The organism is Bacillus sp. PS196, assembly GCF_037963555.1.
GTDB lineage: Bacteria > Bacillota > Bacilli > Bacillales > Bacillaceae > Bacillus > Bacillus subtilis.
The window spans coordinates 927501-984438 of record NZ_CP150159.1 but is presented as its reverse complement, the minus strand read 5'-3'; the positions used below and the strand labels follow the sequence as shown (position 1 = coordinate 984438).

Annotated in this window: 57 protein-coding genes, 17 tRNA genes, 2 rRNA genes and 1 riboswitch (2 of these 77 only partly in view); of the genes, 12 read left to right on the top strand and 64 right to left on the bottom strand. The window is 44.1% G+C overall.

Features of this window, described 5'->3' with window-relative positions:
• From pgcA to NST79_RS05105, 10 genes are all read right to left on the bottom strand, one after another.
• Positions 1-1383 carry the 5' portion of a phosphoglucomutase gene (gene pgcA / locus NST79_RS05150; RefSeq protein WP_021479677.1) on the bottom strand. The gene continues 363 nt to the left of window position 1, outside the view, so the window shows 1383 of its 1746 coding nt (coding positions 1-1383); the start codon lies at positions 1381-1383; the stop codon falls past the left edge of the window.
• Between the two features lie 131 nt (positions 1384-1514).
• Positions 1515-3182, bottom strand: coding sequence for a glycerol-3-phosphate dehydrogenase (gene glpD, locus NST79_RS05145; protein ID WP_021479678.1), 1668 nt, complete (start codon positions 3180-3182; stop codon positions 1515-1517).
• A 140-nt stretch (positions 3183-3322) separates the two neighbouring features.
• Positions 3323-4813 (bottom strand): glycerol kinase GlpK, encoded by a 1491-nt coding sequence (glpK, locus tag NST79_RS05140; protein WP_003233384.1) that lies wholly within the window; start codon positions 4811-4813, stop codon positions 3323-3325.
• A gap of 18 nt (positions 4814-4831) precedes the next feature.
• Positions 4832-5656 carry a glycerol uptake facilitator protein GlpF gene (gene glpF / locus NST79_RS05135; RefSeq protein WP_003233386.1) on the bottom strand — a complete coding sequence of 275 codons (825 nt, stop codon included), beginning with the start codon at positions 5654-5656 and terminating at the stop codon, positions 4832-4834.
• A 178-nt stretch (positions 5657-5834) separates the two neighbouring features.
• A complete protein-coding gene (glpP, locus tag NST79_RS05130) occupies positions 5835-6413 on the bottom strand; it encodes a glycerol uptake operon antiterminator GlpP (protein WP_003233388.1) in 579 nt (192 codons plus the stop codon).
• A 27-nt stretch (positions 6414-6440) separates the two neighbouring features.
• Positions 6441-7793: an aspartate aminotransferase family protein gene (locus NST79_RS05125; protein WP_010886456.1), complete on the bottom strand. Its 1353-nt coding sequence runs from the start codon at positions 7791-7793 to the stop codon at positions 6441-6443.
• A 420-nt stretch (positions 7794-8213) separates the two neighbouring features.
• On the bottom strand, positions 8214-9755 hold the full coding sequence (locus tag NST79_RS05120) for a bifunctional GNAT family N-acetyltransferase/carbon-nitrogen hydrolase family protein (protein WP_003245514.1): 1542 nt from the start codon (positions 9753-9755) through the stop codon (positions 8214-8216).
• 15 nt (positions 9756-9770) lie between these two features.
• Positions 9771-10433: an HAD family hydrolase gene (locus NST79_RS05115; protein WP_032725278.1), complete on the bottom strand. Its 663-nt coding sequence runs from the start codon at positions 10431-10433 to the stop codon at positions 9771-9773.
• A gap of 127 nt (positions 10434-10560) precedes the next feature.
• Positions 10561-10983: a CBS domain-containing protein gene (locus NST79_RS05110; RefSeq protein ID WP_128992573.1), complete on the bottom strand. Its 423-nt coding sequence runs from the start codon at positions 10981-10983 to the stop codon at positions 10561-10563.
• A gap of 136 nt (positions 10984-11119) precedes the next feature.
• Complete coding sequence (locus tag NST79_RS05105) at positions 11120-11515, bottom strand: YhcU family protein (protein ID WP_003233401.1); 396 nt, start codon at positions 11513-11515, stop codon at positions 11120-11122.
• A gap of 110 nt (positions 11516-11625) precedes the next feature.
• On the opposite strand from NST79_RS05105, the gene NST79_RS05100 reads away from it, so the two are divergent.
• Entirely contained in the window at positions 11626-12534 is a 909-nt protein-coding gene (locus NST79_RS05100) for an RluA family pseudouridine synthase (protein WP_212059666.1), read from the top strand.
• A gap of 29 nt (positions 12535-12563) precedes the next feature.
• Here the strand turns inward: NST79_RS05100 and srtA are convergent, their stop codons facing one another.
• Together srtA and yhcR are read right to left on the bottom strand one after the other, a co-directional pair.
• Entirely contained in the window at positions 12564-13160 is a 597-nt protein-coding gene (gene srtA / locus NST79_RS05095; RefSeq protein ID WP_212059668.1) for a sortase SrtA, read from the bottom strand.
• Entirely contained in the window at positions 13157-16810 is a 3654-nt protein-coding gene (gene yhcR, locus NST79_RS05090) for a 5'-nucleotidase C-terminal domain-containing protein (RefSeq protein WP_212059670.1), read from the bottom strand. Before yhcR ends, srtA begins: the two co-directional genes overlap by 4 nt.
• An 82-nt stretch (positions 16811-16892) precedes the next feature.
• Here yhcR and NST79_RS05085 point away from each other — a divergent pair, with 82 nt between their 5' ends.
• The gene (locus NST79_RS05085) at positions 16893-17546 is read left to right on the top strand and encodes a spore coat protein (RefSeq protein WP_009966881.1); all 654 of its coding nucleotides are present in this window, start codon (positions 16893-16895) and stop codon (positions 17544-17546) included.
• Here the strand turns inward: NST79_RS05085 and NST79_RS05080 are convergent.
• The gene (locus NST79_RS05080; RefSeq protein WP_038428666.1) at positions 17478-18446 is read right to left on the bottom strand and encodes a hypothetical protein; all 969 of its coding nucleotides are present in this window, start codon (positions 18444-18446) and stop codon (positions 17478-17480) included. The two genes, NST79_RS05085 and NST79_RS05080, sit on opposite strands and share 69 nt — an antisense overlap.
• Before the next feature lie 120 nt (positions 18447-18566).
• Positions 18567-19136, bottom strand: a complete 570-nt coding sequence (locus tag NST79_RS05075; RefSeq protein WP_033883018.1) for a YhcN/YlaJ family sporulation lipoprotein — start codon at positions 19134-19136, stop codon at positions 18567-18569.
• Positions 19137-19285: 149 nt separating this feature from the next.
• Between NST79_RS05075 and NST79_RS05070 the strand changes: the two genes are divergently transcribed.
• Positions 19286-19732 carry a hypothetical protein gene (locus NST79_RS05070; protein WP_015252490.1) on the top strand — a complete coding sequence of 149 codons (447 nt, stop codon included), beginning with the start codon at positions 19286-19288 and terminating at the stop codon, positions 19730-19732.
• A gap of 40 nt (positions 19733-19772) precedes the next feature.
• Here the strand turns inward: NST79_RS05070 and tcyP are convergent, their stop codons facing one another.
• Positions 19773-21164, bottom strand: coding sequence for an L-cystine transporter TcyP (gene tcyP / locus NST79_RS05065; protein ID WP_003244685.1), 1392 nt, complete (start codon positions 21162-21164; stop codon positions 19773-19775).
• 171 nt (positions 21165-21335) lie between these two features.
• Here tcyP and dgcK point away from each other — a divergent pair, with 171 nt between their 5' ends.
• Positions 21336-22415: a diguanylate cyclase DgcK gene (dgcK, locus tag NST79_RS05060; protein WP_015252491.1), complete on the top strand. Its 1080-nt coding sequence runs from the start codon at positions 21336-21338 to the stop codon at positions 22413-22415.
• Between the two features lie 2 nt (positions 22416-22417).
• Here dgcK and NST79_RS05055 read toward each other — a convergent pair whose 3' ends face one another.
• Positions 22418-23248 carry a MetQ/NlpA family ABC transporter substrate-binding protein gene (locus tag NST79_RS05055; protein ID WP_212059672.1) on the bottom strand — a complete coding sequence of 277 codons (831 nt, stop codon included), beginning with the start codon at positions 23246-23248 and terminating at the stop codon, positions 22418-22420.
• Between the two features lie 435 nt (positions 23249-23683).
• Here NST79_RS05055 and cspB point away from each other — a divergent pair, with 435 nt between their 5' ends.
• On the top strand, positions 23684-23887 hold the full coding sequence (gene cspB / locus NST79_RS05050) for a cold shock-like protein CspB (RefSeq protein WP_003224086.1): 204 nt from the start codon (positions 23684-23686) through the stop codon (positions 23885-23887).
• Positions 23888-23978: 91 nt separating this feature from the next.
• Here cspB and NST79_RS05045 read toward each other — a convergent pair whose 3' ends face one another.
• From NST79_RS05045 to queG, 19 genes are all read right to left on the bottom strand, one after another.
• Positions 23979-24920, bottom strand: coding sequence for an ABC transporter permease (locus tag NST79_RS05045; RefSeq protein WP_038427544.1), 942 nt, complete (start codon positions 24918-24920; stop codon positions 23979-23981).
• A complete protein-coding gene (locus tag NST79_RS05040; protein ID WP_029317524.1) occupies positions 24913-25830 on the bottom strand; it encodes an ABC transporter ATP-binding protein in 918 nt (305 codons plus the stop codon). Before NST79_RS05040 ends, NST79_RS05045 begins: the two co-directional genes overlap by 8 nt.
• Before the next feature lie 16 nt (positions 25831-25846).
• A complete protein-coding gene (locus NST79_RS05035; protein WP_003233423.1) occupies positions 25847-26545 on the bottom strand; it encodes an ABC transporter ATP-binding protein in 699 nt (232 codons plus the stop codon).
• A gap of 1 nt (position 26546) precedes the next feature.
• Positions 26547-26912, bottom strand: a complete 366-nt coding sequence (locus NST79_RS05030; protein ID WP_003233424.1) for a GntR family transcriptional regulator — start codon at positions 26910-26912, stop codon at positions 26547-26549.
• Between the two features lie 2 nt (positions 26913-26914).
• Positions 26915-27676: a hypothetical protein gene (locus tag NST79_RS05025; protein WP_003245465.1), complete on the bottom strand. Its 762-nt coding sequence runs from the start codon at positions 27674-27676 to the stop codon at positions 26915-26917.
• Positions 27677-27680: 4 nt separating this feature from the next.
• Positions 27681-27836, bottom strand: coding sequence for a hypothetical protein (locus NST79_RS05020; RefSeq protein ID WP_003233426.1), 156 nt, complete (start codon positions 27834-27836; stop codon positions 27681-27683).
• A complete protein-coding gene (locus tag NST79_RS05015; RefSeq protein WP_003233427.1) occupies positions 27836-28210 on the bottom strand; it encodes a hypothetical protein in 375 nt (124 codons plus the stop codon). Before NST79_RS05015 ends, NST79_RS05020 begins: the two co-directional genes overlap by 1 nt.
• Positions 28211-28222: 12 nt before the next feature.
• Positions 28223-28753 carry an NAD(P)H-dependent oxidoreductase gene (locus NST79_RS05010; protein ID WP_003233428.1) on the bottom strand — a complete coding sequence of 177 codons (531 nt, stop codon included), beginning with the start codon at positions 28751-28753 and terminating at the stop codon, positions 28223-28225.
• 22 nt (positions 28754-28775) lie between these two features.
• The gene (locus NST79_RS05005) at positions 28776-30374 is read right to left on the bottom strand and encodes an MFS transporter (protein ID WP_003233429.1); all 1599 of its coding nucleotides are present in this window, start codon (positions 30372-30374) and stop codon (positions 28776-28778) included.
• A 40-nt stretch (positions 30375-30414) separates the two neighbouring features.
• The gene (locus NST79_RS05000; RefSeq protein ID WP_003233430.1) at positions 30415-31080 is read right to left on the bottom strand and encodes an HlyD family efflux transporter periplasmic adaptor subunit; all 666 of its coding nucleotides are present in this window, start codon (positions 31078-31080) and stop codon (positions 30415-30417) included.
• Between the two features lie 35 nt (positions 31081-31115).
• Entirely contained in the window at positions 31116-31580 is a 465-nt protein-coding gene (locus NST79_RS04995) for a MarR family transcriptional regulator (protein WP_003233431.1), read from the bottom strand.
• Between the two features lie 159 nt (positions 31581-31739).
• Positions 31740-32918 carry a sporulation protein YhbH gene (gene yhbH / locus NST79_RS04990; RefSeq protein WP_003233432.1) on the bottom strand — a complete coding sequence of 393 codons (1179 nt, stop codon included), beginning with the start codon at positions 32916-32918 and terminating at the stop codon, positions 31740-31742.
• A gap of 179 nt (positions 32919-33097) precedes the next feature.
• Positions 33098-34993 (bottom strand): serine/threonine protein kinase PrkA, encoded by a 1896-nt coding sequence (prkA, locus tag NST79_RS04985; RefSeq protein WP_003233433.1) that lies wholly within the window; start codon positions 34991-34993, stop codon positions 33098-33100.
• A 349-nt stretch (positions 34994-35342) separates the two neighbouring features.
• On the bottom strand, positions 35343-36050 hold the full coding sequence (locus NST79_RS04980; protein WP_080529096.1) for a polymer-forming cytoskeletal protein: 708 nt from the start codon (positions 36048-36050) through the stop codon (positions 35343-35345).
• An 11-nt stretch (positions 36051-36061) separates the two neighbouring features.
• Positions 36062-36775, bottom strand: a complete 714-nt coding sequence (locus NST79_RS04975) for a polymer-forming cytoskeletal protein (RefSeq protein WP_041851048.1) — start codon at positions 36773-36775, stop codon at positions 36062-36064.
• Positions 36766-37407 carry a YhbD family protein gene (locus tag NST79_RS04970; protein ID WP_033883013.1) on the bottom strand — a complete coding sequence of 214 codons (642 nt, stop codon included), beginning with the start codon at positions 37405-37407 and terminating at the stop codon, positions 36766-36768. Before NST79_RS04970 ends, NST79_RS04975 begins: the two co-directional genes overlap by 10 nt.
• A 125-nt stretch (positions 37408-37532) precedes the next feature.
• Positions 37533-38015, bottom strand: coding sequence for a tRNA (uridine(34)/cytosine(34)/5-carboxymethylaminomethyluridine(34)-2'-O)-methyltransferase TrmL (gene trmL / locus NST79_RS04965; RefSeq protein WP_003233442.1), 483 nt, complete (start codon positions 38013-38015; stop codon positions 37533-37535).
• Positions 38016-38052: 37 nt separating this feature from the next.
• A complete protein-coding gene (locus NST79_RS04960; protein ID WP_015252502.1) occupies positions 38053-38988 on the bottom strand; it encodes an amidase domain-containing protein in 936 nt (311 codons plus the stop codon).
• A 66-nt stretch (positions 38989-39054) separates the two neighbouring features.
• Positions 39055-40215 carry a tRNA epoxyqueuosine(34) reductase QueG gene (gene queG / locus NST79_RS04955; RefSeq protein ID WP_212059674.1) on the bottom strand — a complete coding sequence of 387 codons (1161 nt, stop codon included), beginning with the start codon at positions 40213-40215 and terminating at the stop codon, positions 39055-39057.
• 82 nt (positions 40216-40297) lie between these two features.
• On the opposite strand from queG, the gene NST79_RS04950 reads away from it, so the two are divergent.
• A complete protein-coding gene (locus NST79_RS04950) occupies positions 40298-40921 on the top strand; it encodes a B3/4 domain-containing protein (protein ID WP_003245517.1) in 624 nt (207 codons plus the stop codon).
• A gap of 90 nt (positions 40922-41011) precedes the next feature.
• Here the strand turns inward: NST79_RS04950 and NST79_RS04945 are convergent.
• Positions 41012-41085 (bottom strand) — tRNA-Gly (locus NST79_RS04945).
• Positions 41086-41278: 193 nt separating this feature from the next.
• Here NST79_RS04945 and NST79_RS04940 point away from each other — a divergent pair.
• Both NST79_RS04940 and NST79_RS04935 read left to right on the top strand, forming a co-directional pair.
• Positions 41279-41479, top strand: a complete 201-nt coding sequence (locus tag NST79_RS04940; RefSeq protein WP_009966860.1) for a helix-turn-helix transcriptional regulator — start codon at positions 41279-41281, stop codon at positions 41477-41479.
• Position 41480: 1 nt separating this feature from the next.
• The gene (locus NST79_RS04935) at positions 41481-41954 is read left to right on the top strand and encodes a lipoprotein (protein WP_003245008.1); all 474 of its coding nucleotides are present in this window, start codon (positions 41481-41483) and stop codon (positions 41952-41954) included.
• A gap of 17 nt (positions 41955-41971) precedes the next feature.
• Here the strand turns inward: NST79_RS04935 and rpsN are convergent, their stop codons facing one another.
• The 6 genes from rpsN to NST79_RS04905 form a co-directional block, all read right to left on the bottom strand.
• Positions 41972-42241, bottom strand: a complete 270-nt coding sequence (rpsN, locus tag NST79_RS04930; protein ID WP_003233455.1) for a 30S ribosomal protein S14 — start codon at positions 42239-42241, stop codon at positions 41972-41974.
• A gap of 111 nt (positions 42242-42352) precedes the next feature.
• Positions 42353-42889, bottom strand: a complete 537-nt coding sequence (locus NST79_RS04925; protein ID WP_003245073.1) for a hypothetical protein — start codon at positions 42887-42889, stop codon at positions 42353-42355.
• Positions 42890-42992: 103 nt separating this feature from the next.
• Entirely contained in the window at positions 42993-44123 is a 1131-nt protein-coding gene (ssuD, locus tag NST79_RS04920; RefSeq protein ID WP_212059676.1) for an FMNH2-dependent alkanesulfonate monooxygenase, read from the bottom strand.
• Between the two features lie 22 nt (positions 44124-44145).
• Positions 44146-44976, bottom strand: coding sequence for an ABC transporter permease (locus NST79_RS04915; RefSeq protein ID WP_212059678.1), 831 nt, complete (start codon positions 44974-44976; stop codon positions 44146-44148).
• Positions 44973-45971 carry an aliphatic sulfonate ABC transporter substrate-binding protein gene (locus NST79_RS04910; protein ID WP_017697512.1) on the bottom strand — a complete coding sequence of 333 codons (999 nt, stop codon included), beginning with the start codon at positions 45969-45971 and terminating at the stop codon, positions 44973-44975. Before NST79_RS04910 ends, NST79_RS04915 begins: the two co-directional genes overlap by 4 nt.
• Positions 45972-45988: 17 nt before the next feature.
• Positions 45989-46756, bottom strand: coding sequence for an ABC transporter ATP-binding protein (locus NST79_RS04905; protein ID WP_021479704.1), 768 nt, complete (start codon positions 46754-46756; stop codon positions 45989-45991).
• Between the two features lie 406 nt (positions 46757-47162).
• Here NST79_RS04905 and katA point away from each other — a divergent pair, with 406 nt between their 5' ends.
• On the top strand, positions 47163-48614 hold the full coding sequence (gene katA / locus NST79_RS04900) for a catalase KatA (protein ID WP_015252505.1): 1452 nt from the start codon (positions 47163-47165) through the stop codon (positions 48612-48614).
• A gap of 41 nt (positions 48615-48655) precedes the next feature.
• Here katA and senS read toward each other — a convergent pair whose 3' ends face one another.
• Positions 48656-48838 (bottom strand): transcriptional regulator SenS, encoded by a 183-nt coding sequence (senS, locus tag NST79_RS04895; RefSeq protein ID WP_029317517.1) that lies wholly within the window; start codon positions 48836-48838, stop codon positions 48656-48658.
• A gap of 250 nt (positions 48839-49088) precedes the next feature.
• Between senS and NST79_RS04890 the strand changes: the two genes are divergently transcribed.
• On the top strand, positions 49089-50444 hold the full coding sequence (locus NST79_RS04890) for an FAD-binding protein (RefSeq protein ID WP_212059680.1): 1356 nt from the start codon (positions 49089-49091) through the stop codon (positions 50442-50444).
• 37 nt (positions 50445-50481) lie between these two features.
• Here the strand turns inward: NST79_RS04890 and thiC are convergent, their stop codons facing one another.
• Positions 50482-52254: a phosphomethylpyrimidine synthase ThiC gene (thiC, locus tag NST79_RS04885; protein WP_212059682.1), complete on the bottom strand. Its 1773-nt coding sequence runs from the start codon at positions 52252-52254 to the stop codon at positions 50482-50484.
• A 132-nt stretch (positions 52255-52386) separates the two neighbouring features.
• Positions 52387-52494, bottom strand: a riboswitch (TPP riboswitch).
• A gap of 69 nt (positions 52495-52563) precedes the next feature.
• The gene (locus tag NST79_RS04880; protein WP_212059684.1) at positions 52564-53256 is read right to left on the bottom strand and encodes a Type 1 glutamine amidotransferase-like domain-containing protein; all 693 of its coding nucleotides are present in this window, start codon (positions 53254-53256) and stop codon (positions 52564-52566) included.
• Between the two features lie 41 nt (positions 53257-53297).
• Between NST79_RS04880 and NST79_RS04875 the strand changes: the two genes are divergently transcribed.
• On the top strand, positions 53298-53570 hold the full coding sequence (locus NST79_RS04875; protein ID WP_080478397.1) for a spore coat protein: 273 nt from the start codon (positions 53298-53300) through the stop codon (positions 53568-53570).
• An 88-nt stretch (positions 53571-53658) separates the two neighbouring features.
• Here NST79_RS04875 and NST79_RS04870 read toward each other — a convergent pair whose 3' ends face one another.
• Positions 53659-53862: a hypothetical protein gene (locus tag NST79_RS04870; RefSeq protein WP_014479229.1), complete on the bottom strand. Its 204-nt coding sequence runs from the start codon at positions 53860-53862 to the stop codon at positions 53659-53661.
• A 141-nt stretch (positions 53863-54003) separates the two neighbouring features.
• On the opposite strand from NST79_RS04870, the gene spo0M reads away from it, so the two are divergent.
• Positions 54004-54780 carry a sporulation control protein Spo0M gene (gene spo0M, locus NST79_RS04865; RefSeq protein ID WP_128737675.1) on the top strand — a complete coding sequence of 259 codons (777 nt, stop codon included), beginning with the start codon at positions 54004-54006 and terminating at the stop codon, positions 54778-54780.
• Positions 54781-54858: 78 nt separating this feature from the next.
• Here spo0M and NST79_RS04860 read toward each other — a convergent pair.
• The 18 genes from NST79_RS04860 to NST79_RS04775 all read right to left on the bottom strand — a co-directional run.
• Positions 54859-54940: transfer RNA gene (locus NST79_RS04860), tRNA-Leu, on the bottom strand.
• A 265-nt stretch (positions 54941-55205) separates the two neighbouring features.
• Positions 55206-55294: transfer RNA gene (locus tag NST79_RS04855), tRNA-Leu, on the bottom strand.
• A gap of 7 nt (positions 55295-55301) precedes the next feature.
• A tRNA-Cys gene (locus tag NST79_RS04850) sits at positions 55302-55372 on the bottom strand.
• A gap of 5 nt (positions 55373-55377) precedes the next feature.
• Positions 55378-55452, bottom strand: a tRNA-Gly gene (locus NST79_RS04845).
• Between the two features lie 49 nt (positions 55453-55501).
• Positions 55502-55573: transfer RNA gene (locus NST79_RS04840), tRNA-Gln, on the bottom strand.
• 9 nt (positions 55574-55582) lie between these two features.
• A tRNA-His gene (locus NST79_RS04835) sits at positions 55583-55658 on the bottom strand.
• A 24-nt stretch (positions 55659-55682) separates the two neighbouring features.
• Positions 55683-55756 (bottom strand) — tRNA-Trp (locus NST79_RS04830).
• A gap of 5 nt (positions 55757-55761) precedes the next feature.
• Positions 55762-55846: transfer RNA gene (locus NST79_RS04825), tRNA-Tyr, on the bottom strand.
• A 22-nt stretch (positions 55847-55868) separates the two neighbouring features.
• Positions 55869-55941 (bottom strand) — tRNA-Thr (locus NST79_RS04820).
• Positions 55942-55946: 5 nt separating this feature from the next.
• Positions 55947-56022 (bottom strand) — tRNA-Phe (locus tag NST79_RS04815).
• A gap of 12 nt (positions 56023-56034) precedes the next feature.
• Positions 56035-56111, bottom strand: a tRNA-Asp gene (locus NST79_RS04810).
• A gap of 11 nt (positions 56112-56122) precedes the next feature.
• Positions 56123-56199: transfer RNA gene (locus NST79_RS04805), tRNA-Met, on the bottom strand.
• Positions 56200-56208: 9 nt separating this feature from the next.
• Positions 56209-56284: transfer RNA gene (locus NST79_RS04800), tRNA-Val, on the bottom strand.
• Between the two features lie 9 nt (positions 56285-56293).
• Positions 56294-56365, bottom strand: a tRNA-Glu gene (locus NST79_RS04795).
• 34 nt (positions 56366-56399) lie between these two features.
• A tRNA-Ser gene (locus tag NST79_RS04790) sits at positions 56400-56491 on the bottom strand.
• 5 nt (positions 56492-56496) lie between these two features.
• A tRNA-Asn gene (locus NST79_RS04785) sits at positions 56497-56571 on the bottom strand.
• Between the two features lie 9 nt (positions 56572-56580).
• Positions 56581-56696, bottom strand: a 5S ribosomal RNA gene (rrf, locus tag NST79_RS04780).
• Between the two features lie 111 nt (positions 56697-56807).
• Positions 56808-56938, bottom strand: a 23S ribosomal RNA gene (locus NST79_RS04775); it runs 2797 nt beyond the window's last position.

Genomic DNA, 56938 nt, shown 5'->3' with positions numbered 1-56938 from the left:
CAAGGATTTCAGCCCTTCACGATAAAAACCATACTCGTTAAAGAGATTGATGAGCGCCTCATACAATGACATTCCCTGTTTTTTATAGAACGCGCAAACTTCAACTGCCAAAAGCGCAGCCTGAATGGCGTCCTTATCGCGGGCAAAATCCCCGATTAAATAACCGTAGCTCTCTTCATAACCGAATTGGAAGGTATACTGGCCTGATGCCTCGTATTCCTTAATCTTTTCACCGATAAACTTAAAGCCTGTCAGCGTATCAATCGTATCAAGGCCGAATGAAGAAGCTACAGCACGGCCGATTTCGCTTGTGACGATCGTTTTGAGAACAACACCGTTATCAGGCAGGATGCCTTGTTTTTTCTTTTCAGAAAGCAGGTAATGAAGCAGCAGCGCTCCGGTTTGGTTTCCTGTCAGCACTGTATATTTGCCTTGATCGTTTTTCACCGCGATGCCGAGGCGGTCAGCATCAGGATCTGTCGCGATGAGAATATCTGCATTCTGCTCCTCCCCAAGCTTAATGGCATATTCGAATGCCGCATGCTCTTCCGGGTTCGGCGATGTAACAGTGGAGAAGTTTGAATCCGGCAGTTCCTGTTCTTTGACAACCGTTACATTTTTGTAGCCGAGTGCTTCAAGACCGCGTCTGACCGGTTTATTTGCAGTTCCATGCAGCGGTGTGAAAACAACCTTTACATCTACTTCTTCCGATAATTCAGGATGTACAGAAATGGACGTCAGTTTTTCTGTATAAACTTTATCAATATCTTCACCGATGATTTTGATTAAGCCTTTTTCTTTTAACTTATTTTCTTCGTCCACTGTGATCGTCAGCTCATTTTCAATCGCGTTTACCTGCTCAATGACGATGTCCGCTTCCTTTGGAGGCAGCTGGCCGCCATCATCCCCGTATACTTTGTAGCCGTTATATTCAGGCGGGTTATGGCTTGCCGTTACCACAATTCCACCATAAGCATTCAGCTGTCTGACAGCGAATGACAGCTCTGGCGTCGGGCGAAGCTCATCAAACACGTATGTTTGGATGCCTTGTGTCGCAAGTGTTTTTGCCGCTTCCATCGCGAACTCCGGAGATTTATGGCGGGAATCATAAGCAATGACAACGCCCCGTTTTTTCGCTTCCTCACCTTGCTTCGAGATGTATGCCGCAAACCCGGCCGATGCTTTGCGCACAGTGTAAATATTCATCCGATTTGTCCCGGCGCCGATTTCCCCGCGCATTCCGCCGGTACCGAATTCAAGGTCTTTATAGAAACAGTCCTCAAGGGCCTGTTCATCTCCCTCTAATTCAATAAGGCGCTCTTTTAATTCCGGATCTAAATGTTCTGTCTGTTTCCAGCGTTCATAGCTCTTTCTCCAAGTCATATTCGTCCTCCTATGTATCAGCTTATGCCATTATTTTATATGAAGCGGGTGCCTCTGTCACTTGATAACCTGAGATCTGGCCCTTTCGGCACGTAAAAAGAAATAACGGGCTGCAGACAGCCCGTTATGATTTATTGCTCAAGCGGTACGACCGCATCGTGTAAAAGCTTGTTGAGGTTTTCTGTATGTTTGTTTTTCGCCTGCTCATCCCATTGGAATCGCTCGCTCATAAAATCAATAACGGCATCTTTATATGTTCTTACCCAATTGATATCAAAAAATAAACGTCCCGTTCTGCGGACAAAGAAGTCAGCAGGAGTTGCAGTCATCTCTTCTTCTATACTGTATTCTGCCTCAGCAAGAATATGAACCGGAATGTTGCGTTTCGCGGCCTCATCTTTCAGCGCTTCTACCCGGTCAAAGACGCGATCTACGTTAGAGCCGTATCTGATCGCCAGCTGTTTTGCGTCTTTTTCTGATAAACCGGCTGCAATTCCTTCTTTTGTTTTCGCGGTAACGAAGGACATAAGATTTTTCGAACCGCCGACGTGCCCGCCAGAGATTGGCATGTTTTTCGTTTTACATGGTCCAAAATCTTTTTCGCCCTCTTCTTTTAAGCGATCACGGACAAGATCAACGATGTGCTCAGCCATTTTTCTGTATCCAGTCAGTTTTCCGCCGGCAATGGTGATCAGGCCTGAGTCAGATGTCCAAATCTCGTCTTTCCGTGAAATTTCAGAAGGATCTTTGCCTTCTTCATGAATCAGCGGACGCAGCCCCGCCCAGCTGGATTCGATGTCATTCGCAGTGATATTCAGTTCCGGGAACATGTAATTGATTGATTTAATGACATAATCACGATCCTCCGTTGTCATCCGCGGATGCTCCAGCGCCTCTTTGTAAACAGTGTCTGTTGTTCCCACGTATGTTTTGCCTTCACGAGGAATCGCAAATACCATCCGGCCATCAGGTGTATCGAAATATACAGCCTGTTTCAGCGGAAAGACAGACTGGTCAAATACAAGGTGAATGCCTTTTGTATGCTGCAAATGCTTTCCGTTTTTCGAATGGTCTTTTTCTCTGAGCTGATCGACCCAAGGGCCTGTAGCATTGACAATTTTTTTCGCATACACTTTATATTCTTTCTTTGTCAGCACATCTTCAATTAATACGCCGACGGCTTTGCCTTTTTCGTAAAGAAGCTCCTTCACTTTGGAGTAATTCACAGGCTCTGCCCCGAATTTCACCGCTTCCTTCATGACTTCGATGGTCAGTCTCGCATCGTCAGTGCGGTATTCCACATAGTACCCGCCGCCTTTTAAGCCGTCTTTTTTTACCAAAGGTTCTTTTTGCAGCGTTTCTTTTGCTGAAAGCATGCTTCTTCGTTCTGACTTTTTCACACCTGCAAGGAAGTCATAAACCCTTAACCCGATTGATGTTGTAAATGAACCGAATGTGCCGCCTTTATGAAACGGAAGCAGCATCCATTCCGGTGTAGTGACATGCGGGCCGTTTTCATACACAATCGCCCGCTCTTTTCCTACCTCAGCGACCATTTTCACTTCAAATTGTTTTAAATAGCGCAAGCCGCCATGTACCAGCTTCGTTGATCGGCTTGATGTTCCTGCCGCAAAGTCCTGCATTTCGCTTAGTGCGACCTTCATTCCCCTTGATGCCGCGTCAAGAGCTGTTCCGGCTCCTGTAATTCCTCCTCCGATAATAAATAGGTCATATGTTTTTTTCGTCATGTCTGTCAGCATGCGATCTCTTTCAAGACTTGAAAATTGATGTTTCATCATTACGTTTCCTCCTTGTTGTCACGGTAAATAGAAAAAGAGACCACAACAGCCAAAGTGCATGCTTACACTTTGGTGCTGTGGTCTCTCCTCATCTCAGGACCGTTCTTATTAACTTGTAACCATTATACCATAGTATTACTTTATTTAAAAGCCATAGCTGCTTTCACGGCTTTTTGCCAGCCTTTATACAGCTCATTTCGTTTTTCTTCTTCTAATTCAGGCTCAAACCGTTTATCCAGATTCCACTGGTTCGCGATTTCAGAACGGTCCTTCCAGAATCCCACAGCGATACCCGCCAAATAAGCCGCGCCAAGTGCAGTCGTTTCATTAATTTCCGGGCGCTCCACAGGAACATTCAACAGGTCTCCTTGGAACTGCATTAGGAAATTGTTTTTCACAGCTCCTCCGTCTACACGAAGCGTCTTTAATGAAATGTTTGAATCTGCTTCCATTGCGTCAAGCACATCTTTGGTCTGATAAGCCAATGACTCCAGTGTCGCACGGATAAAGTGCTCTTTTGTTGTCCCTCTTGTCAGGCCGAAAACCGAACCGCGCACATCGCTGTCCCAGTAAGGCGTTCCCAGTCCGACAAAGGCCGGAACGACATATACGCCGTCAGTTGAATCCACTTTCTCTGCATAAGATTCGCTAAGCGAAGAGTCCTGGAACATTCTCAATCCGTCTCTAAGCCACTGGATGGCAGAGCCTGCGACAAAAATGCTTCCTTCTAACGCATAGTTCACTTTTCCGTCAATGCCCCAAGCGATTGTTGTCAAAAGCCCATGTTCGGACTTAATTGCTTTTTCCCCGGTATTCATCAGCATGAAACATCCTGTGCCGTATGTGTTTTTCCCCATGCCTTCTTCAAAGCATGCCTGGCCGAACAATGCGGACTGCTGGTCGCCTGCCGCTCCAGCAATCGGGATATTTTTTCCGAAGAAGTGATAATCAACAGTCTCCGCATACACATGAGAGGACGGCTTCACTTCAGGGAGCATGGATTTCGGTACGCCTAGAATGTCGAGCAGTTCATCGTCCCATTTTAAATCGTAAATATTAAACATCAGTGTTCTTGAGGCATTGGAGTAATCGGTCACATGCGCTTTTCCGCCTGACATTTTCCAAATGAGCCACGTATCAATCGTTCCAAACAGCAGCTCGCCTTTTTCCGCTTTTTCTCTCGCGCCTTCCACATTGTCTAAAATCCACTTCACCTTCGTGCCGGAGAAGTATGGATCGATTAAAAGCCCAGTTTTTTCTCTGAATTTATCATTATATCCTTTTTCACGAAGTTCCTCACAAATGCCGGACGTCTGTCTGGACTGCCAAACGATTGCATTATAGACAGGACTTCCTGTATCTTTATCCCACACAACCGTCGTCTCGCGCTGGTTCGTGATGCCGATGCCGGCAATTTGAGAAGCGCTGATTCCTGATTCAGAGATGACTGAGGCGATAACCGCGAGGACAGAGCCCCAAATTTCATTGGCATTATGCTCAACCCAGCCAGGATGCGGGAAGTATTGTGTAAATTCCTTTTGAGCAGAGTGGACAATTTTGCCTTCTTTATTAAACAGAATCGCTCTTGAACTTGTCGTCCCCTGATCTAAGGATAAAATGTACGTTTCCATAAGATGTCTCCCCTTTGATTAAATATATTTAGAATTTGATAATGTTTTAGCAGAATGTGATTTCGTATAAACATAGAGTCCTAACAATACCACAACCAATATAACGCTTACAATCCAGAAGCTGCTTGTGATGTGCCCTTTAAATGCAGCGTTGTAAAATACACCGCCGAATGATCCGCCTAAAATCGGGCCGACTACCGGAACCCATGCGTATTTCCAGTTTGATGAGCCCTTCCCCGGAATCGGAAGAAAAGCGTGGGCTATCCGCGGACCTAAGTCACGTGCAGGATTGATAGCATAGCCGGTGGTGCCTCCCAGAGAAATACCGATTGCTACAATGAGGAAACCGACGATTAAAGGATTAAGTCCTTCTGTAAATTGATTTGCACCTATGGCCAAGATTCCAAGTACAAGGACAAATGTCCCAATCACTTCGCTTAAAACGTTTGCAAATGTATGCGGAATGCTGGGCCCTGTTGAGAAAACACCCAGCTTGGCAGCGGGATCATCCGTTGACTTCCAGTGCGGGAGGTAATGCAGATAAATAATCACCGCACCGATGATCGCTCCGATCATTTGCGCCGCAATATAAACCGGAACCTCTTTCCAAGGAAAATCTCCTACAAATGCAAGCGCTATCGTTAGCGCCGGATTCAAATGGGCACCGCTGATGCCGCCAACCGCGTATGCCGCCATGGCAACACCCAATCCCCATCCAAATACAACAACAATCCAGCCAGACTGGAATGAAAGCGATTTCTTTAAATTGACACCTGCACAAACACCTGCACCAAAAATGATAAGCAGCATCGTACCGATGACTTCTCCCCAAAATGCTGTCATAGCACATTCCTCCTAAAGTCACGATTAAAAAGCATGATAGAGAAGAAGAGAATAAAAAAACCACAACAAACCGCTTTACGGGTGCATAAACATTTGCCGTAAAGAGCTGCTGTGGTCTCCGAGTTCTCCATCACAATGTATTAACCTAGTGCAATTGTATCAGTGCATGAAAGCGGTGTCAATCACTTTCCGTCAAAAAGTTTTCATATTTTTTCCACAATTTGGTATTAGATGTTGTGACAGCTACAGCCCCCGCTTTCAATGCCTGCTCTACATCCTCTTCCGTACGGATGAAACCCCCGGCAAAGATGGGAATCCCTGTTTTCTCTTTTATTTCCTGAATGAGTGACGGAACGATGCCGGGAAGCACTTCGATGAAGTCAGGCTTATGCTTGCCGATAAACTCCATGCTTTTCTCCATCGCGCTTGTATCAAGCAAAAACAGGCGCTGAATGGCATAAATTTTCTTCTGCTTCGCTTTGGCAATCACATTCGATCTTGTGGAAATAATCCCAGCGGGCTTGATATCCTGACATATAAATTCCGCACCGTATTCGTCATGCTTAATCCCTTGAATGAGATCGACGTGCACCATCATGTTCTTTCCGTGCTTTTGCGCTTCTTTGATCACGCCCTTCAGCTGGCCGAGATGAATATCAAGAATAACACCGTAAGAGAACGAACTGTTCAAAAACTCATCAAATTGCTTCATATTGCGAATAGCCGGTAAGATCGGCTGGTTGTGAAAACTCATCATGTGCTCCTTTAATAATTCACTTTTATATTATATCGTTTGAAAGCTTTCTTTCACCGTTTTCACGATAAAGGAAAGGTCCTCTTCTGTCAGGCAAAATGGCGGCGCAAGCTGGATGACATTGTTGTAGCCGGCGACTGTATCGCCGTTTTTGCCGATGATCAGCCCTTTTTCTTTGCACGCCGCAACCACTTGGTTTACTTTGGCGGCATCAGCCGGCTCTTTAGTCAATTTGTCTTTGACGAGTTCGATTCCGATCAGCAGCCCTTTTCCTCTAACATCCCCGACTGCCGGGTGTTCTCTCAGAGCTTGAAGCTCACCTAAAAGCTTTGCTCCAAGATCACGGGATCGCTGAATCAGCTGTTCGTCCTCCATAATTTGCAGGTTTTTCAACGCCAAAGCACAGGCAGCCGGGCTTCCGCCGAACGTGTTCACGTGGCGGAAACGGTCATAAGGAGCTTCCCCCTGATACGCTTCGAAAATGTCCCGTTTCACAGCAGTCGCTGACAATGGCAGATACGCGCTTGTGATTCCCTTTGCCATCGTAATGATATCAGGCTTCACACCGTAGTGCATAAACCCGAACGGCTCACCTGTCCGTCCAAACCCGCAGATCACTTCATCGCAAATCAAAAGGGCTCCGTGGCGCCGGCAAATGTCCTCCACCTTCTTCATATATCCGTCCGGCGGCATTAGGATGCCTCCGCCTGTAATGATGGGCTCCATAATGACCCCGGCAATCGTTTCGCTTAATTCCCATGTCATGATGCGGTCGATTTCATTTGCGCTTTCAAGCGTGTCTGCATCATCAGGATTCCGGTATATATCTGGCGGAGCTGCATGCAGGAACCCTTGGCTCAAAGGCTCGTATTTATATTTCCGCTGCGCCTGTCCGGTAGCTGAGAGCGCTCCCAATGTATTGCCGTGGTATGCCCGATATCTTGAGATGAATTTATAACGGCTGTGGTCGCCGTTTTGCAGATGGTACTGGCGGGCAATTTTAAAAGCAGTTTCGTTTGCTTCCGATCCGCTGTTGGAAAAAAAAATAACATAATCGCCGCCAAGCCATTCATTCAGCTTTTCCGCCAGTTGAATTGCGGGTGCGTGACTTTGCGTTAACGGGTAGTAAGGCAGCTCCTTTAGTTGCTCATAGGCAGCCTCCGCAAGCTCCTTTCTGCCGTAACCAATGTTGACGCACCACAAACCGGACATCGCATCCAAATAGCGGCGTCCGTCTGTGTCGGTTACCCAGGCCCCTTCGGCCTTCTGGGCTATCAGGCTGTCCGCTTGATGCGCTCCCTTCATGGCATGCCACACAAATTGCTCATCTTTTTGCTTTAATCCCTGATTTTGCTGAATGTTTTCCATCCCCATCATCTCCATTTCATTAGCGTTCCCTATAATGCCAATTCAATTGAAACAGACCTTCTCTTTATGTGATGTCTTGGTGATGATTTCCCTGCCTTCAATATAAAGCCAGACCGGGTCAGAGTCAATAAACCGCGTAAATAATAAAACATCCCCTTTCTCAAGAAGAAAGAGGATGCAGCTTCCAAAGCAAAACAGGCAAAGTGACAATGCTCAGCATCGTACTGATAAAGGTCGCACTCGAAACAACTTGGACAGCCATTGCAATAGCAATGTGAAGCCTAGCCGTTTTCTGTATGATATAGGAAATGGCGAAAATACAGAAACTCCATAAGGCACCTCCACTATACAATTTACTTTTATTTTAAAGAAAGCACCTAAACAATTCCGCTTTTGTTTAAAAAAACCCGCCAATTCAGGCGGGTTTTTTGGGAATTATTTTTTATATTGAATATGATAAATATCACGTCGTCTGTCTTTTAGCTGGCGCACTGTACCGTTTTGGCGCTGTCTTCTGAGAATTTCCAGGTCAACATCGCCGATGACGACCATTTCAATATTCGGGTTTGTTTCGCCGACAATGCCGTCTCGGGCGAATTCAAAATCAGACGGGGCAAAGATGCCTGACTGGGCGTATTGGATATCCATGTTTTCCGTTTGCGGAAGGTTTCCGACCGTTCCAGAGATAACCGTATAAATTTGATTTTCAACCGCTCTAGCCTGCGAACAGTATCTGACACGCAGATAGCCTTGACGGTCTTCTGTACAAAATGGCGTAAAGATGATTTTGGCTCCTTTATCAGCCGCAATCCGGGCAAGCTCAGGAAATTCAATGTCATAACAGATCTGGATCGCGATTTTCCCGCAGTCCGTATCAAACACGCGAACTTGGTCTCCTGCGCTGATCCCCCACCATTTGCGTTCATTCGGCGTAATATGGAGTTTGTATTGCTTCTCGATCGTTCCGTCCCGTCTGAACAGGTAAGCGATATTATAGATCTTGCCTTCCTCTTCGACGAAATGAGATCCGCCGATAATGTTGACGTTATACTTCACAGCCAAGTCAGTAAACAGGCTGATGTAATCTTCTGTATACTCGGTAATTCTCTGCACCGCCAAGCTCGGTGACCGTTCCTCAAGGAAGGACATCAGCTGGGTTGTGAAAATTTCCGGGAACACCGCAAAATCAGATCTTGCGTCGGAAGCAACATCGACATAGTATTCTACTTGATTCGCAAATTCCTCAAAGGAATAAATTTTCTTCATTTCGTATTGGATCACACAAATTCTAACAGGGAACGCCGATTTATAATAGCGTTTTGTCTGCTGCGGTAGATAATCCACATTATTCCATTCCATCAGCGTCGCATACTTGATCGAAGCTGTATCATCCGGGAGATAGTTCGGGTTAATTCGCATAAGGGTAAAGCCGTTCATCAGCTGAAAAGAAAGAACCGGATCGTAAATTTGGTGGCGTGTCACCTGTTCAACATACTCTCTCGCTGTCATTTCCTCTGCATATTTGTGATAGTTTGGAATCCGCCCGCCTATGATGATGCTTTTCAGGTTTAAGCGTCTGGCTAAGTCCTTTCTCGCCTCGTACAAACGGTGGCCGATCTTCATTCGTCTGTATTTCGGGTGCACCATGACTTCAATTCCGTACATATTCAAGCCGTCAGGATTATGGTTGGTGATATAACCGTCATCTGTAATGTCCTGCCACGTATGGCGGTCATCATATTCATCAAAGTTAATCAGGAGACTTGAGCACGAACCGATAATTTCACCTTCGAATTCTGCACAAAATTGTCCTTCTGGAAAATGCTCCAAATGGCTGATTAAATGCTCCCGCTTCCAAGGCTCCATTCCTGGAAAGCAGTCCTTTTGAAGATCGATAATCTTGTCGATGTCTTTCTCTTCGATATTGCGGATAACCATTTTCTTTTCAAACCGGGTCAAATCTAATTTCTCAGACAACCTACTCGCTCCTTTCTAGTTTTGTGAGTTCAGATGATCAAGCAATAGGGCGAGCTCCATCTCCGCCATTGATTCAAGCCTGTGATCATAGTCTTCAAACATCAAGGTACCCGTTACTTTATTCGGGACAATGACACACTTCATGCCTGCACGTTTCGCAGCAATCGAACCATTGACAGAATCCTCAAACGCGAGACATTCCGCTGGCGATACCCCGAGGTTCTTTGCCGCCAATAAATAGAGTTCAGGATTCGGCTTTACCTCTTCCACATCATCAGCAGTTTGAATAACTTCAAAATCATCAAACAGGCCGATTTGCTTCAAATGGCCGGACACCCATTTATAATCAGAGCTGGAGGCAAGGCCTATTTTTAAGCCTAAATCCTTTGCCGCATTCAAATACGCTTCCACACCAGGTCTCGCTTTTTCTGTTTCCATGCGTTTGGCGAACCGCTCTCTTCTCAATTTTGTGAGCTCTTCATGGTTCAGCTTTTTCCCGATCTGCTCTTCTAAATAGTCAAAAGGCCGGAAACCCGCAGCAGTTCCGATGACCTTTCCCCAGACAGATAGCGGCAGCACTGAGCCGTGCTCTTCAAATATTTCCTGAAGAACCTCATATTCGTGTGTTTCTGTATCTAGAATAAGCCCGTCAAAATCAAAAATTAACGCTTTAATCACTGGATACAACTCCTTTAGTACAAATTGAGACATATGTATACACTCAACTATACCCCGAAACAAGTCTGCTTTCAAAAAGTAAGGTTTTATGTGAAGAAAGAGCCTGCACACTGCAAGCTCTTTCTTATTAATGAATGTTTTGGTGAGAAATGTTTGTCAGCGCTAATCCCGCAGACTCGTTCGACATCTGATTGACTGCCAGGTCTCCAAGCGCAACGATCCCGACTAGATTGTTTTGATCTACAATAGGAAGGCGGCGGATTTGGTGCTGGGCCATCAGCTGCGACGCGTCTTCCAGACTCATATTAGGGTTTCCTGATACGAGTTCTGTTGACATCACTTCTGAAACGGGTGTCTGGCCATCACGGCCCTGAGCTGTAGTTCTTAATGCAATGTCACGGTCAGTCAGCATTCCTTTTAAAACACCTTGCTCTACAACGGGGATCGCCCCGACGTTATGCTGTTTCATTAGAGAAGCCGCTTCCTGAATCGTTTGATTCGGAGAAACGGTTGCCACCTGCGTTGTCATTGTATCTTTAACTGAACTCATTGTCAGCACCCCTTTCAATCATTAGTATGTTCAGACACGAGCCGTTTAAAAAGGGAGTTAGAGGAAAGGTTTTATGATATGATTTCTCTGATACAAAAAGAGCTTTTCTAAAAATAGAAAAGCCCTTGCCGCATGATTATATCAGCCTTCTTTGACCGAAAAAGGCTTTGTTAGTCTTCTTTTGAAAGTCAGAAAAAGCAAACGGAAAATAAATCCCAAAATCATTCAGCATCTTGCTGTTTTTTTCAAAAATCGCCTGATCACTCAAATCAGAGTGCGGCGAAGGCTTGGTCAGGATAATATGTATCATTTGCAGACAAGCCATAATTTGAAATGCTTCTTTTAATGTTCCTTGGTAATAATGGTTATTTAAAGACAGAACGCCTTTCTTTTTAAAGCGCTGAATGTCCAGTTCGGAGAAATAAAGAGGAAATACATCATGGATCAGCTCCATAGACAGCTCCTTGATAAAGCTCTCCTGTTCTGCAGTTGCTGCGTTCACAATTCTCACGTCAATCACCTTTCTTGCCATCGAATATCCTAAGTCTTACTCAAGAATAGCACAGAAAAAAACGCGAAAGCTAAGGTAAGTGTTTCCTATGAGAAACAGCAGCCTTCCGCTTCGAAAAGGAGCCATTTAACATGAACCAAAAAGGCAGAGGGCTTGAGATCCTCATCAATGAAAAACAGGACGGCCAATGGCTGTTTTCCGTACTCAAAACAGCGCTCAAAGCTTCTAAACCAGTGATACAAGACTGGATGTCCCATCAACAGATAAAGGTCAATCACGAATCCGTCTTAAACAATATGATTGTAAAAAAGGGAGACCGCGTCTTCATTGATCTTCAGGAAAGTGAAGCATCTTCGGTCATTCCGGAGTATGGCGAGCTTGATATTTTATATGAGGACAATCATATGCTCATCGTCAATAAACCCGCTGGCATTGCGACGCATCCGAATGAGGATGGGCAAACCGGCACACTGGCTAATTTGATCGCTTATCATTATCAGATAAATGGCGAAACATGTAAGGTGCGCCACGTCCATCGTCTTGATCAGCATACATCTGGCGCTATCGTTTTTGCCAAGCATCGTTTGGCACACGCCATCTTAGACCAGCAGTTAGAGAAAAAGACGCTGAAGCGTACGTATACCGCCATCGCTGAAGGTAAGCTACGAACGAAAAAAGGGACAATTAATTCACCAATCGGCAGAGACCGGTCACACCCGACAAGACGCCGGGTTTCACCAGGCGGGCAAACAGCCGTCACTCATTTCAAGGTAATGGCCAGCAATGTGAAAGAACGGCTGTCGCTCGTTGAATTAGAGCTGGAAACAGGCAGAACACACCAAATCCGTGTTCATATGGCGAGCATCGGACATCCGTTGACAGGAGACTCGCTTTACGGAGGCGGGAGCAAGCTGCTAAACAGGCAGGCACTGCACGCCAATAAAGTACAAGCGGTTCACCCGATAACAGACGAGCTCATAGTTGCTGAAGCCCCTTTCCCGGCTGATATGAAAAACCTTTGCCGCACATATTTTTCATGAAGAAAAGCCGCAGGCACTGCCTCGGCTTTTTAAGTCACTCGTTTTCCATATATAATATAGCGTTTCGGGGCATTTCCGACGTATGAAAACGGATAGCAGGTCGTTAGAATAAGCTCCTCCTTTTCATGCTGGAGCGTGATAATAGATGTGTCATCCTTATCGACAATTTTTGTTTTTACAATTTCATATGTGAATTCTCCATATGACAGGAGAAGACGGAGCTGATCCCCCTTTTCCAGCTCTCCCGTCCGGCGAAACACGGTATCCCGATGCCCCGACAGCACAATTTGCCCGTTTTCATCAGGATAATAGCTGTCCTTGTAATGCCCGACACCTTTTTCTAAATCATCAGCATCGGTGCCCTCCACGATCGGAAGCTCTGCATTGATTTTCGGTATTTCCAAAATGCCGCTCGCTTGGCCGGTCTCAGGCTTAAATGATGCTTTGTTCTTTGCTTGATCTGAGCTATTTTCCGTCCCCAAAAGTTCCTGCGGCTTTTCAGCCGCCAGTTTTGCTTCTTTTAATGTCTGTTCCGTTTTCATATTCGTATCGATCAATTTAAAGCCTCCATAGCCTGCGATCACTAGGCCGGCAGCAATGATGAATAGTGGAATAATTTTTTTCACGTTCTGGAGGCGCTCCTTTTTCTTCTGACATATAGATAAGTTCCTGACAATGTCACCGCCGCACCGATCACCATAAAGTTATAGTAGCCCGCTGACGTATCCGGAAGCGGATAATCAGACCCGCTTTCCGCAGTCTCGGTTTGTAACGGCAATGTGCTGATGCTATTAGCAGTATCAGCGGTTTTTGTGTTGTTGATTCGTATTTCATTGAATCTCGAAATGGCTGAAGGCGGCAGCTGATGAACCGGCGCTGTTCCCGGAGTTTCTTTTATATTAGGCAAATCTTCACCTGGCCTTGGATCCTCTTTAATCGGATCCTCCGTCACCGGATCATCTCCAGGCTCTTCCGTAATCGGGTCTTCTGTTACAGGGTCTTCAATATCACTGGCTTCAGCAAGCTTAATTCTTCCCTCTTTTGTATACGCAATTGGCTCATCAAAACTCTTCACGTACTCAACTGTCGCTTCCAAATCCTCAGGCCCTGTCACCGGATTTTTTCCCAGCAGTCCGATTGGCTGATATTTGGTTCCTGTCGCCGTCGCCATAAAGTTGTTGACGGTCAATGTATATGTGGCATCGGGCTGGATCTCGGTGCCATCTGCCATTTTCATATCAACTGCTTTTCCGGTTTCTTTATCCCACGTATACGTAAACCCGCTGATGCTGTAGTCAGGCCCAAAAACCGGTGAGATTTGAGCATTGATAATCTCTCTTAAATCTTTTCCTTTAATCTCAAGCTTCGTTAACACATTTCCAAACGGCTGAATATTGTAAAGATCTCCCCACGTAATTGGACCCTTCTTCAGCGCTTCACGTATGCCGCCGCCATTCATAAGAGCAAAATCCGTTTTCATGGCAGCTCTCATACCATCCGCAATCAGGTTTCCAAGAGGTGTATCGCCGTCATTTGAATACCCCCCTTCCATATCAACAGCGGCTTCGCCGACTACCTCGCTGATAATTGGTTCCGCAATTGTTTCGTATTTCTTTAAAATGGCTGACGCGCTGACATCCGGTTCGATTTTACTTTGATCAACATATACGATTTCCGCGGACTTTTTGACAATGTCTTTTGTCGTTTTATCGATCTCTACATCAACGACACCTATCGCTTTTCCATATTCAAACGCTTGAACAATCAGTTTTCCATTCACTTCACCGTTAACAACCTGATGATTATGCGCGGCAAAAATCACGTCAATTTCAGAATCTGTTTTGTTTGCAAGATCAGCAGACTCACCGGTAATGGCGTTGCCGTTTTGTTCAGCTGACATATGTGCGAGAACCGCGATAGCCTTCACGCCTTTTTTCCTCAGCTCTTTGGCCGCCTTATTCACCGCTGTTGCTTCATCTGTAAACTCGATATTTTTTATTCCTTCAGGCATAACCATGCCAGCTGCCGACTGTGTGACAACCCCGATAAAAGCAACGGGTACGCCCTCCACATTTATGATGTCATAAGCCGGCAAAAAGGGCTCTCCAGTTGATTTCATTTTACAATTGGCACATACAAGGGGAAAGTTCTGTCCATCATATCCGCTTGTGCCTTTCGGATGATCACCGCCATTTAAGATCCTCAGCAGTTCATCCGTGCCTTCATCAAATTCATGGTTTCCCACGGTTCCGACATCAAATCCGATGTCCTCCATCAGTTTTACAGTCGGTTCATCTTGAAGAAGAGAGGAAACTGGAGAGCTTCCGCCGATCATATCTCCCGCGTGCACAATCAGCGAGTTTTTCTTTTCAGCCTTTTTTTCTTTTAAATATGCGGCGGCATAATCCATGCGTCCAAACGTGCCGTCTGCAATTCCATTTCCATCAAGATCAAGCTCATATTGCTGATCGATTTTGCCATGCAAATCATTCATGCTGAGAATTCTAAGCGGCACATGTTCTTGAGGTGCCGTTTGCCTTTTTTTATATCCCGCGCTCTCCGCTTCACTTGCTGAAGCGAAGAAAATTCTGTTTTCCACAGCTACCTTCTTCCAGTCAGCTGGCTGCACATATGTTTTATTCGACGAGTCCCCCACATATCTTGTTAGGCCTTTCCCTTGCTCTCTGGCTCTGAATTCAAACGGCATTTCCATGAGCGGATCGTTTTCATTCCAAATTCCTTTTTGGTCTTTTTTTGCAGCGGCTACTGCGGCCTGAAACTGCTGATAATCCTCTTCATTGTCAACCGGCCAAATAAAATACGTCGGAGCATAGCCATTTTTTACAAGCTCTAAGTTTACGTTGGAACCTGATTCGGTTATGACTTGTCCGAGCAATCTGCCATAGCTGTCCTTGGCTTCACTCCCAACCTTGACAGTAATTTTATCACCCGGGGACAGAACCGTTTTTAGATAGTCAGATGCTTTTTTGCCAAATCTTAATTGATTTTCATCTGCGTCATTTTTTGGTGTGTGATATGTTTCGGGTGTATCTACATTTACAAACCGGATTTTTGTCGTTCCATGCACCGGAGATTTGAGATGAATGGTATCGCCGTCAACTACCCGGTCAACAATCCCTTCATATTCTCCCTCCGCAGACGGAGGTGCAGGCTGCTCTTCAAGCAGCTTCAGGTCAGCCGATTTTCGCGGAAGCAGCTGAAAGGTTTGGTATCTGCTTAACACACCGGTAAATTCATACCATTTGCCCTCATCAAGCTCGTCTATCACCCCTGTTTCATTCATAACCCGGAGCGTCATTGCATGATGGTCGTCATCAATCATTGTTACATTGTAACCGCCGCCGGCAGGAGAACTTGGAATTGAGGAAACAAAAGCGGTTAGTTTCACAAGGCGTCCTTCATACTGATCACCTAGGCTGCCGTTAATAAGTTCATTGATTGTTAAGTGTTTGGGGGCGGGGAGGGATTGATTTGACTGGTTGATTTTGATGCCTGATGAGCTTGGAACGATTTCTTTCAGCCCCTGGTAAGACATGATTTTCCCTGTCACCGTGACATCCATACCCTCTTTTAATTCGGGAAATTGTTCAGGGGATGGCGAATAAATGTTAATGCCTCCGGTTTCATCTTGCAAAAAGGTCGACAGCTTCCCGCCTCCGATTGCGTTTTGATCAGCTGTAATGATCCCTTTTATCGTTACTTCTTCATTCAGCCTTCCCCGTGCTTCATTTATGGTCACTTGCTGTTCAGCCGGCGGAGTTTTCGTGTCATCGGTTACGTTCATCGACTGAACGTTTTTAAGTCCTGTCGTGTTAAAGTAATTTTCAAGCTTTCCTTGAACCGTTATCTTTTTCCCAAGAAGAAGCGGATTGGTTTGCAGCCCAAATTGGCTTCTGAAGGCGGAGGGGATTTGCACAGGAAGGATGTGTTCGGGCGATGTCTCGTTTTTACGGTCTGCCAGCGCGACATTATAATCATTTGAAAAAGGGCTTGTCAGCTTATAATGCTGCGGGGAAACAGCCTGGCCGACTGCATATCCTTCGACAAGCGCCTGTCCTTCTTTTTGCTGTATTGCCTTCTCAACTGATATAGGCTGCTGCGGTTCAGCTGCCTTTACAGCTTCGAACGTGTACATTACATTTAAGAACATTAATGCCGTGATCAACACAATATGCAGAATACGCCTCATCATATTTCCTCCCTTATACACATAATGACAACGATTTTGTCTGCTTATCATTTCGACAGACAGCATATAATTCCTTTCAGGCTTCTGCATAATACACGGCAGACTGACACAAAATACAGCTGATCTGAAAAAAAAGGAGGAATTCGGTTTGGATCAGTTCAATCAGCAGCAGCAATCCCAAATGAACAAAGGTATTCCTGGCAAACCGCATAAAAACCACGGCGGACATGAAATGTTTGATATGCATGAGGTGCTTTCCGGAACACTTACTGTGCTTGATCAGTTTATGATGCTGAGACAATTCTGTAAGGATCAAGAATTACTAAACATCCTTGATCGTCAACATCAATTCATCACATCTCAATACAATATAACTGCAGAATGCTTCAAAACAGGAAGCGAACCTTCACAAAAAACAGCAACTTATATGATGAAGGAAGACAACCAGACTGTTTACGGCATGCAGCCGTCACAGCCTAAAAAACCTGTTCAATCCATGAATGATATTGATGACAGCATCATCAGCCGACAAATGCTTTGCGCGATTAAAGCACAAGCTTCTATGCTGACGATGGCTTCTCTGGAAATGACAAATCCGGCCGTAAGACGCGTACTGTCTGCGCAAATTCAGGAGTATGTTGAAATGGCATTTGAAATTTTTCTATACCAAAACAAACACGGCTATTACCAGGTTCCTCAGCTTGATGCGCAGGATATGGAACAGCTGAGAAATTCATTCGCCCCTGCCCAAGGACAAATGCCTCCGACACAAGGCGGAATGGGTCAGCAAGGACTTCACTAATAACAAAGGCATTGGATAGATACTATCCAATGCCGCACTGTTTTTTTCAAATTTTTTCTTAAAATCTTTTTCAAATTGATCAAGACTTTCCTTTGTTGCTGATTTAAACCCTTTTTCAAAGTCCCCTTTTTTTGCCGTTTCCTTAATTATTTCTGAAATAATGTCTTTCCCGTATTTGTCCGTCAGCTCATCGATCATATAAAAGCTTTGCAAATAGACATCAGTGTCATATTCGGCTCTGGCTTCCTGCCAGTCTCGATCAGTCTGCAAACGGTCAAAGGGCACGACAGAAAACGTGATCGGATCTATGAGCAATTCATAGTTCGCAATCCACTCGCTTAACCCTTCATGAAACCATAACGGAAACTCATCGGGATCCGTCTCAAGCTCCTTCAATTTCTGGTGAAACGCATGGTGCGAGTATTCATGAATCAACAATCTCTGGTACAAATAAACCGCTACCTCGTCCCCTTCTAACAGTTTCTTTTTCTCTTCAGGCAACAATCCGATCAGCTGCTCCCGTTCAGAATAAAAACCAACTACATCCAATAAACCGGAGTAAGCCTCCATCTGTTTTTCATTAGGAAAAAAAATAATGTCAATAGGCTTTTGATTCGAATATCCAATCATAATCTGATTAATACTGACCGCATATTCAAGCGTTTCTTTCGTCAATGGCAGTAAGGACTTTTCCTTAGAAGTGTAATAAATATCGGCCTGTTTGAATGACTCTTTCTTCATGTGCTTCGTCACTTGTTCTTTTGTTATTCCAGATGCCTGACCTGGAAAAGACAGGATATACATCGCGCTTGATACGATGGCTGAGCTCACAGCCAGCATCACAAGGACTCCGCACAGGAATAGAGCGGATGCCGCACGCTTTCCTATGCCATCCCGCAAACGTCTCCCTCCCTGAGCCGGTCCGTCTTGTACCTTTTTATTTTTACTCTATGCAGCCTGAGTTCGCAGTGTGTCATTAACGCAAAGAAAAAGCCGCACAAATTGTGCGGCTTTTTTTATTTATTCAGCGTTAGGGAATACGCGCTGTACAGTTTGTGTAAATTCATCAAATAATCCGGCGATTGGGTCACCATTTTGAATACGTTTTCCATATCCTTGCATACGCTCTACAAAATCAGGGTTAGCTGAAACGTAAACATTATCAATGTTTTTGTCAGTAGATCTTACCTTTTTGGCTATTTTTTTCTTCAGATTGTTTTCTACTGCACCTTTATTTCCATTGGTTAAAACGACTGCAACGTAGGCTTGATTTCCAGCCACAATGATATCGGCATGCTTTACTTCTTTTAGGTCTGTTACTTTATTAGCTGCTTCATCAGCAACCTCAAGTTTTCGGTCGTTGTTATTATCGTCATTTACACGATTGTTATTGACATTATCATTAACATTGTTGTCAACGTTATCCCGATTGTTTACATTCCGCATATCGTCATTGGCCGGATTTCGATAATTTACGTTTCTTACATCATTATTATCACGTCTGCCCTCACCTTGGTCGGCTACACCGCAGCCAGTCATAAGCAAAGGGATAAGAAGCACAGACGCAAGGACTTGTTTTTTTCCAAACATGTGAATTCCTCCTTTATCACTTTACTTATAGGTTTTTCTAACTGGCTTTAATTATGCATGCAAATCTGGAGGAAATGCTTTCCCGGGAAATATAACGGTTAATTTGTCTAACGAGGGGGAAAATATGAATACACTGCAAAGGAGGGATCATGTTGTTCAACCAGCGAAGAGGAATCAGCCCCGCAGCATTGATCATAGGATCAACTATGCTTATTGCTGCATTATCACCTCAGATCCGCCAAAGAATCAGCGGGTTTATCACAGGACAAATGAACAGACGAAATTCAGAAAATAACACGTTTGATGCTTCTAATGTAGGAAACATGGTCAAACAAGCATTTAGCAGAAGCAGCGGTGATAACCAAGACCGTTCGCAACATCAAAGCCAGCGGCAAAATGGCCGTCAGCACCAGCACGCAGGACAGCAGCAACCACAGCATCAGCATACACAGTCTCAAACTAGGCAAACTGAGACACCCGCGAAAAAAAGACAGCCGCATTATGCTGAACCCATTCATTTTGAACAAAGCGCAATGAATGTCATGGACGACAACACGATGATGGAAATGCTGGAGGACTTAGAACCCGGCCGTTAAAAAAACGTGTAATCCTGTTGGGATTACACGTTTTCATATATTACGCTTCTTCAGCTTCAATCACTCTGGATTGATCATGAAATGCCCCTTGATCAATTTCCTTTGTGACCTTACTTGTAATAAGACCGGATGTCATGCTTCCGCTGACATTCAAAGCAGTACGCCCCATGTCGATTAACGGTTCAATTGAGATTAACAAACCAGCGAGCGCGACAGGCATGTTTAATGATGATAAAACAAGAAGCGCCGCGAATGTCGCTCCGCCGCCGACTCCGGCAACACCGAAGGAGCTGATGGCAACGACTGCGATAACAGTGATAATAAACACCGGGTCAAATGGATTTTGGCCGACAGTCGGAGCAATCATCATCGCCAGCATCGCAGGATAAATCCCGGCACATCCATTCTGGCCGATCGAAAGACCGAACGAACCGGCAAAGTTTGCGATTCCCTCCGGTACACCCATGCTTCTCTGTGTTTTAATATTCAGCGGTAAAGCACCTGCGCTAGATCTTGACGTAAATGCAAATACAAGTACAGGCACCGCTTTTTTCAAATAAATCACCGGATTCAAGCCGCTGAACGTCAGCAGCAGCAAATGAATGATAAACATAGTGATTAACGCGGCATATGAAGCAATCACGAACATGCCCAGTTTTAAAATGCTGTCAAGATCACTCGTGGCAATTGTTTTTGTCATGATTGCCAGCACCCCATAAGGCGTCAGTCTCAAAATGAGTGTGACAACACGCATGACAATGGCATAAACGGCATCAACCAGTTTTTTAAATGTTTCTGCCTGTTCCGGCTGTTTGTGTTTGACGCCGAGGAATGCCACTCCAAGGAAAGCGGCAAAAATAACGACAGCGATTGTTGAAGTCGGTCTAGCTCCCGTAAAATCTAAAAACGGGTTTCCAGGCAGCAGTTCAACAATCTGCTGCGGCAGCGTTTTCGCTGTCATATCCTCTGATTTCTGCTGAAGCTCCTGTCCCCGTGAAAGCTCTGTACTTCCTTGGTCAACCTGAATCGCCTGCAGATCAAATGAAAGCGCGGACGCGATACCGACAGCTGCAGCAACTGCTGTTGTTGCTACTAAAATCCCGATAATCAAACCGCTGATTTTCCCAAGATTTTTTGTCAGCTTCAGCTTTGTAAATGCGCCGAGAATCGAAATAAAGACGAGCGGCATGACAACCATCTGAAGCAATTTGACATATCCGCCCCCGGCAATATTAAACCAGTCGGCTGTTTGAATGACTATATTTGAAGTCGGGCCGTAAATCAGCTGAAGCGCAAATCCGAATACAATTCCCAGCCCCAGCGCAGTAAATACACGTTTAGAGAAGGAAACATGTTTTTTCTGCATAACAAAGAGCCCTAAGATAAGTAAAAATAAAATAAATACATGTAATACAACCAGTAAAGTCTCCAAAGCAGGTAAACTCTCCCTTCAAATTTTCTCATTTACTATATTACACTAATTCCGATGGGTCAAGTGCGAATTATTTTAACTTATCAATTCAAGTAAAAAAACCTTATATAATGCCTTTTTTGTTCTTTTCTTTCCCTTCCATCTTTAGTACCTTATATAAGGGTGATAATATTGCTGAAAGAACTGTTTGTAAATTTGACCATTTTAATCACATTTAATTATCTCTTCACCCACCTGTTTAAAGAAAGGTTAGTACATAAAAAAGACAGCATATCTTTTCAAGCTGTTAAGGGACTGGCCTGCGGTTTACTCGGGGTTATTCTGATGGTTTTTGGATTTACCTATCAGCATTCAATTATTGATCTTCGAAATATCCCTATTATGATTGCCGCTCTTTATGGAGGCTGGGTTTCAACGGCAACGGCCCTGGCCATGATCACTGCAGGCCGCTTGCTGATTACAATGAACACATCTGCACTATACTCGGTTATTATCATTTGTATCGCTGCCATCCCGTCACTCATTGTTTCTAGAAGAAAAAAAGTTCAACTAAAACATGCTTTCTATCTTTTAATAATCACAAATAGCTTGATCTCCTTTTCCTTTTATTTTCTTATAGATTTACATTCATACGAACTTCATTTGTATTTTTGGATCATATCAATAGCGGGCGGCATGCTCAGTTTATATATTATTGATCATGAAACAAATGCACATCTTCTTTTTAAACAATATAAGTTTCAGGCGCACTTTGACTTTTTAACAGGCGTGTATAACCGAAGAAAGTTTGAAGAAACCACAAAAGCTCTGTATCAGCAGGCGGCCGATACCCCGCATTTTCAATTTGCACTGATTTATATGGATATCGATCATTTTAAGACCATCAATGACCAATATGGCCATCATGAAGGAGATCAGGTGCTCAAAGAGCTAGGGTTACGTCTGAAGCAGAGCATCCGAAATACTGATCCTGCCGCTCGGATCGGCGGTGAAGAATTTGCCGTGCTCCTGCCGAACTGTTCTCTTGATAAAGCAGCCCGGATCGCTGAACGGATCAGGAGCACTGTAAGTGATGCACCGATTGTATTAACAAACGGCGACGAGCTTTCAGTTACGATATCACTAGGGGCCGCTCATTACCCCAATAATACGGAACAGCCAGGATCCTTGCCCATTCTTGCCGATCAAATGCTTTACAAAGCGAAAGAAACGGGACGGAACAGAGTGTGTTTTTCAGAAAAAAAAGAATGAATTCAATGTTCGAATTCATTCTTCCAATCTGAAAGACGTTTCAAAGGCAGAAAAGCCGGGACAAGATCTCCCTGATATTCTTTTTCTATAAATGCCGCTGTATCATCAGCTTGATAAAGCTCAAGAATGGTTTGCAGCGCTTCCCGATCTTGATCCTCCGCTCTGACAACAATCAAATTCATCTCTTCCTCAGACATGAGTCCGCCGCTCTTTAGCGTATGCTTTTTCGGGTTCAAGCCCGCTTTTTTTGCTTCTGATGGTTTCATGACAAACACGTCGGCACCGCTCACTGCATCCTGTTGCCGGACAGCTTTTAATTTCAGGTGTCTCGGATTATCTTTAACAATATCAACTGAACCTGTTCCGTTAAATCCGTTTTTCAGCGTTAGCAAACCCGCTTCCTGGAGCACCGTAAGCGCCCTGCCAAAATCGAACGCTTTATCCGGAACAGAAACGACAGCTCCCCGCGATATATCTCGGATTCGTTCATATCGTTTTGAATAAATGCCCATGGGCGTTATGTATGTCGTCCCGAGCGGTGCCAAATTAAGTTTGTATTTTTCAGTGAACGACTGAAAATATGAAATGGTTTGAAAGGCGTTGGCATCAATTTCTTTGTTAGCAAGTGCGATATCAGACTCCGCATAATCAGAAAAAGGGATCAGCTGAATATCCAGCCCTGCCTCTTCAGCCTTTTGAGCAATATAGTTCCATATTGCCCCGTCAGACTCAGCAATCCCGATTTTTATCGATTCATGTTCTGCAGACGGTGAACATGCAGTAAATGAAACGAGAAGAACAAGGACGAAACTGCATATAAGCCACTTTTTCATTGTGACCATACTCCTATCTATGTATTAGAGCATGCAAGCAATATCAGACATAAAAATCATACGCTCTCTTAGTTGATAAACGTTGTCATTTGTAATATTGATTAACTTTTACCTTACTCATATCCAATAAGGTTGTCAATTCCTATTACTTATCTTCCCAAAATGAAGGAATACTAAGGCAAACGTATGATCACATATCGAGAAAACAGATGAATTTCCGTAAATAAATATCAAATTGAAAAATAAATATGGTATTTTCCGAAAAAAATTTCAATAAGCAGTTGTTTTTTCTGAAGATTACTGGTAGAGTAAAGGTAATTATTTTTGTTCGAACTATCTTTAAGAAGAAAGTTTTGTAAGAGTTTTCGTCTTGAAAGTTTGTTAAGAGCAAGAATAGTGAATTTAAGCGTTATGATCGCTTTAGGAGGAAATTTCATGTTAGAAGGTAAAGTAAAATGGTTCAACTCTGAAAAAGGTTTCGGATTCATCGAAGTAGAAGGTCAAGACGATGTATTCGTTCATTTCTCTGCTATTCAAGGCGAAGGCTTCAAAACTTTAGAAGAAGGCCAAGCTGTTTCTTTTGAAATCGTTGAAGGAAACCGCGGACCACAAGCTGCTAACGTTACTAAAGAAGCGTAAGCATAAATTGATATGAAAAACTGCAGGTGCAAACCTGCAGTTTTTATTTTGACAAAAAAGCTGTTTTGCATAAGCAAAACAGCTTTCTTTATTAGTTTGCAATATCCCGCTTCATGAAGATTCCGAAAGCAAGCAACAGGAAGATGATAAAGTAGATCGCTAGCATGACGAGAGAAAACGTCATAGTCATCCCTTTTATTAACGGTGTGCCATCCACATACTGAGTCAAGTCGACATTAGCAAACAATATATATTTTGCCCAGTCAAATTTCGCTGCAATAAATGCAGTTGCAGTCGTACCGGCAACCAACAAGAAGATGGAAAAACCAACCGCAAGAGAGCTGTTTCTGAATACCGCAGACAGCATAAACGCCATCGTCGCCACCATTAAAGCCGAGACGGATTCAGAAAGATACGTTGTGGCCAAATGCCCCATCATGTTTTGCTCAATGACATGGCCATCCTTATAGATTAAATGAATGTTCGCGGCGGTTTCACCACCCGTCCCGAAGAAGATCAACCCTAATAAAGTAGAACCGATAAATAAAATCAACAGCAACAGGAGCCCAAACAGGAGAACTGTAATATATTTGGACATCAAAATTTGAAAACGGCTGAGCGGCCGAATCATTAATAGCTTAATCGTTCCCCAATTAAATTCGTTAGCGACAATTCCGGCCGCGATGATAATAGTAAACAGACCGGTAAGGATGGTAAAGTTTGCCGAATCCGTTACATAAGACCATGCCGTATAGCCCGTGTCACTAGGGATATTATGCTCGATGCGATAGTCGTTGAGTGTGATTGTTTCTTTATACCCATCTTTCAGTGAAGGATCTTCTTTGATTTCTTTCTTTAATTCGGCGTTTTGTGCTTGAAGCTCTTGTTTCCAATGGGAATTTGATTCACTAGCAGAAAAATGATTCGCCAAAAATGCAAATCCAACCATTGTCAGCCCCAGAATTCCGATCATCACCCATGTTCCGGCACGGCTGAAAATTTTGAGCCACTCATTATAAATCAAATTAAGCATGCTGAACCTCCTCTTTTGTTTCACCTGTCATTTCTAAGAAACGGTCCTCTAATGATTTTGTTATGACCTTGACCTCATAAATACGAATTTGCTGCATCACCAGCAATTCAATAACCGCAGGGACTTCCTCTTTAGCCAGTTTGATTTCTACACCATTTGTCTTACTCAGCAAATCGTACTGATTTAAAACAGTAGCGGCTTCACTCGGCTGCTCAACCTGGAAGAAATATGTATCATTCTCATCAATGTTTTCATCTTTTACATTTTGAATATCGATCAGCTTTCCTTTTTGCAGAATCGCAATTCGATCACACATCAGTTCCATTTCTGACAGCAGGTGGCTTGAAACGATGACAGCCATTCCTCTTTCTCGGGTCAGCTTCTTTAAATGATCTCTGATTTCTCTGATCCCCGCCGGATCAAGGCCGTTTGTCGGTTCATCCAAAATCAGCACTTTCGGATCGTGCAGAAGGCATTGTGCCAAGCCAAGACGCTGTCTCATCCCTAGAGAATATGTTTTCACCTTGTCGTGGATTCTGTCTGTTAAACCGACCAGCTCAACAACTTCATCAATTTTTTCCTTCGTGACACCCTTGACCATCCTTGCGTATTGCTGGAGATTTTTATATCCGCTCAAAAATTTATACAGCTCGGGATTCTCAACGATCGCTCCAATATGCTTAATCGCCTTGGCATATTCTTTCGTAATTGATTGGCCGCAAATGAGGACATCACCTTTCGACAGCTTCATTAACCCCACCATCATCCGGATGGTTGTCGTTTTCCCCGCTCCGTTTGGTCCCAAAAAACCGAATACCTCGCCTTCACGAATCGTAAAACTGAGATCATCAATGATCGTTCGGCCTCTGATGTTTTTAGTCACGTTTTTCAATTCCAACACTGTTTTCATCATATTCCTCCTCTTTCTAGCAAACTTCCATTTTTGATTTAAACCATTGCAAAACAGACATGCCTTCCTGTTCACGAATATCTTCTACTTCACGCTGCGCAACTTTTTCTCCATTGGCGAGGATGATTACTTCGTCTAACAAAGTCTCAATTTCATCAATTTCATGTGTCGCGATCACGACAATCTGCTGCTCAAAATCAATGTACGACACAAGGCTGTTTACGATGGAATCCCTGACCATCGGATCAAGCCCGGAAAAAGGTTCATCAAGCAAGATGACGTCTGCCCGTCTCGCTAAAGCAAGAACGATTTTCAGCCTGCCCCGATTTCCTTTTGATAGCTTTTTGATCTTTTTTTCCGGATTCAGCTGCATCTCATTCAATAGCTTATAAACCTGTTCTGTATGAAAATCAGGAAACTGCGACTGATAAAAATTCACCATATCTTTAACAGTGAAATGCGGATAAAACATATCAAGCTCAGTAAGATAAGCCGTTTGACGCACCATTTCTCTCGTAACCTGCTCTTCATCAACTTTTACAAATCCTGAAGTCGGAAACAGAAGGCCAGCCATCATTTTCAGGGTCGTTGACTTGCCGCTGCCGTTCGGTCCGATCAGGCCATAAATCCGTCCGGATGATAGGGTGATTGACACATCATTGACGGCCGTATGGCGGCCGTATTTTTTTGATACATGTTCTAGCTTGATTTCCATTTTAGCCTCCCTCTGTGAATGTTTTAATCCCTTCTAACATTTCTTCTTTCGTTAGCCCCAGCTCTTTCATTTGCTTGACAAAGCCTTCCAGCACCTCTCGTGTCAGCTTGTCTTTCAGCTCGTCTACGATTTCTGCTTTTTCCGCAATAAACGTCCCTTGACCTCTTCTTGTCTCCACAATACCCAGCCTTTCCATCTCACTGTAAGTTCTTTGAATTGTATTGGGATTTACTTTAGTTTGAATCGCCATTTCTCTTACTGAAGGAAGCTTGTCTCCTGGGAGCAGCTCCTTCCTGACCAGCCTATAAAAGATCTGATCAGCGATCTGCAGATAAATCGGTTTCGAGGATTGGAATTGATTGTCCATATTTACACCTCTACTTTACGATCAAGCAGTTTTGAAGCCATGATGAGCAGCAAGAATGTGATGACTATAGCAATAGGAAACCCTAGCACAGACAGATGGATAGGTTTTAGTTCCAATCTCCAAACATTGTGGAAGTGGAAATCAAAATTGCAATAGACTGTTACAGGCCAGAAATGCTTTTGAGATTCAACCAAAGGGCTTATGATGTATTCATCGAAGAATAACCACATTGCGACCAACAGAACCATCGCAGCCCACCGCATTCCGCGCCAATTTCTGAGAGAGTGAAAAACAGTCCAAAACACAATGACTGTTACTGACATATCTAACGAAGAAATAAGCCCATACATATTCAGCAAAGCCACTGTACTCGTTATATCAACTTGATGCTCCAGCAGATTTTTTACAGAGAGCATATGATACATCCATATGCCATAGGCTGTTAATGCCAACTGAATCACAAATTGATAGAGCAAAGATGCTGCCAATTTAGAAGAAAACAGCCATAAGCCGCCATTTGGATTGTACAGCCAAAGCTGTGATTTCCCTTCCTTGCGAAGGTGATAAAAAACAAAAACAGGAGATAAGAAAAGCAGAAAAAAAGCAACTGCAACAAAAAAACCAAAAATGACTAGAGGTTCTTTCGTGCGAGAAGCTATAATATGGCCTGTTCCCAATAAGAAAATGATTCCGCATATCCATACTAGCAGCCACATTCTTGAAAGCTTGATATCTTTCTTTAATAAACCTAAAAAAGAATTCATGTCTTTACCTCCCGGAAAAAATCCTCGGTGTATGAGTAACATAGTACACTAGATCAAGGTGGAATACAACATATTCCATGGATTTATTTGATAAAAACATAATTGATGGAAACAGCAAAAAAGGCAAACCCGCATGAGTAAACGGATTTGCCTTTTTCATTACTTTTTCTTATTTTTCATAGAGAGCAGCGCATCACGATAGCTGCGGTCCTGCATTTTGTCACTTTCCTCAGTGACCTCTTCTTCTGCATGAACTTCATCAGAATGCTTAAACTTTTGCAGCGCCTGCCTGTAAATATCATCACCCATTGTGTCACGCTTCTCTTTTGGAGAATCGTTTTTGACAACGGATGGCGTATGCTCGGCAGCCCTTGCTTCAGCAGGGTAATGCGCTTCGTTTTTTTCCTCTTCTGGAGGTGCGATTCTATCGGTTGCTTCTTGCTTCTCAGGTCCAGGTGAGGCGTTGCGGACGTTAAATGTAATAAGGGCCGCAATGACAATGACAGCAGCAATTATTGCTATAATAATGGCCATTTCAACCTCTCCTTACTGTCCTGCTGTTAGGTTTCCTGTGACTTGGCTGACACGTCTTCCCAACGCGCGTCCAAGCTGAATACCTTCCTCAGACATTAACTCATCACTGTCTACCGGACAAGTGACACCTGCTCCGTAATAAGAGCCATAAAGTGCGTTTTCAGGCACGTTGCCAGGCAGTCCGACAACAATCATGCCTTGGTGGAACATCGGCGTGATTAAATTGTGCATTGTCATTTCCAAGCCGCCGTGTGTTGTTGCCGTTGTGCAGAAGACAGCACCGACTTTGTTGATCAGCTCGCCTTCAGCCCACAAGTAGCCAAGTCTGTCGATCCAAGTTTTAAGACCGGAGCTGATTGTTCCGAAATGCCCTGGGCATCCCCAAATAATCGCATCCATATCTTTAAGCTTGCGGATATCAGCCTGATCTACATGGTCGATGAACACTTCAGCCGCGTCGTTTTCTCTCGCGCCTTCAGCAATCGCTTCTGCAAGCACTTTAGTATGTTCGCCTTCACTATCATACACTACATAAATTTTCATTCAGGAAACCTCCCTGTACAGATTAAGATTCCTTAGCTTCTTTTGGAGCAGGAAGTAATGAAAGCTCCTCTTTTTTCTTCTTACGCAATTTATCTTTTCTGACGTCACGCAGGAAGATACTTAAAATCAAACCTGCTACACAGAATAAGGTTGCCCACATAAAGGCATCATTTATCCCCATGACATTGGAATCGAGTGACGCGTGTTTATAAATATGTGAGTACACATATGTTTTCGCCGTATCATAAGACACATTCATATTCACCATTAAATTCGAAACTGCATTTTGGAACGCATGGAGGAAGTTCGGGTCCGCCGTGCTTGTTTTATCTGCAATTTGTGAATAATGGAATGTCGTCCGGTTTGTATAAATCGTCGTAATTAAACTTGTTCCGATTGATCCGCTGATTTGGCGAAGCGTGTTGCTCATCGCCGTTCCGTGGCTGTTCAGACGGGCAGGAAGCTGGTTCATCCCGGCTGTCATGACTGGCATCATTAAGAGAGACATACCAAATGCACGAATTGAATAGATCAGCATGATGTGTGTATATGGTGTATCAATTGTCAATTGCGTGTATTGATACGTTGTTACCACTGTCACGAGAAGCCCGATAATCGCAAGCGGTCTCGGTCCGAATTTATCGAACAAAATACCTGAGATCGGTGACATAATCAGCATAACGATCGCACCCGGAAGCAGAAGCAGACCGGATTGAAGCGCCGTAAAGCCGACCAGGTTTTGCAGATAAATCGGTAAAAGGAACATACCAGTGTAAAGTGCCACTGTAATAATGATATTAATGACACTCGAGAGTGAGAAAATGTCATATTTAAACACTCTGAAATCAAGCATCGGATCATCATGACGCAATTGCTGAACAACAAAAGCAACAATTGCAATGGCTCCGATAATAACTGTAGACAATACAATCGGGTCGGTCCAGCCGTCAGATCCGGCTTCACTGACTCCGTATAATAAGGAGGCGAATCCGACAATCGATAGGATTGCGCCAAGAGTATCGAGTTTGATTTTTTGCGGCTCCACCATATTTTTAAAGATGAAGAAAGCCACAATGATAACAATTGCGCCGATCGGCACAAGTCCGTAAAACATAATGCGCCATGTATAATGCTCAATAATCCACCCGGAAAGAGTCGGGCCGACCGCTGGAGCAAACATCATCGCTAGCCCGAAAATCCCCATTCCTTTCCCCCTGCTTTCAGGCGGGAAAATTAACAGAATGGTTGTCATAACGAGCGGCTGCAAGATACCTCCGCCCACGGCCTGAATCAAACGGCCGATCAGCATTGTAGAGAAGTTAGGTGCGATACCGCAGACTAACGTACCGAGCGTAAAACAAAACATCGCGACGAGAAAGAGACTCCGCTGGCCAAATCGTGTAATGAGGAAAGCAGATAACGGAATCAATACACCGTTAACAAGCATGTAACCTGTTGTCAGCCACTGAATCGTCGTTGCACTTACGCCAAATTCAGTCATTAAGTGCGGCATTGCAACATTAAGCAGTGTTTGGTTTAGAATTGCCAAAAATAAACCCGCCATTAGCACAATCAGCAATGACATAGGGTTTTTTGCATTTTTTTCTTTGCCTGTAGCCATCTAAGACAACCTCCTTTCATGGTTTGATGACTGATCTGTTTTACTCAGAAATTTTAACAGATGCATTCATTCCAGGAAGCACCTTATCAGATGGGTTTTTGATTGAAATTTTCACAGGAACTTTTTGTGTTACTTTTGTGTAGTTTCCGCTTGAATTTGTAGAAGGAAGCATATCAAAAGTTGAGTTAGTCGCATAACCAATTTCTTCTACAGTACCGTCAAATGTAGTATCAGGGTCTCCGTCAACTACTACGTCTACACTATTTCCTACTTCAATATCCGCAATATCTGTTTCTTTAATATTTGCTGTGATGTATAGGTTGTCCATGTCAATCGTTTGTGCAATTGTTGTACCAGCTTGTACGGTTTGTCCGTTTTTCACTTCGTTTTTCACAATTGTGCCATCCATAATGGATTTTACGTCAACAGTTTGTTCACCTTTGATTTTTGCAACTGTGTCGCCTTTTTTCACTGTTTTTCCTTCGTCCAGATCCCAGTCAGATACTTTACCTGCTGCTGGAGCAGTAATAGCAGCCATATCGCCCGCTACTTTTGCTTCATCTGTTTTTACGTAGTTTGTGCTTTGATAATAGTAGTAAGCACCTCCAGCTATAATTGCAAGAACAACAATCAAACCGATAATGTTGGTCAGAATTAAACGTCCTCTGTTCATTTTGTTTTCTCCTTTCGTTTCATCCTCTATCATTTTGCGGAAAGCTGGTGAAAATATGTGAGAAGTTTTTAATTACCGCTTTTTTCTGAACAGCCTTCAGCAAGCTTCGTTAAACTTCCGGCTAGTTTGCGCAAATACTGCAGCTGGGAGGTATCAAGCTTTTGGTACAAGCCAGCACCCATTTTTGCATATTGCACAGCGGCTTTTTCTATCAGTTCTTCCCCCTCTTCGGTTAACTGAATCATGACGATACGGCGGTCATCCGGACTGTCATATCGATTCATCAATTGGCGCTTATACAGAATATCTGTCATCCGCGTCACAGAAGCAGGCTTAAGATCAAGCGACATTGCCAGCTTGCTTAGCGGGGTGCTTCCGCTTTGATGAATTTTAAACATCAGCAAATATTGAAGGACTGTAATATCAAAAGGCTCAAGCACAATCTCCAATATCTTCTTCTGTTTTTTATATATCGCCCGAGACGTATCGAAGAGCTGTTCAAAAGTGAGCAAAGCACGTTCTGATTCAGTCAACTCCTTTTCACCTCATTCCTCAATAATAGTTCACAAGATAAAATATTAATAAATGAAAGAAGATTTGTCAAAGGAAAAATTTCTTTTTCTCCCGTATTTTTTTCGCAAGCGTTTTCTTGCTTTTATTAAATAAAAAAAAGCCCTGAAATGGGCTTTTCATTACGAAAATTGATGGCTTACACCAGACTCTTCATTTCTGAAAAAGTTCTTTAGAGCCTGAAAAACATCAGATTTCTGTTTTAAAATATAGTACTTAAATTTCTCATCTTTTACATTTTTATATGCAGACATTAACGTTGAATGCCTGTTGTACTGATTGACCTCGCCGTAGCAAAACAGATTGGCCTTCTTCATAATATCATTGACCAGCTTCACACAGCGCGCGTTATCAGATGTCAGGTTGTCACCGTCAGAAAAATGAAACGGGTAAATGTTATAGCGGGCGGGATTGTACTTTTCATCAATAAGCTCAAGCGACTTCCGATATACGGAAGAACAAATTGTTCCGCCGCTTTCTCCCTTTGAGAAAAAATCCTCCTCCGAGACCACTCTTGCTTCTGTATGATGGGCAATAAATTCAATTTCCACAGTCTCGTATTTTGTCCGCAAAAAACGGGTCATCCAGAAAAAGAAGCTTCTGGCCATGTATTTTTCCCAAACCCCCATACTGCCGCTTGTATCCATCATGGCTAAAACGACGGCTTTTGATTCGGGCTTTGTGATGTCATTCCACGTCTTATATTTCAGGTCCTCCGGATAAATTGGGTAGAACGACGGTTTTCCTGACATTGCGTTTCGTTTAAAGGCTGACATCATCGTTCTTTTCTTATCAATATTACCGGTTAACCCTGTTTTACGGATATCATTAAACTCGATATCTGTATGAATGATATTGTCCCGCTCTTTTTGCTGGAGATTCGGAAGCTCTAATTCTTTAAAAAGCGCTTCTTCTAAATCCATTAATGAAACTTCCGCTTCATAATAATCCTCGCCTGCCTGATCACCGGCACCCTGCCCTTTTCCAGGCCCTTGTTTTTTGTCTGATCCATCCCGGGCCACAACATCTCCAACCTGGCTCTCGCCGTCTCCTTGCCCTACATGTTTATTTTTATCATAGTTATAACGGATTTTATACTCATCAAGTGAACGGATTGGGATCTTCACTACATCTTTTCCATTAGACATAATAATGCTTTCCTCAGTTACGAGGTCCGGAAGATTGTTTTTGATCGCTTCCTGCACTTTTTTCTGGTGGCGCTGCTGGTCATCGAAGCCTTTGCGATGGAGGGACCAGTTTTCCTCAGAAATCAAAAAATGGCCGCTGTCATTTTGGGACATGAATTCCCCTCCTTAACCATTTGTGGTCGTGATACATACGTATTCCGGCTTGTGCCAGATTATGAAACAAGTCTTTTGAAAAGATTTATATTCATCATATGCACATATGCATGTTTAATTGACAAACTATTTAGAAAATGGGACAAAATAACCCGCCCTATTCGGACGGGTCACGTTGCTTATCGGTTCAGCAGGCTGCCGACATATTTCAGCAGCTCATTGGCGCTCGTCGAGTTGTAGCCGTGCTCATCAATTAAACGGGCCACGACTTCATTTACCTTTTTCAGCTGCTGCTCATCCGGCGTTTTTGTTGAGGTCGTAATTTTAACGACATCCTTCAGATCAGCAAACAGCTTTTTCTGAATAGCTTCACGCAGTCTTTCATGGGAATTGTAATCAAACCGCTTGCCTTTTCTCGCATAGGCTGAGATGCGGATTAAAATTTCTTCGCGGAACGCTTTTTTGGCGTTTTCCGAAATGCCGATCTGCTCTTCGATGGATCTCATCAGCTTTTCGTCAGGGTTCATTTCCTCTCCTGTCAAAGGATCACGAAGCTTGTTTTTATTGCAATAAGCCTCTACGTTATCGAGGTAATTGTCCATAAGTGTTTTTGCTGATTCTTCATATGAATACACAAACGCTTTTTGAACTTCCTTTTTCGCAATGTCGTCATATTCCTTGCGGGCGGCAGAAATAAAATTCAAATACCGCTCCCTGTCCTCGCTTGAAATTGATGGGTGCTGATCAAGACCTTCTTTTAAGGAACGAAGGACATCGAGAGAATTAATCGATTCCATATTTTTTCTGATAATCGTTGAAGAAATCCGGTTGATCACGTACCGCGGATCAATGCCGCTCATGCCTTCATCATTATATTCTTTTTTCATATCCTCAACGTCGACAGAATTATATCCTTCCACACTTTCTCCATCATACAGTCTCATTTTCTTGACCAGATCAATATCCGACCGCTTCGGCTCTTTTAACCGGGTAAGGATTGAGAACATCGCGGCGACCTTCAACGTATGCGGGGCAATATGAACATCCGCCACATCGCTTTCTGCAATCATTTTTTCATAAATTCTCTCTTCCTCAGACACTTTTAAATTATAAGGAACCGGCATCACGATGATTCTTGAGTGCAGGGCTTCATTCTTTTTATTAGAAATAAATGAGCGATACTCCGTTTCATTCGTGTGAGCCACGATCAGCTCATCAGCAGAAATTAACGCAAACCGCCCAGCTTTAAAATTCCCTTCCTGTGTCAAGGAAAGCAAATGCCAGAGAAATTTCTCATCACATTTCAGCATCTCCTGAAACTCCATCATCCCGCGGTTCGCTTTATTCAGCTCTCCGTCAAACCGGTAAGCACGCGGATCTGATTCTGAACCGTACTCGGCGATTGTTGAGAAATCAATACTCCCCGTCAAATCGGCAATATCCTGAGATTTCGGATCAGAGGGACTGAATGTTCCAATTCCCGTACGCTTATCTTCTGAAAAGAAGATGCGCTCCACCTTCACATCCTCAATTCTTCCTCCGTACTCTTCCTCCAGCCTCATGACATTTAAAGGAGAAAGACTTCCTTCTATTCTAATGCCGTATTCCCTGTAAAAGTCATCGCGTAAATGATGGGGGATTAAATGTAGAGGGTCCTCGTGCATCGGGCAGCCTTTAATCGCATATACAGCGCCATTATCTGTCAGCGTGTACGCTTCGAGACCTTTTTTAAGCATTGTGACCAGCGTGGATTTACCGCCGCTCACAGGCCCCATCAGCAATAGAATCCGCTTTCTGACATCTAGACGTTTGGCAGCCGGATGAAAATACTCTTCCACAAGACGCTCCAGAGATTCTTCAAGCCCGAACAGCTCGCGGTCAAAAAAACTGTACTTCTTGCGTCCGTCAATCTCCTCTATCCCGCTGTCTTTTATCATATTAAAAACTCGAGAATGAGCAGATTGCGCGACCATCGGATTTTCTTTAATAATCTCCAAATAATCGGCGAAAGTTCCTTCCCATTTCAGCCGCTGCTCTTCCTCTCTGTACTTTTCAATTTTCTTTAATATATCCATAAGGACCTCCTCTATCATGTTTGATACACTATGCAAATAAGGTACTTTGATACAATCTATGCCGCCATCCCGTGATACATGCTTTGGTTTCTTAAAAATAAAGATACTTATACATCGTTGACAAGGCAGACTGCGACCGTTCATAATAAAGAAAAATACAGAATCATCCAGACTCGGACAGCACGGAAAAATTGAAGAGGGGGAGAGACGGTGAAAACAATCATCATGATGGGTGTCATTGTCACTTTTTTAGTATCAATTTTTACCGCAGGATACGAAAGCAAGCCTGGAAAAGAATAAAAAAGGGTGCTCCTGAAAGAGCACCCTTTTTGTATAACAGAACAATGTTTTACAGTTTTGTTTTTTCTTTAATCTGTGAATGCGGATCGCATTCATATTTGTTTTCGTACTCAATTGTTCCGATACTGCATCCCGGCCCGATGATCACTTCTTTTCCCCTGACGACTGCCGCTTCGGTATTCTCCAAATAAACCCGATCGCCTTCTATGACATCGGCGATCAGCTTCACTTTCTTCCGATTAAAAAAACTCGCGCGTCTTTTCACTGTAATTGTTGTTCCGCCGATTTCCTGCACATGGCTTATATCATGGCTCAATCCCAGCTTGATCTCACCCGAATTTAATAACCCCGATACATCAACACAGCCTGTGACATGGAACATTTCTGTTTCACAATCACCTTTTACGCTAAGCTTCCCTTTCACATCGCAGGATTCTCCAGTCATATTCCCGCCAATTTCAGTCTGGCCTTTCAGATTGAATCGATCAAATTGAAGTGAGCCGCTGACTTTCATTGTCCCATATATATTGATTTTGCCGGCTGTCAGATCGCCTTTACATTCACTTTCTCCGAGCACACGCAGCCGCTCAGTCTCTGCTTTTCCGAGAAAAAGGCCCGTTCCGTATATGCGGCAGCCTACAGCAGACAGCCCTTCTCCAACTACACCTTCTCCTTTGATGCTGACATTGTGATACGCGCCTCCTGCGGCATGCCCAGCGCCATATAATTTTAAATTTCCCAGTTTTGTTGTCTCCATTACGATCCTCCTTACAACTTTGTGGATGTTTCAACCGATGCGCTTGGATCACAGGTATAGTCCCCGCTGTATTCGACAGTTTCAATCTGGCAATCCGGGCCGATGACCACTTTATTACCGCGCACGGTTTTCGCCTTTGTATTTGTCAATTCAATCACGTCACCTTCGATCAGCTCTGCTGTTAGAACAGGCTGCGGCATCAATCTGAGCAATGTCAGCATTCCTTTTCTGCAGGTCACTTGAAGATGGCGGCAGCCGATCTCCCGCGCATAGCTTTCCCCTGCAGAAAGCTTAATGATCACCTGGTCTGCATTTAAAAGCCCGCTGATTTTGCATTTCCCTTCTGATTGAAAGGTTTCTGTTTCACAATCTGCTTCCATGACAGCTTTTCCGCTAATGTCAATTCCATCAGCCTTGACAGTGCCGCAAAATGTTGATGATCCAGCGATTTTCAATTGTTTTGCAGATACCTCTCCTTGAATAAAACCAGTGCCATTCATCCGGATAGATTCTGCTTCAACGTCTCCATGTATCTTTCCTGAACCGCTGATGGTTACCGCTTTCGCTTTGACGCTGCCGTCCGCTTTTCCGTTTCCATTAAAAGAAAAAGTATCACACTCCACGTCCCCGGCCACTGTCCCGCTGCCATTAATCTCAACAGATTGAAATGTTCCTCCCTTTGAACTTCCTGATCCGTTTATCACCAGCTTTTCCACTACATCCATCGATGGCCCTCCTGCATAAATGTTGTTTTTAATTCCTCTGAAGCTTTTAATAAATCTACCCGTTCCACAACCTTTACGGATGATTCAAACAAAATGCTGTCCGCCGCAGCCGCTATAAAACAAGTTGTGACACCGAGCTTGCGGAGCACAATCAGCTCCGTCTGTTTTTCAATCTCTTCATTATCATGCTTCTTTAATACCTCTGCAGCCATTTTTGCTTCTGCAAGGCTGACATTTCCAGACTGCAGCAGTCCCTCAAGCACATATAGCGAAAGCAAATCGCTGGATGAAAAAACCGGACTTCCTCCGTCTTCTGAATAGGCTTCAAGAGCAGGCCTTGAAACCAAACCTTTATGAAGCAATTCATCAGCGGTCATGCTGACATCCTTCATTTTCGGCGACAGCATTTCCCTCATTTCATCCAAAGACAAATTTTCTTTCATCTTTTGAATCATTGATATACGTTTTAAAATCTCCTCTCTCGGAAAAAACGTCTCTTGCCCTGTAAATGTGGATTTACGAATAAACCATTCCTCAGGTATTAAGTTTTTCCGCTTCCATCGATACAGCTGACCGTATGAAATCGATGTTCTTTCAAGTAATTCTTTTTTAGAGATTAATTGTTCTTCCATAAGTCCAGCTCCTTTGTTGGGTACATTGTAACATAACACTGTTACGTTGTTAAGCCCAAAAACGAAACAAAGCATTTCAACATCCGCAAAAAAACCCGCCCATCATCGATGAGCGGGTTTTTTCACTATTTTAAATCACGGTAATTTTGCTGGCGCAGCGCTTCATAAACAAGAATCGCGGCAGTATTGGACAGATTTAACGATCTGACGTGCTCTGTCATCGGAAGACGCAGGCAGCGGTCCATATTATTTTGAATTAAATCCTTTGGCAAACCGCTTGTTTCTCTTCCGAACACGAAGAAATAATCCTCGTCAAGATCAGTGTAATCAAATGATGTATGAGGCTGCTGGCCAAATTTTGTAATAAAGAAAAACTGGCCTTTTTCATATGCCTCAAACAATTCTTCTAACGAATCATGATACACAACGTTAACAAACTCCCAATAATCGAGTCCGGCACGCTTCAGCATTTTATCATCCGTTGAAAAGCCGAGCGGACGAATCAGGTGTAGCGTTGTATTGGTTGCTGCACAAGTACGTGCAATATTCCCTGTGTTAGCGGGAATTTCTGGTTGATATAAAACGACATGTAATGCCACAATGTTCACCTCTGTTTTTCTTATCCGCCCATCATTATAACATTAATTACTCTTTTGTCGTATCATCAACGATATGAAAAAAGGCATATCGTATTGACGGCGTGTATGCCGTAGAATCCTCATATGACCAATACCTCATCCGGCTGTCATAAGTCTGGGCGTTGACAAGCGGCATATTGCCTTTGTCCTTCGCCACGACAATCGTTGTATGATTAAACCGGCCGTCTCCTTCGAAGTCATAGCAAATCACATCGCCCGGCATCAGTTCTTCCGCTGATTTCACCCGCACCGCACGCAGTCCGGCCTTTGAATTCGACAAATACATTTTCATAGAGTGAGCCACCGTCCAGCTGTAGCTCCATGAGCTTTGTTTCATCCACCAGCCTGATCCCCTGTTCGGATGACCGCGCATCGGCGCGCCTCCTGCATGAAGACACTGAGAAATAAAATTTGTACAGTTATCGCTGAAATTTTTATAAGCAGGATTGCGCTTGTTCCAAAATTTCTCGGCATATTGGACAGCGCCGAGACGATCGTATTGAAAAGCCCTGCCAAACGCTTCTCTTTCCTCTTCAGCTTCAGAATAGTCAATAATACTGGTCCCTTCATGAAATCCAGCCGGCTTTTTCGCAATTTCCTGATCACTAATCAAAATGTGATCATACAGGAAAGCCATTCGCTCCTCTATGTGCTCTTCTATATACAAGCTGTCATCTTGTTCCTTACACACGTATTCGTAATGGATGGTATACGAAAGGCAGGTCGTTCCGTCATCCTCAACCCGCACATGATTAATCACGGCCTTTGCTTTCGCTTTTATGATGTCAACTTTACGTTTTTCCAGAAGCTTTTTCTTACGCTCCATGACTTTAAGGTCTCCGACTTGAGACTCCTGTCTCATAGCATGCCCGTTAACCAGAAAGCCCAGCCGCTCCTCCGCTAATTGTTCTAAAATGTGCTTCAAGCTCACCCCACCCGCCATACTTTTTTATAGAGAAAAAACACTTGGATGATCTCAAGTGTTTTTTCCTTCTGCTCTATACGTATGTCAGGACAAGCCTTGTTTAGTCATGCCTGAAGCTTTTAGCAAATCAATTCCTTTTTCAATTTCCAGCTTTGCCTCTTCATCCTTCTCTTTTTCCAGCGCTTTTTCAAGCTCTTCCACGTATGCGGGGTCTCCGATTTTTCCGATTGCCCATGCGGCTGTCCCCCTGATGACAGGACGCGGATCCTTGTGCATCAGTTCCGTCAATTCAGGCAGTGCGGAAGCATCCTTAAAATGCGCAAGCGCGAGAATGGCGTTTCGCTGAATCGGTTTTTTTCCGCGCCAAGAACCTGAGACATGCCCGAATTTCTCCTTAAATTCCCGATTGCTGATGGTCAAAAGCGGCTTCAATAACGGTTTGGCAATCTCAGGATCAGGCTCCATTTCCGGATGAAGATGAAAATCCTTCCCTTTATTGAGAGGGCATACCGTTTGGCACGTATCGCACCCGTACAGGCGGTTTCCGATTTTTGTCCGGAATTCATCAGGTAAAAATCCTTTTGTCTGGGTCAGAAAAGAGATGCAGCGCTGCGCATTAAGCTGCCCGGGATTAACCAGTGCTCCCGTCGGACAGGCGTCCAAGCATTTCGTGCAGGACCCGCACATATCTTCAATCGGCACATCAGGCTCAAAAGGGATATTTGTGATCATTTCCGCCAAATACACATAAGAGCCATACTCGGGTGTTGTGATCATACAGTTTTTCGCACTGAATCCAATTCCGGCACGTTCCGCAACGGCGCGATCAGACAATTCACCTGTATCAACCATTGACTTCGTTCTGATATCCTCATGCTTGCTTTTTAGAAAATCCTCCAGCAGATCAAGCTTTTCCCTCAGCACATCATGATAGTCTTTTCCCCAGGAGGCTCTGCAAAAAATGCCCCTGCGCTCAGTTCTCGTGCTTCTCGGCGCATCCTTCATTCTGGAAGGATATGCGAGAGCAATTGCCACTATTGATTTCGCTTTCGGCAAAAGAAGCTTCGGCGTCACCCTTTTTTCGATATCCGGCTCTTCAAAGCCGGAGAGATAGCCGAGTGATTCTTGAAGAATCAAACGGTCTTTTAAACTGTCAAAAGTATCAGCGGTCGTAAAACCAATCTTGTCCACGCCAATGCTTTTCGCGTATTCAATTAATTCTTCTTTGAGCTGATAAACGTTCATGTTTTGCACAGCCTCCTTTCTTTGTGATAAAACGATACAGCGTTTATAATAGGTTGATATCACGTAACTGGAGTGAATGCTAGTGAATATCAAACTTGATTCTGTTATTACTGAACGTGCGGCCGGCTTACATGCAGCTGCTGTCATTTATGAGAATATCGAAGTCGGCTCCTCACCGCAAATGCTGAAAGGCAGACTCCGCCTGTTTCAAGAATCCTTGTTTTTCGACTATGCGGACGGCGGTATATCCGATGAATCCTTCGTCAAGGAATGGCAGAAACTCTTTAAACAGCTTAACCCTTCATTTGAGGGAGAAACAACCCCAATGGAGGACATGCTGGTCCCGATATCCAAGGAACAATTCATGGAAAGTAAAGACTCGGCCCATGACACAATCGATTTTTTCGCATTAAAATATTCTCTGCCTATTATGATTTATGATGCCGGAAAGCTTCATGAGCCGGTCCGGATCTCATTGGGAGAAAAAGAAAACATACTGCTTTTCTCTGATGAAAACGGCATTTTTGGCGATTTCAAAAACAGCGTCAACCACTATCCCGTTTCAAACGAGACTAAGAATATGCTGCAAATCATTTTTTTCCCGCCATCGATTGAGAAAAGCAGCGCTGTTAACCTCTTATCATCATTAACGAAAATGTTTGAACAAATTCACGGCGGCACCCATACAGTACATTGGCTTACGTAAAAGAACACGAATACCGTGTTCTTTTTCACATAAAAAAACGCAATACTTCGTTTATCTGAGAAACGAAACACTGCGTTAATAACGTATGTATGGAGCGGGTGATGAGAATCGAACTCACGACATCAGCTTGGAAGGCTGAGGTTTTACCACTAAACTACACCCGCATTTGTGATTGTCAGCAACAGTACCGCTCTGACTTTTTTTATATTACATGTTTATTTATTTTTCGTCAAGGGAATATAAAAATTTTGTCGAAAAAAAGTTATCTTTTTGTAAAGTTGTTAAGTACCATTTACATAATGTTAAGTATACTATACAATATAATCAATCGAGATTGTGAAGGGGACAGACGTCATGATGAAAAATAAAGTAAAAGAGCTGAGGGCACGCTTCGGCTATTCTCAGGAAAAACTCGGAGAAACGGTCGGCGTCACAAGACAGACTGTGGCAGCGATTGAAAAAGGCGATTATGTTCCCTCACTGCTGTTAGCACTGAAAATCTGCAAAGCCTTCTCCATGAAAATGGAGGATGTCTTTTGGTTAGAGGAGGAAAACTAAGATGAGCATGAAAACAAAAGCAGCTTTTCACCTTGTTTTATTTGGCCTTGCATGCTGGGCGCTGATTTCATACTTTGAAGCCTCAGAAGGCATAGCATCTTTTTTCGGCACAAAGAGCGGCGGGATGGTATTTGATTTAAACCTCACCCCCTTTATTCTGTTTGTTGCGGCGTCTGCGGTTTATTTGTACTTACAGAAAAAAAGCCGCCCTGCCAGAAAGCAGCTACTTCTGCCTGATGAGTTTGAAGAGCAGGATGAAAGAGAGCAGATGATGACGGCAAAAGCATGTCGCGCGTCATATATCGCTGTCTACTTCTCGCTGCCTGCCGCAGCGGTTCTTCTCATTTTTTATCCGCTATTTCAATCGCGCATTCCGTTTTTCCCTATTATTATTGTGTTTATCATCATGATCATCCAGCACCTTTCCTACGTCATCTCTTTCAAGAAAAACGAAAAAAACTCCGGCGCGCTGTAATCGGCCGGAGTTTTTTCTTACCAGCTTGCTTTTTTCACACCGGGAATCTGGCCTTTATGGGCCAGCTCCCTGAAAGCGATTCTGGACATTTTAAACTTCCTCATATATGCTCTCGGGCGCCCCGTTACCATGCAGCGGTTGTGAAGCCTTCCCGGTGCTGAATCTCTTGGCAGCTTGCTGAGTGCCTCGTAATCTCCTTTTTCCTTCAACTCGCGTCTAATACCAGCGTATTGCTCAACAAGCTGTTGGCGTTTTAACTCTTTTGCCACTTTTGATTTTTTAGCCAAGTCACATAGCCTCCCTTTAAATCGAAATTGTTACGATTTAAAATGTATCATGCACCATTCAAAAAAGCAAGCATACCGCTTTGTAAAACAGACGGCCTGAAGCCGCCCATTCTAATGATGCAATTCCACATAATACAGTAACGCATCTTGATGCTTAATGAGCTCTTTTTTATGTTCAGAGGTGTGCATTGTCTCGTCAGTCCCTCTAATACTGCTGCCGATCAAAGCAGGCTTCTCGAAAGTAATCGGTTCCGGCGATGAAATATTCTGAGTCATTTCCTGTGTTGTGCTATCGTCGCGTTTCACCGATGAATCAGCCGCTATAGTTCCCTGTTTATCCACAATGCCAAAATGAATGGTGGTATGTTTATTCTTTCCTTCCCCCTCTTCATTCTCAAAATAAACAAATTGTATGGTATCAGTTTTTTCCTCTGAATAATCTGCACGAACCGGTCCAAACCTCTCAACAAGCTTTCCCTTTTGATAATGTTCGATGTACATGTCAGCTGAAGAAATACCTTCACCGATATTGACGGCTTCGGCAGTGAATGCCTGTGAAGCTGCGACATCCATTCTGTTTTTTTCAAGATCTGATATGTCCGCCGCTTTGATTTCCATCTGTTTTGAATGTCCGCATGCTGACAGCATAGCTATGAGGCAAATGACTGCCGCGCTTCTCAATGTTTTCAGAAAAAAAGCCCCCTTTTTTTGAATATCATACCATGTTCGGGGGGCTGTATTTTAGTTAAACTCATGCATTTTTCTCTTTGACAAAATAAGTGTTTCCTACCGCTTCTCCCCTTTTGTTCTGAAGCTTTCTCGTCCGATCATTTTCAAACGGCAAAAGCGGAAATACAAGCTCTGCAAAATAATACGCTTCTTCTAAATGCGGATAGCCGGAGAATATAAACGATTCTATGCCGAGTGCCTGGTACTCCGCTATCCGGTCGGCAATCGTCTGCGGATCACCGACAAGAGCTGTTCCTGCCCCTCCTCTGACCAGGCCGATCCCCGCCCACAGATTCGGGCTGATTTCAAGCTTCGTCCGATCGCCTTGATGAAGGACGGCCATCCGCTGCTGGCCTGAAGAGTCGTAACGGCTCAAAGCTGCCTGCGCTTTGGCAATGGTGTCATCATCCAAGTGGCTGATCAAGCGCTCTGCCGCTTCCCATGCCTCTTGTTCAGTTTCACGGGCAATGACATGCAGCCTAATGCCAAATCGAACGGTTCTCCCTTCTTTTGCCGCTTGCTTTTTGACTCTTTCTATCTTTTCTTTTACTTGTTCAGGCGGCTCACCCCATGTCAAGTACACGTCTGTATGCTTTGCGGCAGCTTCAATTCCAGCCTGTGACGAACCACCGAAATAGATGGGCGGATGCGGCTCTTGCTGCGGCGGGAAAAGCAGATTGCTGTTTTCCACTTTTATATGCTTTCCTTCATAGGAAACCGTTTCTCCCTGCAAAAGTCTCCGCCAAACGGTTAAAAATTCGTCTGTTGCCTCGTAGCGCTCATCATGGCTGATAAACAGGCCATCGCCTGCCAGCTCATACGGATCGCCCCCTGCCACAACGTTGATCAGCAGCCGGCCGTCTGAAATGCGGTCTAGGGTGGATGTCATTCTGGCTGCCAGAGAAGGCTGCATTAAACCAGGTCTTACCGCGACTAAAAACTTTAAGTCCTTTGTTTCTCCCGCCAGTGCCGACGCTGTAAGCCACGGGTCCTCGCACGATCTTCCCGTTGGCAGAAGAACTCCTGTATATCCCAGCCTGTCTGCCGCCTGGGCGACTTGTTTAAAGTAAAGATGATCCGCAGTCCGTCCATCACTTTCAGATCCTAAATATCTCGCGTCTCCATGAGTCGGTATAAACCAAAGAATTTCCATATTCATCTCCCCTTTATATCTTTTATCCTTCGTAGCTGTTTCTCCACTTTAACAGCTTTCGTTCCAGCAGCCTGACGAAGGAATCCGTCAGCTTTCCAACCACTGCAAAAATGATAATCCCTACAAAGACTTTATTCGTTTGTGAAAACTGTCTCGCATCCATGATCATATAGCCGACTCCCGAGCTTGAGCCCATCAGCTCTGCCACAACGAGCCCGAGCCATGCAATGCCGAGCGATAAGCGAATGCCTAGCAATATATTGGGCAGGGCTGCCGGCAATATCACTTTGGATATCTGCTGATGCCATTTAAATTCAAGCACCCGGGCGACTTCAAACAGCTTCGCGTCAACCCCGCGGATGCCGTTAAACGTATTGATATAGACAGGAAAGAAGGCACCGAGCGCAATCAGCAAAATTTTAGATACTTCGTCAAATCCGAACCATAAAATAAACAGCGGCGTGACGGCCAGATGAGGTACGGTTCTAAGCATTTGCAACGACGGATCAAGATACAGCTCCGTCCGTTTGGAGAATCCGGCCAAAATCCCGATCATCAATCCAAGCCCCGCGCCAAGCAAAAAACCAAGTGCCGCCCGATAAATGCTGATTTGCAGATGGCCGAACAGTTCGCCGGACAAAATAAGCTCCTTAAAGGTCAGAACAATCGTAACAGGTGTAGGCAGCACTGTAGCGGACACAACCCCCAGCCCGCCGATGACCTGCCAGATGGCAATGATGACAGCGGGCAGTAAAAGCCCCTTCATCCAGCCGTATCTCTTCCTTCCAGGCTTTTTTCGCACCGCTTCCGCATTCGTTTTGGGCAGCGAGCCCGCAGCCTCTGCTTTCATCATTGATCACCTCCTGAGGAATGTTCCTCTAATGCTTTTTTGATAAAAGTGTTATCGACAACATCCTTCACATCAATCTTCTTATCTATCGCCTTTGTTCGAAATTGAAAATCTGCTGTTTCCTGCTGCGCTTTCACAATGTCGTCACTGATGACCTCATTCAGAGGTTCAGTATTTTTCAGCACATTTTCGACGACCTTTTTATCGAGATCTTTAATGTCAGAATACAAGTCCGCTGCTTCATCCAGATGTTCCTTTTGCCATACAACGGCTTTATTAAACACCTTCAGAAAACGGACCACTTCGTCTGGATGCTCTTCTGAAAACTTTGTTCTTACTAAAGTAAAACCCGGTGAATATAAATCTGTGCTTTCTCCGTTCACAAGGATTTTTGCTCCGTGTTTCATTGTTTCTAAGGACAAGTACGGCTCCCAAATGGACCAGGCATCAACAGATCCGTTTTCAAATGCGGAAGCTGCTTCATCAGGCTGAAGCTGAATAATTGTCACATCATTAGCTGACAACCCCACTTGATCAAGCGCTTTATACAAAAAATCAAACCCGCTGCTGCCTTTGGCGACTGCAATTTTTTTCCCCTTTAAGTCCTTAACGTCTTGAATGCCGCTGTTTCGATTGACAAGGATGCCGTTTGCTTTCAAGCCGTCCTGAGACAAACCGATTTCTTTAAAGTCAATGCCTGCCGCCTGTCCAGCGATCACAGGCGAATTACCGACTTGAGAAAAATCAAGTTTGTCTGCCGCAAGGCCTTCAAATTGGGGCGGACCGCTTTGAAACTCCACCCATTTCACTTTGATGCCTTCTTTTTCAAATGCATCTTCGAACCAGCCTTTTTCTTTTGCGATCAAAAGCGGGCTTAAGCTTTGCTGAATACCAATACGAATTTCCTTCAATTGTTTGTGGTCACCGCTGGCTCCATTTGCTCCACAGCCTGCGAGCAGAAAAATAACGGCAACCAATACAATGAGTCCTTTTTTCATTTCCGCTTCCGCCCTTTCTATATCCCTGATCCTTCTGCGTACTCCAAATCTTCTGTTTTCTCGAATTCCGACAGCACTCTCTGTCTGATCGCTTGGAAATCCGGAGTCGTCCGGTTCCGCGGATACGCCAGGTGAATGGGCATCAGCTTATGGATTTTCCCCGGTTTGGCCTTAAGGATCGCAAGCTCATTTCCTAAATAAACAGATTCATCTATATCATGAGTCACGAGAATCATCGTTGTTTTTTTCCTCCTCCATATATCCAGCAGCACGTCCTGCAGGTGTTTTCTTGTAAAAGCGTCGAGTGCACCAAACGGTTCATCTAAAAGTAGCACCTCAGGCTCCCGCAGAAGGGCCCGGGCGATGGCTACTCTTTGTGACATGCCGCCTGACAGCTCGCGCGGATATGCTTTTTCCGATCCTTTTAATCTGACAATCTCGATCAGTTCATCCACCTTTTGTTTGACTTTTGGGTCCTTCAAATTCAAGTCGGCTGCAATATTCTGCTCAACAGTCAGCCAAGGAAAGAGGCGGTGTTCCTGAAAAATAAATCCTTGCTGAATACCCGGAGCTGTTACGCTGCGGCCGTTAATTTCCACACTCCCGTCATATTCAGAATCAAGCCCTGCAATAATCTTTAACAGGGTGCTTTTTCCACACCCGCTCGGTCCGATAAGCGTTAGAAATTCGCCTGGTGCGATTGATAATTCTATGTTCTCTAAGACCGTGTTTTTGCGGCCCTCTTGAACAAATGCCTTTTCTTTGATGCTGATGGTCACAGCCACTTTTATCCCTCTCTTTCTGCCAACCCCGCCTTCAAAAAAACAAAAAGGCCCCCATCTCTGTTCTTGTAGAGATGAGAGCCTTCGGCGGTCCGATCAGCTGCCCAATTGTTTTTTTGTTTGAATAACATGTTAATTCAAATTATTCCGATATGTCAACTCTTTTTTAAATACGATTTTTGATATCCTTGTTTATCACTTACTCTGCTTGTTTCGCAAATAGAGAAGGAAAAATTATTTCTCCAAAAATTATTAAGTGTCATAAAAATCTGTTACAACAAGGTTTTTCAACACTTTCGATACTAGATATCGATTAATAGAGATAACTATTTTATAATAATTATAAAATAATATTGACTTTTTACTTAGAGATGATATTATGTTCTTATAAATTCCAAGAGGTGATAACATGAGTTCAAATAAACTGACAACTAGCTGGGGCGCTCCGGTTGGAGATAATCAAAACTCAATGACTGCCGGTTCTCGCGGACCAACTTTAATTCAAGATGTACATTTACTCGAAAAATTGGCCCATTTCAACCGAGAACGTGTTCCTGAACGTGTTGTTCACGCCAAAGGAGCAGGCGCACACGGATATTTTGAAGTGACAAACGACGTAACAAAATACACGAAAGCCGCTTTCCTTTCTGAAGTCGGCAAACGCACACCGTTGTTCATCCGTTTCTCAACAGTTGCCGGTGAACTTGGCTCTGCTGACACAGTTCGCGACCCGCGCGGATTTGCTGTTAAATTTTATACTGAAGAAGGAAACTACGACATCGTCGGCAACAATACGCCTGTATTCTTTATCCGCGATGCGATTAAGTTCCCTGATTTCATCCATACACAAAAAAGAGATCCAAAAACACACCTGAAAAACCCTACGGCTGTATGGGATTTCTGGTCACTTTCACCAGAGTCACTTCACCAAGTGACAATCCTGATGTCTGACCGCGGAATTCCTGCAACACTTCGCCACATGCACGGCTTCGGAAGCCATACATTCAAATGGACAAATGCCGAAGGCGAAGGCGTATGGATTAAATATCATTTTAAAACGGAACAAGGCGTGAAAAACCTTGATGTCAATACGGCAGCAAAAATTGCCGGTGAAAACCCTGATTACCATACAGAAGACCTTTTCAATGCAATCGAAAACGGTGATTATCCTGCATGGAAACTATATGTGCAAATCATGCCTTTAGAAGATGCAAACACGTACCGTTTCGATCCGTTTGATGTCACAAAAGTTTGGTCTCAAAAAGACTACCCGTTAATCGAGGTCGGACGCATGGTTCTAGACAGAAATCCGGAAAACTACTTTGCAGAGGTAGAACAAGCGACATTTTCACCTGGAACACTCGTGCCTGGTATTGATGTTTCACCGGATAAAATGCTTCAAGGCCGACTGTTTGCTTATCATGATGCACACCGCTACCGTGTCGGTGCAAACCATCAAGCGCTGCCAATCAACCGCGCACGCAACAAAGTAAACAATTATCAGCGTGATGGACAAATGCGTTTTGACGATAACGGCGGCGGATCTGTGTATTACGAGCCTAACAGCTTCGGCGGTCCAAAAGAGTCACCTGAGGATAAGCAAGCAGCATATCCGGTACAAGGCATCGCTGACAGCGTAAGCTACGATCACAACGATCACTACACTCAAGCCGGTGATCTGTATCGTTTAATGAGTGAAGATGAACGTACCCGCCTTATTGAAAATATTGTTAATGCTATGAAGCCGGTAGAAAAAGAAGAAATCAAGCTGCGCCAAATCGAGCACTTCTACAAAGCGGATCCTGAATACGGAAAACGCGTGGCAGAAGGCCTTGGATTGCCGATTAAAAAAGATGCTTAATGTAGAAATGCAAAAACCCGCTGTAATCAGCGGGTTTTTTTCTATTTAGTTACACATTGCGTATGCTTCTCATCAATCTTCATATAAATTTCTTCCATGAGCTCCGCGCTGTTTATAATCTCTCGTTTGTTTTTTTCAATCAGCAGCTCAAGCGGCAAAATCTGATTCCCGTAGGTTTTTCGCTTCCTGAATCGTTTTCTCCCCTTTTCTTTTTTGACTCCCATCAATAATCCCTCCTTTTTCATACAAAAAAGGCCCTTATCTAAACGATAAGAGCCTTCGGTGTTCCGATCAGCGCGATAAATTTGAAAAATTTGTACTGACCATGTTAATTCATACAATACCGACCTGTCAACTATTTTTTAAGGGAGTTGACACTGTATCAGATTGCATCCCCGCTTTTTCCTTATACACTCTTTTCCCCTGACGCATAAGCTAGAGAAACTAGAATACGAGAGAAAGAGATGTGGGAGTGTGGAAAAGACAAAATTGACCGGACGTATCGTGACACGGGATGATCCGGACTATAACGAAGCAAGAACCAATATTAACCTAAGCTTAGAAAGGTATCCTGATATCATTGTGTTTTGCCAAAACAAACAGGATGCACTCAATGCGCTGAAATGGGCGCGTGAAAACCGTGTGCCTTTCCGTATTAGAGGCGGCAGACACAGCTATGAGAACTTTTCCCTTTTAAATAACGGTCTTGTTATTGATTTAAGCGAAATGAAAAAAATAACAGTGAATCAGGATAAAAAGCTGGCCTATATTGAAGCGGGGGCTGAATTGGGAGAAGTCTATCGGACACTCTGGCAATACGGCCTGACGCTTCCAGCAGGCACCATTGCTAATGTAGGGCTCACAGGTTTAACTCTCGGAGGGGGAATTGGACTTTTAACAAGGGCTGCCGGCCTTACTTGCGACAGCCTCGTGCAGCTTGAGATGATCGTAGCAGACCAAAAAGAGGGCGCTGATCTGATTACAGTCAGCTGTTCAAATCATCCAGACTTATTTTGGGCGTCTCAGGGAGGCGGAGGAGGCAATTTCGGCATAGTCACCTCCATGACATTTAAAGCAGTGCCCATCTCTCAAGTGTCGATTTTTTCTATTACATGGGGATGGGATGATTTTGAGGAAGTATTTAACACGTGGCAGCACTGGGCCCCGTATACAGATGACCGGCTTACATCATCAATAGAGTTTTGGCCTAAAGAAGTAAACCGCATAGAAGCCCTCGGCCAATTTATCGGGCCAAAAACAGAGTTAAAAAAACTGTTAAAGCCTTTATTGAAAGCAGGAAGTCCGACAAGCGGAATGGTAAAAACAACGCCATTCATTGAAGCGGTAACCTTTTTTAACAGCCCGGGAGGCAATCAGCCTCAAAAAATGAAACGCTCCGGCTCTTTCATTGAAAAGCCATTATCAGAACGTGCGATTTCAACAATAAAACACTTTTTAGAGCACGCTCCGAATCAAAACGCCAGTGTCTGGCAGCAAGCACTCGGCGGGGCAGCCGGACGGATCGCTCCCGACCAAACGGCATTTTATTATCGTGACGCAATCATTGCCCAGGAATACTTAACAAACTGGACATCCCCTGGAGAAAAAAGACAAAACGTCCGCTGGATTGAGGGGCTGAGAACGTCCCTTTCGAGAGAAACGATGGGAGACTACGTAAATTGGCCAGATATCGAAATCAGAAACTGGCCAAGAACATATTACGGCGAAAATGTTGAACGCCTCCGCCGTGTCAAAACGAAATATGATCCAGAAAATGTTTTCCGCTTTGAACAGAGTATTCCTCCGCTTCGACGCTCTCTGTTTTTCTAAAAAAATGAAGATGGAGCATTCTCCATCTTCATTTTTTTTATTGATATAAATTGCTTCCCGTATCGACAAACTCTTTTGCTTTTTCTTTTAATCCTTTATTTATGGCTTCTGCTTCACTGAGATCGTTTTTCTTCGCATAATCCCGAATATCCTGTGAAATTCTCATGCTGCAAAATTTCGGACCGCACATGGAACAAAAGTGAGCGGTTTTTGCTCCTTCGGCAGGCAGTGTTTCATCATGGTATTCAAGGGCTCTCTCCGGATCAAGAGATAAATTAAACTGATCCCGCCAGCGGAATTCAAAACGGGCTTTCGATAACGCATCATCCCGGATTTGCGCTCCGGGATGCCCTTTTGCAAGGTCCGCAGCGTGCGCAGCGATCTTATATGTAATGACTCCTTCACGAACATCATCACGGTTTGGCAGCCCCAAATGCTCCTTCGGCGTTACATAACAAAGCATTGCTGTCCCATACCAACCGATCATCGCCGCTCCGATCGCTGAAGTAATATGGTCATATCCCGGCGCAATATCCGTTGTCAACGGCCCCAATGTGTAAAAAGGCGCTTCTTTGCAAATTTCCATTTGTTTATCGACATTCTCTTTGATTTTATGCATCGGAACATGTCCAGGACCCTCAATCATCACCTGAACATCATGCTTCCAGGCAATTTGCGTCAGCTCTCCAAGCGTCTCTAATTCAGCAAACTGCGCTTCGTCATTGGCATCAGCAATTGATCCGGGACGCAAACCATCCCCAAGAGAGAAAGCAATATCATACATTTTCATAATCTCACATATTTCTTCAAAATGTGTGTATAAAAAGCTTTCTTGATGATGAGCCAGACACCACTGCGCCATAATCGCTCCCCCGCGTGACACAATACCAGTTGTCCGTTTGGCAGTCAGCGGTACATACCTAAGCAAAACACCCGCGTGAATCGTAAAATAATCCACTCCCTGCTCTGCCTGCTCGATTAGCGTATCACGATAAATCTCCCACGTTAAATCCTCCGCTACGCCGTTTACTTTTTCAAGCGCCTGATAAATCGGAACAGTTCCCACAGGCACGGGGCAATTGCGGATAATCCATTCACGCGTCGTATGAATATCTTTTCCGGTAGAGAGATCCATCATCGTATCCGCTCCCCAGCGGATGGCCCACGTCATTTTTTCCACTTCTTCTTCAATGGATGACGTAACCGCTGAATTCCCGATATTTGCATTAATCTTCACATGAAAATTCCGGCCGATAATCATTGGCTCACTTTCAGGGTGATTAATGTTTAAAGGAATAATCGCCCGGCCGCTGGCTACCTCGTCTCTGACGAATTCAGGAGACACATGCTCACGAATGGCGATAAATTCCATCTCAGGTGTAATGATCCCCTTTTTTGCATAGTGCATTTGTGTGACATTTTGACCTGCCTTCGCCCTCAGCGGTTTCCGCTTTAATCCTGGGTAGCTTACGTTTGGATTTGCTTTTTTATAACCGTTATCTTCTGGTTTTATAGCCCGACCTTCATACTCTTCCACGTCACCGCGCTCTGTGATCCATTTTTGGCGGAGCGGCTTTAATCCTTCTTGAATATTAATGGTTACTTCAGGGTCCGTATACGGTCCGCTTGTATCATAGACACGCACAGGCGCGTTTTCCTCTTCGCCGAACGATCCCGTCGTCGGACTCAATAGAATCTCCCTCATCGGCACTTGGATGTCCGAAGAAGAGCCCTCCACGTATACCTTCTTGCTGCCTGAAAAACTTGACATAATGGAAATGTTGGCTTGCTGCACTGAATTGTTTTGCATTCCTTTTCCTTCCCCTTTCTACGTTTGAAAGGACAAAATCAAGCCCATAACCAGCACAAAAAACCGGATTCATATAAATGAACCCGGTTACAGTCAGAAAGAAACATATTATTGCCCAGCAAGACAATAACAAAAACAATTCCTCTACTTCCCCACGCTGGTACGAACCAGATCAGGTCCAAAGGGTTAAGAAGCTTACCTTCTCTCTCAGCCCGAAAGCGGGCACCCCCAGTAACTATTGATTTCGCACTCATCTTATCATAAAATCAATCTGAAAAAAAGAGGAATATAGATAATATTCAGCCAATTTCACCCTAAATATTTGACCGGCAACGGGATTTCAGCTATTTCATGTTCAGCCATCATCACCCGATATGCCTTTCCATCCGACCTTGAACTCACAGTCTGAAACAGCTGATCATTTATGAAATGGAGAGCAGCCCCATCATCCGCTGCATAGCCACTGCATAAGAACTTGTTAGATATCAGCTGGTGGTATGCCGGTCTCCGATCCTTTTCCCCGTCATAATGGGGACAAAAGCTCCCTTGCAAAAAACCTAAACTTTTCAAACTTGTCAGCGGTCCGGCTGAATCCGTCACCCCTTCTTCAAACCAGCAGATCGCACCGGCACTTAATCCAGCTAAAACCACACCGTTCTTCCATGCTTCCCTAAGAATCTGGTCAAGCCCCCACTCTTTCCATAACACAAGTAAATTCCGCGTATTTCCCCCGCCAACATAAATCACGTCCATTTCCATAACAAAAGAAGCTAAATCTGTTGATGACGGCTTAAACAAAGATAAGTGAGACGGCACACAATCCAGTGTTTGAAATGCATGATAAAACCGCTGAATATAGTTTTGGGAATCTCCGCTCGCCGTCGGCAAAAAACAAATACGAGGCTGCTCTCGTTTTGATTGATTGAGGATATATTGATCGAGGGACAAATTATCCGGCTCCATCGAAAAACCCCCGCCCCCCATCGCAATAATCTGCTTCATCATCACACCCCCCAACAAAATTTGTTGCTTATTATAGCATTTTGTATAGAAGCAAGAAACAAAGCCAAATACTTTCTTATCAGGAGCTGCTAAAAAAACAAAGGGGGTGGTTTCCCATTGAACAAAGTCTTTGTCCCAAAGATATTCTTGATTTGTTAACAACAATAAAAACCAGCATTAACAAATACACTGTCGCAATAACAGAAGCCGAAAATCCCCACATCAGAAGAGCATTGCATGATCAATTAGATACAACTGTTTATCTCCATGATGAACTGTCAGATCTTCTGTTAGAAAAGGGATGGCTCGGGTGAGCAATTCCAAATCAAATCGATTAGATTTATCTTACAGCAAAGACCACAAAAAGAGACGGGATCTCAAAGATGAGATGCCGTCTCTTTTTTATTGCTCCACTCTTCTTAAAGCCTCATTTACCGTTTCTTTTATAAACGCGTCTTCACCGCTTAATCGGTCTAAACTGAGATCGCCGTTTCTCAGCCTTTCGGAAATATTGTTTATATCCTCCTCTACTGTGATTTGCAGCTCACCAGCCAAAAACATTCTGTGTAATTCATCTGCAACCAAACTTTCTTTATTCACTTCCATCCACTCCTTTATTTTCAATATTATTCTTAGTCTGTCCCTAGGCCGAGACGAATAATAGGAAAAAAGTATGAATCAAACGAATCTTTTTTCCTCCTTCTTGCGTATATCTGTTGAGAAAAAAGAAAAAGGGGAAGATCTAACATGTCATTTTTTAAGAAACTTGCGGCAAGTGCCGGAATTGGAGCTGCAAAAGTAGATACAATTTTAGAAAAAGACGCATATTTTCCAGGAGAAGAAGTACAGGGAACGGTACATGTCAAAGGCGGAAAAATCGCTCAGGACATCCGTTATATCGATTTACAGCTTAGCACACGGTATGTCATTGTAAAAGACGATGAAGAGCACCGGAAATACGCTACAATTCATTCTTTCCGGGTCACTGGTTCATTTACCATACAGCCTGGTGAAGAGCATCAATTTCCGTTCACATTCACTCTGCCTCTAGATACGCCGATGACTGTAGGGAAAGTAGAGGTTGCCGTGGTGACAGACCTTGACATTCAAGGCGGTATCGATAAATCCGATCATGACCGCATTTTCGTTGAAGCGCACCCTTGGATTGAAAATGTGCTGGAAGCAATCGAAAACCTGGGCTTCCGTCTTAACGAAGCAGACTGTGAACAAGCGCCCTACTTCCGACGCCGCCTTCCGTTCGTTCAAGAATTCGAATTCGTTCCGACTTCCGGATATTATCGTCAGATGCTTGATGAATTAGAGCTCATTTTCCTTTTAGACGAAGACGGTTTGGAAATCATTTTCGAAGTCGACCGCAGAGCAAGAGGACTCCGAGGGTGGCTGGAAGAGATGTATAATGATGGAGAACAGCTTGTACGCGTCCGTTTCAGCCAATCAGAGCTTGAAGATACAGAAGAGCTAGAAGAGGTGCTAGAAGAGATCCTAGACCAATACGCTGAGTAAGTATAAAAAGGAGCCTCGGCTCCTTTTCTTTAATAAAAAATAAAAACCCGTTTCTGTTAAGAAACGGGTTTTTCAGTATACCGGTGGTCGGGGTCGAACCGACACTCCAGAAGGAACACGATTTTGAGTCGTGCGCGTCTGCCAATTCCGCCACACCGGCAAGTTTTACGTCGTATCTAACCGACGAATATAAATATATCATGGATCTCATAAAGTGTCAACGTATTTCAAAAAAGTTTTTATGGAAATATAAAATAAAAGTGTTGAAAGACTAGCTATACAGCCGCTTTATACTAGGCCTCGGAACTTAACTTGTTATGATAAATCAAAGCATTAAAAAAATGATCTACTTATGTAGATCATTAATATGATTAGTTATAATGATAAAACACAAACACCAATTCAACTTACCATGTAAGTAAAATTGGTGCCGAGGGCCGGACTTGAACCGGCACGGTAGTCACCTACCGCAGGATTTTAAGTCCTGTGTGTCTGCCAATTCCACCACCCCGGCAATAAGAAGGCGACACCCGGATTCGAACCGGGGATAAAGGTTTTGCAGACCTCTGCCTTACCACTTGGCTATGCCGCCGTAATTGGAGCGGAAGACGGGATTCGAACCCGCGACCCCCACCTTGGCAAGGTGGTGTTCTACCACTGAACTACTTCCGCATTTTTAATGGACTTAATACATTATATGCAGTTGATATAAAAAGTGAGACTGGGCTAGCTGGATTCGAACCAACGCATGACGGAGTCAAAGTCCGTTGCCTTACCGCTTGGCTATAGCCCAATGATAATATGGGGCGATTGATGGGAATCGAACCCACGAGTGCCAGAGCCACAATCTGGTGCGTTAACCACTTCGCCACAACCGCCATAATCTCAAGATGTCATAAATTTGGCAGGGGCAGTAGGAATCGAACCCACACCGGAGGTTTTGGAGACCTCTGTTCTACCGTTAAACTATGCCCCTATAAATGGTGGAGGGGGGCAGATTCGAACTGCCGAACCCTGAGGGAGCGGATTTACAGTCCGCCGCGTTTAGCCACTTCGCTACCCCTCCACATTAAATTTTGAAAAAACAGTGCCGGCAAGAGGACTTGAACCCCCAACCTACTGATTACAAGTCAGTTGCTCTACCAATTGAGCTACACCGGCATAGGTGGTGGCTCGGGACGGAATCGAACCGCCGACACACGGATTTTCAGTCCGTTGCTCTACCAACTGAGCTACCGAGCCTAAGTATTCAAATGGCGGTCCGGACGGGACTCGAACCCGCGACCTCCTGCGTGACAGGCAGGCATTCTAACCAACTGAACTACCGGACCATTTTAAAATTTGGTTGCGGGGGCAGGATTTGAACCTGCGACCTTCGGGTTATGAGCCCGACGAGCTACCGAACTGCTCCACCCCGCGATGATATAATGGTGGAGGATGACGGGCTCGAACCGCCGACCCTCTGCTTGTAAGGCAGATGCTCTCCCAGCTGAGCTAATCCTCCATCATATAATGACCCGTACGGGATTCGAACCCGTGTTACCGCCGTGAAAGGGCGGTGTCTTAACCGCTTGACCAACGGGCCCAGACTTTCAATTGTAATTATGTATAAGTATCAGTGGCGGAGAGCAAGGGATTCGAACCCTTGAGACGGAGTTGACCGCCTACACGATTTCCAATCGTGCTCCTTCGACCACTCGGACAGCTCTCCAATAATGGCTCCGCAGGTAGGATTCGAACCTACGACCGATCGGTTAACAGCCGATAGCTCTACCACTGAGCTACTGCGGAATGAAGTCTGCCTGGCGATGTCCTACTCTCACAGGGGGAAACCCCCGACTACCATCGGCGCTGAAGAGCTTAACTTCCGTGTTCGGCATGGGAACGGGTGTGACCTCTTCGCCATCATCACCAGACAATTTCAGTGACATTTAACATTATACTATGTATTCTTGAGAAAATCAAGTGTTTTTTTGAAAAACTTATTCTCTCAAAACTAGATAACAGGTGTGACATCATTCAAAAATATGGTTAAGCCCTCGATCGATTAGTATCTATCAGCTCCATGTGTCGCCACACTTCCACCTCAGACCTATCAACCTGATCATCTTTCAGGGATCTTACTTCCTTGCGGAATGGGAAATCTCATCTTGAGGGG

Coding starts and splice junctions, on each gene's coding strand:
- queG (WP_212059674.1), bottom strand. CDS start 40,215: ATGAACGTTTATCAGCTCAAAGAAGAATTAATTGAATACGCGAAAAGC.
- NST79_RS05070 (WP_015252490.1), top strand. CDS start 19,286: ATGTTGTTCAACCAGCGAAGAGGAATCAGCCCCGCAGCATTGATCATA.
- thiC (WP_212059682.1), bottom strand. CDS start 52,254: ATGCAAAACAATTCAGTGCAGCAAGCCAACATTTCCATTATGTCAAGT.
- NST79_RS05040 (WP_029317524.1), bottom strand. CDS start 25,830: ATGAAAACAGTGTTGGAATTGAAAAACGTGACTAAAAACATCAGAGGC.
- NST79_RS05010 (WP_003233428.1), bottom strand. CDS start 28,753: ATGAAAATTTATGTAGTGTATGATAGTGAAGGCGAACATACTAAAGTG.
- NST79_RS05110 (WP_128992573.1), bottom strand. CDS start 10,983: ATGAGTTCAGTTAAAGATACAATGACAACGCAGGTGGCAACCGTTTCT.
- yhbH (WP_003233432.1), bottom strand. CDS start 32,918: ATGTCCCAAAATGACAGCGGCCATTTTTTGATTTCTGAGGAAAACTGG.
- NST79_RS04910 (WP_017697512.1), bottom strand. CDS start 45,971: ATGAAAAAAGGACTCATTGTATTGGTTGCCGTTATTTTTCTGCTCGCA.
- NST79_RS05100 (WP_212059666.1), top strand. CDS start 11,626: ATGAACCAAAAAGGCAGAGGGCTTGAGATCCTCATCAATGAAAAACAG.
- NST79_RS04915 (WP_212059678.1), bottom strand. CDS start 44,976: ATGATGAAAGCAGAGGCTGCGGGCTCGCTGCCCAAAACGAATGCGGAA.
- NST79_RS05015 (WP_003233427.1), bottom strand. CDS start 28,210: ATGGCCATTATTATAGCAATAATTGCTGCTGTCATTGTCATTGCGGCC.
- NST79_RS04960 (WP_015252502.1), bottom strand. CDS start 38,988: ATGGCGGGTGGGGTGAGCTTGAAGCACATTTTAGAACAATTAGCGGAG.
- NST79_RS04880 (WP_212059684.1), bottom strand. CDS start 53,256: ATGAAGCAGATTATTGCGATGGGGGGCGGGGGTTTTTCGATGGAGCCG.
- NST79_RS05105 (WP_003233401.1), bottom strand. CDS start 11,515: ATGGCAAGAAAGGTGATTGACGTGAGAATTGTGAACGCAGCAACTGCA.
- spo0M (WP_128737675.1), top strand. CDS start 54,004: ATGTCATTTTTTAAGAAACTTGCGGCAAGTGCCGGAATTGGAGCTGCA.
- NST79_RS05025 (WP_003245465.1), bottom strand. CDS start 27,676: ATGAATTCTTTTTTAGGTTTATTAAAGAAAGATATCAAGCTTTCAAGA.
- glpP (WP_003233388.1), bottom strand. CDS start 6,413: ATGATGAGTTTTCACAACCAGCCGATCTTACCGGCTATTCGCAATATG.
- NST79_RS04925 (WP_003245073.1), bottom strand. CDS start 42,889: ATGCTGTCAGCATGCGGACATTCAAAACAGATGGAAATCAAAGCGGCG.
- NST79_RS04975 (WP_041851048.1), bottom strand. CDS start 36,775: ATGGATGTAGTGGAAAAGCTGGTGATAAACGGATCAGGAAGTTCAAAG.
- NST79_RS04870 (WP_014479229.1), bottom strand. CDS start 53,862: ATGGAAGTGAATAAAGAAAGTTTGGTTGCAGATGAATTACACAGAATG.
- NST79_RS05045 (WP_038427544.1), bottom strand. CDS start 24,920: ATGCTTAATTTGATTTATAATGAGTGGCTCAAAATTTTCAGCCGTGCC.
- NST79_RS05075 (WP_033883018.1), bottom strand. CDS start 19,136: ATGTTTGGAAAAAAACAAGTCCTTGCGTCTGTGCTTCTTATCCCTTTG.
- NST79_RS05055 (WP_212059672.1), bottom strand. CDS start 23,248: ATGAAAAAGTGGCTTATATGCAGTTTCGTCCTTGTTCTTCTCGTTTCA.
- glpF (WP_003233386.1), bottom strand. CDS start 5,656: ATGACAGCATTTTGGGGAGAAGTCATCGGTACGATGCTGCTTATCATT.
- NST79_RS04970 (WP_033883013.1), bottom strand. CDS start 37,407: ATGGAAGAACAATTAATCTCTAAAAAAGAATTACTTGAAAGAACATCG.
- NST79_RS04980 (WP_080529096.1), bottom strand. CDS start 36,050: ATGGAGACAACAAAACTGGGAAATTTAAAATTATATGGCGCTGGGCAT.
- NST79_RS05035 (WP_003233423.1), bottom strand. CDS start 26,545: ATGGAAATCAAGCTAGAACATGTATCAAAAAAATACGGCCGCCATACG.
- NST79_RS04935 (WP_003245008.1), top strand. CDS start 41,481: ATGAGCATGAAAACAAAAGCAGCTTTTCACCTTGTTTTATTTGGCCTT.
- katA (WP_015252505.1), top strand. CDS start 47,163: ATGAGTTCAAATAAACTGACAACTAGCTGGGGCGCTCCGGTTGGAGAT.
- NST79_RS05030 (WP_003233424.1), bottom strand. CDS start 26,912: ATGGACAATCAATTCCAATCCTCGAAACCGATTTATCTGCAGATCGCT.
- yhcR (WP_212059670.1), bottom strand. CDS start 16,810: ATGCTGTCTGTCGAAATGATAAGCAGACAAAATCGTTGTCATTATGTG.
- ssuD (WP_212059676.1), bottom strand. CDS start 44,123: ATGGAAATTCTTTGGTTTATACCGACTCATGGAGACGCGAGATATTTA.
- NST79_RS05020 (WP_003233426.1), bottom strand. CDS start 27,836: ATGAAAAAGGCAAATCCGTTTACTCATGCGGGTTTGCCTTTTTTGCTG.
- NST79_RS04940 (WP_009966860.1), top strand. CDS start 41,279: ATGAAAAATAAAGTAAAAGAGCTGAGGGCACGCTTCGGCTATTCTCAG.
- glpD (WP_021479678.1), bottom strand. CDS start 3,182: ATGATGAAACATCAATTTTCAAGTCTTGAAAGAGATCGCATGCTGACA.
- cspB (WP_003224086.1), top strand. CDS start 23,684: ATGTTAGAAGGTAAAGTAAAATGGTTCAACTCTGAAAAAGGTTTCGGA.
- NST79_RS05000 (WP_003233430.1), bottom strand. CDS start 31,080: ATGATAGAGGATGAAACGAAAGGAGAAAACAAAATGAACAGAGGACGT.
- senS (WP_029317517.1), bottom strand. CDS start 48,838: ATGGGAGTCAAAAAAGAAAAGGGGAGAAAACGATTCAGGAAGCGAAAA.
- NST79_RS05005 (WP_003233429.1), bottom strand. CDS start 30,374: ATGGCTACAGGCAAAGAAAAAAATGCAAAAAACCCTATGTCATTGCTG.
- NST79_RS05125 (WP_010886456.1), bottom strand. CDS start 7,793: ATGGAGATGATGGGGATGGAAAACATTCAGCAAAATCAGGGATTAAAG.
- prkA (WP_003233433.1), bottom strand. CDS start 34,993: ATGGATATATTAAAGAAAATTGAAAAGTACAGAGAGGAAGAGCAGCGG.
- glpK (WP_003233384.1), bottom strand. CDS start 4,813: ATGGAAACGTACATTTTATCCTTAGATCAGGGGACGACAAGTTCAAGA.